The sequence below is a fragment of the Bacillus sp. BB51/4 genome, from assembly GCF_008368845.1.
Taxonomy (GTDB): Bacteria; Bacillota; Bacilli; order Bacillales; family Bacillaceae_G; genus Bacillus_A; species Bacillus_A wiedmannii.
Map to the genome: position 1 here is coordinate 1 of NZ_QOSC01000023.1, position 57,671 is coordinate 57,671.

Genomic DNA, 57,671 nt, shown 5'->3' on the forward strand with positions numbered 1-57,671 from the left:
TGCCGGGCTTCCTCCACTTGATACTGGTCTTGATGTTTGATTTCCTTCACTTACTCCTTGTCTTACTGTTCCTGGTGTTTGACTTCCTTCACTTACTCCCTGTCTTACTCCTCCTGGTGTTTGACTTCCTTCACTTGCTCCTTGCCTTACCGCTCCGGCTGTTGGATTTCCTTCACTTGTTCCTTGTCTTACTGTTCCCGGTGTTTGACTTCCTTCACTTGCTCCTTGTCTTACTCCTCCTTGTGTTTGGCTTCCTTCACTCGCTCCTTGTCTCACTGTTCCTGGCGTTTGGCTTCCTTCACTTGCTCCCTGTCTTACTCCTCCTGGTGTTTGGCTTCCTTCACTTGCTCCCTGTCTTACTCCTCCTGCTGCTTGATTTCCTTCACTTGCTCCACTTACTTTTCCAGCCTCCTTCATTTCATCTTGAAGACTTGTTGTTCCTGATTCTTGCCCACTTGCTACCTCTGGTTTTTCATTCCCTTCTTTTTTCATATCTTCTTGAATAGATGGATTACCACCATTCTTTTTATCTTCTTCCTTATTTAAGTTACCTTTTTCCTTTTCTTTATTTGCTACATCATTGCCTTGTGTTTTTTTTTGATCCGCTTTTTTCATTTGATCTTGCAAGGACTCTTTCCTTTCCGACTCATTCCCTTTTTTCAAACCACTTACGAGACCAGCCATACCACCTGTTGCCATCGCTGCCGCACTTGCTGTTTTGGCTGCTGCAACACCAGTTCCTTCTGCTGCACCTTTCGCCCCTTTTCCAATCATATTTCCTAGACCCTTCATTGGTTTTGAATTTGCAAGAGCGCCAATTCCTTTACCAAGTGCGAAACCACCTGCTAACATGCCCCAACTGCTCTTTAATCCAATATCTATTCCAAATAATCTTTCTACGACTGCCGGGCCATCTAGAACTGCCATACTAAATGCCGCTAATGCAATCAGATACGGTACACCATTTAATTTGTCATGGAGAAACGCCGTTCCCATTATATATAGCTTCAAAGACAGGAATATCATAATTGTTGCTATAAATATATTGAGGATATTGGATAACACAGCTTTTAACTTTTGACCATTCGCAACATCGGCTGGTGCTATTATGTTCACCAACAAGTAGTTAAATGCCAATTCATAAAATAATCTAGCTAATTTAATACTTACCAATAACAACGTTGCGCCAGTTATCAGTAAAGTAAAGAATATATTCCAGAAATTCCAATGCCAGCGATAATACTTTTCGGGAAAGAAATCAAACCATCCATCTTTTAATTCTGCTAAAGATGCGACTCCCATCCCATCCATTACCCTTTTATTTTTGAGGATATCTTGCCCACCTTCAGATAACTCCTTATCCTTTGCAAACTCAAAATCCGAATCAATCTTTTCTGTAATATCTATCTGTCTAATATTTTTTTCAGGAATATTGTTTTTCGGATTCATATCCTCTTTCTTTTTCCATCCATTTTGATCTATTACTGCAACATCCGTTATGTTCTTCTTAATAATTTCATCACTTAAAGAGCCTTTTTGCTCTGATTTTACAACCGCAATTGCATCATCGGTGAACTTATCGACCTTTGTCATGCCAGTGCTTAATAAACAAAGTACACTCAATGTTACGAAAATATTGATGATAATTTGAGAACGATTCATTTGTTTGTTCATAATAAACATGTAGCCAATATATAAAAACGAAATGGCTAAAAGAACGACAAACAATGGATATAACATATCAACAAAATTTTGTATTTCCGGTGAATTAAAGAATCCTTTAATCCCCAGTATGGCATCTGTCACACCTTCTAAAGCATCTACAACTAAAGATAAGCCTACAATTAGGAACCATCCTAACCAACGCAATACATAATTCACGATGTCTCCTACTTGAAGATAATCCGAGAACGTTTCTAAAACCTTTAAAATCTCTTCATCTTTCACTATTTATCCTCCTCTCATGCTTACTACTGCCCTAATACTTCTTTTGCTGTCCAATTCACTCTTTCATTCAGTCTGTCAATACGAATAATCAATTTTCCTTTTTGTTCCCGATCTACTGAAAGGAAAAGAACCGCATCTTCCAGACCAAGAATGACCTCATTTTCTTCTGTTACAAATGGCGAGTAACTATCTAAAATCAATTGCATTTTATCCGTTATTGTCGGTACACCCATTACCTCTTCCCCCTTTATATTTGGATTCAAAAAAGCACTCAATCATTTGAGTGCTTTCTAACTTGTTACTTGTTCTTTTTCTTCTAAATCACGCAAGATTCGATTAATCTTGTTTTCGACTGCTTGATAAACACTTTTGTCGATGTGGTCATTGTGAGCTAACATTTGAAATTCACTGTAAAACTCGCCCATTTCTTGATTTTCAACTTCATCTATTGATTTACCTAATTGCGCTAAAAAGAACTTATCAACCAGTTTCAAAACTGCTAAATCAGATTCGAAAAATTCATTAACCGTTTTTTCTTTCCAATTTTCAATGGAGAGGGAATTAAACGGGCTATCTTCCTGCTGAAACGCCTCTTCCGGAATCTCTTCATCAATTCCCATCATTGTTGGTTCTTCTACTGGCTGCGGTGTCTCTATTTGGGAAGAAGCTTCTTGTTCTTGTACTTGTTCTGGTTCTGATGTTTTTTTCTCAATTTGTTCTGCTTTTCTCTCTCCTAGAAAATCTACAATAAGTGATTTTGGATTTACATCATCATGTAGAGAATCAATATCTATATCTAAAATAGATTTATCTGTATCGAACTCTACTCCTAAGTACTCCCATCTGTATTTTAAGGCTGTTTCCCCCGTATTATAAATCGGGCGAGGTCTGATCCGTTTTCTGTTATTATCCTGACGTTTTATGACACGAATAACGGCACTTTCTCCTTCTTTAAAATTCATAAGTTCATTTGCTGTTAACAATGGTCGTTGATCTAGACCTTCCGTTTTATTTTTATCAGTAGAAAGACCTTTTCCACTTCGGGAAGGTAGGTTAATTGTCTGATTCCCTAGTTTTTTGGACACTTTTTCGGCGGTTTCTTGATCGTTAGTTAGAATGTAGATGGTATTCCCACAGTTTCCATCAATCGTATCTGCATCCTCACCATACTTATTTTTTAATTGTGCATATGCCTGGATTACAAGGTTAAAGCGAACATTTCTACCAAGACAAACCGTGATAATATTTGCCATTCCTTCAATACTCGGCATATTGTAGGGTAAGAACCCGGCGCCTTAAGACCTCTCGGTCTTAGGTTTCCGAGAACTCCCCCCCGAACCGTACGTACCCCTCTCAAGGTATACGGCTCTCCGTCTCTTCAGTCTAGCTTCCCGTTATGCAGGTCACGATGACACTTTCGACAAAGTATCATTGTTTTACGGTTCCTTGCTATCATCTGTCTTTCCCATTTCTTTTTCCCTTTAAGGTTCTTTAACTTTCGAACATGATGAACTTCCATTGAGCCTTCTTCAGCCTTACACCATTCACATTGATTAGCCATCAACCTTTGAATAAGCGATGTTCGGGATTGGTAGGATACTTCCGAAGGAAGTTTTTCTATATCCTTTTTAGTTATAGGAGCTTTATTCCTACGAAATCCCTTATCATAAAGCACTTCCGTTTTCTTGCCGGACTTTGTCTTATAACTGACTTGGAATATTCCATTCACCATAAATTTTTGTTTAGCTTTGCCTAAGGTAGTACGGTACTTATTTGCTAAGGTTTTATACATAGAGTATTCCAGGAGATACTTATAACTGTTTAAATGGCACACATTCACCGCCAGTTGATAATATTGATAGGTTCCACGTATTTGAGCGTTATAGTTCCTTAAAATCTCAAGAGGCACTAATTTAATTAACTCTGGACGGTGAATTGGTTTCCATTGACCTGTCTTTTGGTTGACTTTTATTGCCCCTTTTTTAAATAGGCGACTATAGACAAGATCAGCAGGCATATATAGTTCACACTTTAACGAGAATGCTCTTGTTTTTATTCCATCGCTTCGCCGTTTGGAGTGGAAATCTCGTCCAACTTTAACGTCGTAACCTAAAAATCGAGCCTTATTTCTTGTGTTTGTTATAAGTGTTTTCTCCTCAGATAATGTTAGCTTAAGTTCAGATTTCAAGAAATTAGCGATGTCTTTCTTTGTTCTATTCGCATCTTCCTTACTCCCAATAACCCCAATTAGAAAGTCATCGGCGTATCTCACATATTGAATTCGTTTATAATTCTCATCCATTGGATACCGTTGAGGAGTGCGTTCTCTTTCAGCTAATAACTCACGTATCTTATTGGTCAACTCTTTTTCCCGTACTTCATCTTTTTCTTTAGCTTCCCTTAGTTTTTTCTTAGCCCTACTTATCTGATGTTGTATTTTAGAATAAACTGGATTTGTCCTTTTAGTCTTTCCTACATCAAAAGTTGACTTATAACGATTCATAAAATTATCTAATTCATTTAAATAAATATTTGCTAATAAGGGGCTAAGGATACCACCTTGTGGTGTACCACTAAACGTCTTATGGAACTTCCAGTCTTCTAAATAACCGGCTCTAAGAAACTTCCATATAAGCGCAATAAATTGTTCATCATCTATCCTTTTCCTTAGAGTATAGATAAGGATATGATGATTAATATTGTCAAAAAAGCCTTCAATATCACCTTCGATGAACCATCTACTCCCAGTAAACGTGCCTTTAACCTGTATTAGAGCTGTATGGCAGCTCTTTTCAGGGCGGAACCCATGAGAAAACTTACTAAAAGTTGGTTCATAGATAGATTCTAGTAGGGTTTTTATGACTTCTTGGACTAACTTATCTTCTACGGAAGGTATGCCTAACGGACGCTTTTTTCCATTTTTCTTTGGAATATAAACTCTTCTTACTGGTTTTGGCTGATAAGAATAATCTCGCAATTTATCAATTAATCCTGAGATTCTTCTCTTAGACATTCCGTCAATGGTCTTTCCATCTGTTCCAGCAGTCATATTTCCTTCGCTAGCGTATATGTTTTGATAAGCTTCAAGGAAAAATAATGGATTGTACAGATTTCGATATAATTTCTTGTATTTGTACCCTGCTTTCTTACTGTGAGATGCTAGATTTTCTAATACGATTTTTGGGCTTCGCAAGAGCCTCACGCCCCTTCCCAATTTAATATTAGTCGAAAAGACTGTTCTCCTTCGCCTTGTACGAGGCTTTCCCTCGCTCTGACTACTACGAGAACTCCGTTGCCATATTGGATTTTCATGAGCCACATACCTTGCTTTTTACACTTGGTATCATCCTCAATAGCCTCCTTACGAGGCACTCCAAGTTAGGCAATCCCCATTTAGTACATATAGAGACTAGACTAATTATGATGTCGGATGCCACTTTCGTCCGTTACTTGTTATTCAAGTTAGTCAGTCTTTGGTCTGCCATACGTAACACGTATGTTCAATGGAAACTTCGGCAATATTTCCATTCTTAGACTGCGAAGCGTTTCAATGACCCTTCACTTCGGGCGACGATACTCCACTTTGGACTATGGTTCAAGCAGTTTGGCCTTCATCCTTATTCATAACATTTTTACCTTGCCCCTCAGTCGTACCTAGGTCATTTAGGTAACTTAGGGCTTTCCTTGCATGCTCTGGTCCCCTCCGGGTTTCCCCTTCTAGGTAAGCAAGGTGGTAAATGGGTTAAGCACAGACTCCCATCTCTTGTCTAAGGAGATTCTCTACATGCCCGTATGGGCGCACTCCAAACTCATCTAGGCAAAAAACCACTTCACGGTGACATTTCCCTCCACGAGCGAGGGATGCACCCTTTGCCAATATAAAATAAAGCTGCCTTACAAAAATAGAAGCAATCACATGATTCGAAGAATCAAAGTCTGGTGTAATCATAAAAATAGCTACTGGCTTATCGAAATAATCCACTTTTGTTATTTTTATATCTTTATTTTCTTCTACTACTTTAAATTCTGTATGACCTGTTTTTTCATCTATTTTTGTAATAGAAATAGATGTTTTCGTTTGAGGATCTTCCTTTTCATTACATTGAATGGTATCTCCAACTTGTATTACTTGTTTGAAATCTAATGCAAAACGTCCTGTAATATCTGCCTTAATAGACTCCTTTGAGCCATCTGGAAATACAATTTCTACTCGTTTTCTAGATGTTACTTTTCCTTTTATCGTTTTTCCAAAACCGACACGTTTTAAATCCACACTATTTTTTGCGGTCATTTTAGCGATTTCATCAAATGTAAAAATAGAAAGTCCATTCATTGTTTGGGTAAAAATCCCGCCTCGTGTCGTTCCTTTTGAGAAGTTTGAGGTTGCATATTGCATCTTCGCAACACTATCCGCCGGTAAACCTTCAAAGTATAAATCTAATGCATTTTGTGGATCTGCTTCCGGATCTACGATTACTTCTTTTGAACCAAGTTCTGATAACATATTTGCAACTGCATACATTGTGATTTTTTCTTCTGTACCTTCCGCAATACATTTATCTGTAACTGCTAATATCATGGCGTTACACAAGCTCATAGCGCACTGTTGCCAAAAAGGATCTTTTACAGTTGGGTTGTAATACAAAGTGTGTGAGAGTGTTTTACATAATGCCTGTGCCGTTGAATAATCTCCATCTTTATAGGCATCTTTGACAAGCTGCAATAAGTTATAACTCATAGAATCAAGTGGAGTTAACAGGTTCAAAACTTCAATGTGATACCCTCGTTCTTCCAACGTTTCTTTCGATGCACTGAATAATTCACCCTTTGGATCGTTAAAAATTAAAGATGGTTTATGTTCCGCTCTAGAATAGACATCAATTGTAGGAAATACAAAGGTTTCCCCTTTACCAGAGCGTGTTGTACCAATAATTAAATTGTTTACCGGGCTATCATCAATAAATACCTTATCACCTAGTCGAGAAATAACAACACCACCGCCACCTTTAAATGATTCTTCTCGATCTGGTACCGCTCGGTATTGCTTTTTCAACTCTTCAACTGTTGTAAAACGACTAGATCCTTTCTGATGATTATTTAAGTTTTTAAAGGAAGATTTCAGCTTATACACCGTTCTTGCAATGGTTCCAATCACTACAAGGAAAACAAGCATGTAGTATATCGGATGCTCTGCAATCGGCATCTGAAAAAGAAATCCTACCTCCATATGAAATGGTTTGGGGTGTAATAAATCACTAAATGTTGTTTCTATCAGCTCTAAAGATAAGTTGAGTAAAAAATTAGCGATTAAAACCATTCCAACAAACAAAAAAGCACTCAATGGAATGAGTACTTCTTTTTCAGCTAATTTATATTTGATTGATATCTTTTCACTATACATATCAAAGCATCACCTCTGTTCAATCTAGCCACACGTATTACTTTTTCAAACCAAATCCGGAATCATAATTATATTTTTCATACTCTGTTATCTTATCGAAATCATTCGTTACATCTAAAGATATGATGTATCGAAATTTCTTAGTAATTTGAGCATCTGTTGGCATTTGTTGAAAACTCGCTATTACTTTTATATCGGAATCCTTCATTTGTTGAAGAAAATATATAAAATCTTCCTGACATAAATAATTGGTTTCATCTACAATTACATATTCAAATTGTTTAGCTATATTTATCACATCTTCTGTAATTTTAAAATTCCTATATCCCTCATTTGATTCACAATCTAAATATTGTAAAGTCACATGCCCCTCTGTTTGCTTCTCAAATTCTTCGTCTTCGTATTCCCTCAGTGGATCTAACACTAAAACTTTTGATAAACTTAAAGCCATTTTCTTCAATTCCCTCGTTTTCCCTGTCCCTACTCGACCTACCACCATTAAACTTTTATCTAGATTTGAAATTTGTACTAAATTTGCACTATTAACAAACATCTATATGACTCCTTTCAGTAAAAAAATTAGATTACATGTATTTTCAAATAAAAAAGGTACTCTTTTTATGAGTACCTTTTTGACAATATCAGTTGGTTTTTTCTTTATTTACTCGCTACCATCTTTTCATTTTGTTTCAGAACTGGCTTTTCTTGATTCGTTGTTTTCTCTGGTTCTGTCGGCTTCTCTGGATTTGTTGGCTTTTCTGGTTCTGTCGGCTTCTCTGGATTTGTTGGCTTTTCTGGTTCTGTTGGTTTCTCTGGATTTGTTGGTTTCTCTGGTTCTGTTGGTTTCTCTGGATTTGTTGGTTTCTCTGGTTCTGTTGGTTTCTCTGGTTCTGTTGGTTTCTCTGGATCTGTCGGTTTCTCTGGATTTGTTGGTTTTTCTGGCTCTGTCGGTTTCTCTGGATTTGTTGGTTTTTCCGGCTCTATTGGTGGCTCTATAGGTGGGTTTGGTTTTTCTGTCCCTGTATTTTCCGTATTACCATTCTCACCCTCCATTATAATTGGTGGGTTCACAATTGCATCTGGTTTCTTCTCTGGTGGAAGAATATCTCCTATACTCGCTACTGAAGAATCAATATTTTGATCGCCAAATGCAAAGTGATCTCCATTCACGGTGACTTGTGGCTTATTATCTGTAATAGCTGCTATCACATTATCTTTTGTTGTATCTTGAAGTGATTTATCTGTCGTTTCTTTATCAAAGAGTGCTAGAACACGAGAAGTGGTGTCATCCCCATTTTGAAGATTACTTACAATAGATTTTTCTTTAAAATTAATTTTTGATTTATCCAGCTCTTCAAGTACATAAGCAACTTCATTATCCTTACTTTGAATTGCATTCTCTGTAATTGCTTCGAAATCTTGTTTGTTCAGATTTTCTTTCTTTTCCTCCGGCTTATTCTTATCTACCTTTTTTGTAATGGCTGTTTTACTTTTTGATGATTCCTTACTTCCAAACCAACTGCACCCTGTCGTACTCAATATCAATGAACCACCAAGAAAAACAATTCCCATTTTTTTGTACAGATTCTCATAATTTAAAGGCATGTTATTCTCTCCCCCTTAGATGTTCTGTAGATCTTTATCGATTTTTTCAATCTTAGATTTCTTTTCCTCTTCACTTATCGTAGATTGTTGGACATCTCGTTTCTCTAATTCTTTAACCTCTTTCATTAAGTTTTTATTTCCTTGCGTTTTGGCAAAAGAATAACAATCTTCATATTTTTTTAGATTTATAAAAGCTTCAGCAATCAGTTTCTCACGTCTACCATCCATATTGACTTTCCCCTTAAGCTTAATTACCTCCTCATATTTCTTATTAAGCGCTGCCTTTTCAAAGTCGATTACATCATTTTTGACATCAATTTCATTGATTTTATTCATGTTGTCTATCCCAATAAAATAAGCAACCACACTTTCTGCAAATTTAGGCTCATATTGTAGTGCCTTATTTGCCTTTCCATTTAATAAATAAGTAAATAAAACTGCCTTCTGACTATCTTTATCTAATTCTGTGTAATTGACCTTATCGAAGTATTTGACAGCTTCTCCATATTGTTGAATGGCTGCCTGTTGTAATCCTTTTACTACATATTGTTCAGAACCAGCATTTGCACTCGAAACTGGCTCGGAAGAGAATAACTTAAAGGCAAATATGGCACCAGCTCCAATTAACACCACACTTCCTATAACACTCGCAATAATCTTGAATCCTTTTCTATTTTCCTTTCCAGGCTTTACTTGTGTTTTTACTTCAGCCGATGGACTATAAGAGGGTTCTTCCTTCCTTTCTGGTGATTCTTCTTGATATTCATATTCTTCATGAAAAGGAGAATCATTGATTTCTCTTTCTAATGTTTCTAACAGCTCCTTCTTTTGTTCCTCTTGTTCCGGATCTAATTGCATCACATTCATTTTTTTAGAAATGTGATCAAAAATGTGATCTGCATATCTCGAACCAAGTGATAATGTACCGTTATAAATTTCATTGGAATGACCATCTAACAAATCAAAATCAATATGTTCTTGCCGCCCTGCCTCTCTATAAACTCGTTCTAATCGCTTCGTTAAGATATAAGCTTCATGAAACGAATATTGCTTACCCAACTCAATTTCTGTTCCATTGCTACTCTTAAAAATGACAAACATGGCTTCTCCTTTCTTCCGTTTAATTTAAATTCACTTCGAATGATCTCTTGAATTATTATTTTCAGCTTTATTGGTTGCGTACTTATGATAGATACAAAAAACAGAAATCAATACCCAAATAACTATGAAGAATATCACAGCTCTTAACAATGCTTCTGGTTTTAGCATTGAGATAATTGGTTGTATATCACCAATAACCAGAGCACTTTCAAATACACTTGGCACCCCCATAATTCCCCTCCTAATTTCTTAATAAAACTCAAATTCCATAAAAAAAGGCAACAAAAAAAGCCATACCCTTTGCATAGCCTCCTCATTGCCTTAATTATATTTTTTCACTATTTCATCCAGAAAAACGGGAATAAAATTTGACCAAATTTCACATTGCTATTTACGCTCTCTGCTAAGTATTGGCATCCCATTACGATAACAAGTCCGACTGCCCCACCAATAAACCACCAAACACATTTATGTCTCCCTCGTTCACCACCCCATATTAAGAGGTAAGCGCCAAAACAAAAAACAATTGCTGTACTAACTATTGCTCCTCTTTGCATCCATGTAATAAATGAAGTACCCGTATTAATTAGACCATCCATCGCATCACCTAACACTAACATTTGAGATAATGTTTCCAACATTGACATATACATTCACTCCCTTTTCATTTTTAAATGCTTATACGTTACTAAGCTGACTTGTTTCATTCGCCTTGCTGTCTTCCTTTACTTCTGTTGATGTTGCTTTATAAGCTTGTAAAGCTTTCATTACTAAATCTTGATTTTCTTCAATGTATTTCTGATGATGTAAATGAAGCCAATGGTTATAATCCTGACCATTGGCTCTTAATAGGTTTGCTACCATATCTTTTTCTTTTTTTAATTCCCTCTGTGTAATCGCCACTATATCACCACCTTTCAATGATTATGTGATTACTTCTGATATTGTTCTTTGCAATTTTGAATAAAGAACCCCACTTCTTTTTCAAATTCAGATGGTTTAATTTTTTCAAACTTAATTGCTTTCTTCAACTCTCCTTTTTCATAGTAGGCAAGGGTATCACGTTTTTGTGACAAACCAAAGTCGTGCTGATTACTTGTTCTTGGTACATCTTCTCTACCTCCAAATAATTCTTTCACCTGGACGTTGTTTTGTTTTGCTAATTTTCCAACATTAAAGAGGATATCTTCTCTTGTTTTTTTATCATTATTCAACATAACAAAACCTGTGCCATCCTCACTCATGAACTTCTTCATTTCTAACGGACTAAGTTCCATTACTTCCCCTTTTCCCGAACTAAAGACAAATGTTGAACCAATACCAATTGCAATTAACAGTCCAACTACAGCGGAAATGATCCACCCTTTACGACTCATACATGTTCCTCCCTATGTCATATTTTTATAAGCGATTTTGAAGTGTGATGAGACACATCTAAACTTCAACATCTGTCTTTATTTTATAACATTTAAAGGAAAGTGGGATAGAAAATGGAAATATCATTTATGGCTGGAATGACGAACCCTGTATTGGTATGCGTATAGAAACTAACCCCGACCTAGCTTCTATAGGCCCAATACCGCACTACGTATTTTGGCGCGAACGTAGAACCTTATGTATCTACTGTTTGTATGGTTCATCGCTTCTTCAGAATGTCAAAATGGGATATTCCTCACGATCACTAGCGCAAACAGATTTTTGATACAATGCATTTCCAATGGTCACAGATATGAGTTTTACGTACGCACTCTTCTAACGATAATCGTATACCTAACCCCTCTAGTGACCGTTTCAAGGGAGGCACGCATATATATTGAAAGCCGTATATCATCCTTCTACATCATTACTGAAAGGAAGATATACGCAATATACATCTAAATTGTCAAAGAGCAAATTACTTTGTGCTCTGTTCTCAGCACACTTCAAAATCGCTTTTTTTATTTACACTTTTGTTTTACGGCTACTAGTTCCGCTTGTTTATGTTTCCTTTTTGCGATCAAGTTTTGATGTTCGTCTCTGACAGAACGCACTTGATAATAAATTTGAGCTACATTTTCAATGCTTCCTGTGTTATTTTCAATTGCGATGGTGCCTTTCAGTTCGTATGTTTTTCCATCAAAAGTTTTGACACTATGAGCTTGTGATGCGGCAATATCATAGAATGTGAGCCTTTGTTCTTTTCCCATATGAACGCCTCCTATTTTTGATAAAGAAGGGAGAAAAACGCTTCTCCCTTGTATAGTTTTCTAGCCATCTAGATAGGATAAAATAGTGAACGAGTGCTTGATATCATGCTAGGATTGTTGTGTTGTACGAAGTGATAATGCGTTGTGCTGCCTCTTTTCCGTATATGTGCTGTAATGCGGATTGAGATTCAACTACGATTGAATGCTGAATGTGGTATGTTGCGCTTTCTTTTAAAAACTGCTCCATATGAGGGATTGGGTACAAATCATATTGATGAAATACCAGGTGAATCGGTCTTATATTCTTGCATTCTGTTAGATATTGAAGAAAATTTGATAATGCTTCCCCTCTCTCTTGATACGTACTCGTTTCCGTTTCTACACTGATGTACACAACGGATTTTTGTTTTAGATCCATTTGTAGTGTTTCATAACCAGTTAGTAAATCATGTTTGATGATTTGATATCCTTGTTTTCGTTTTTCTTGATGGGTATCTTCATAAAAGATGCCTTTCGGATCAAAAATGAAAATAAAATCATCTGTTGTTTTCTTCACACCTTCTATGACCGTTTTATAAGCTCCAAAACGAGCTTTTATGACACCTGCAACCTTTTCCCCTTCATTCAGTTCTTTCAACGCTCTAATCACCTTTGTATACTTCTTAGCTACGCCTAACATGTATTGCACTCCTTTCTATTTCATTTCCCTCTTCTGACTACTACTGAAACCAAAAATACTCTTTTTGTTCCTCTTGCTTTTCACGTTGATGTTTTTCAAGAATGTATAGCAAAGTGATAGTTATCGCATCCCTTGTTTCTTTTGAATAAAGACCTAGCTCATGGAAGATATGATAAGCTGGATGCTCATTCTCAAGCGAATTTACTACCTCTACCAAGTTCGCTTCACTCTCATACATTTTTTCCGTGAACTCAATAACTTTTTTCACATCTAGGTAATATAGGTTTTTATGCCGTTGATCCAGATACAAAATACTTCCTGCCAATAATTTTGTAGCGGATTCTATCCAATAATCATGTTGCTTTAATGGTTTAATTACAGTTTGAGCGATTGAAACTGCTTGCATCAATTCTTCAGACAACCAAGCACTCTTGCGCCGCATAACGTCTTCCCCAAGTTTCCCTAAATTTTTTATTTTACCGACGTAGATTTCTGACATCTCATATCATCTCCCTCTCGGTTTCTTATATCTTGCTCCCTATCAAAAAAACAACCGTCCAAATGGGCATTACGAGTATACATGCATTCCGACATCCAATAGCAAAGCCTAACGGATTTTCATCTACTTCACTAAAATGAGCTTCATACTCTTTCATATCACGATTGAGCTTTCTTACGGTTTCTTACTGCAAATACGGCTCCAATTAAGCCAAGTACGACACATGCAAGACCAATCCATTTTATGTATGGATTTTCGGCTTTACCGCCTGTTGTCGGAAGATACGTTTCGATTTTCTTTGGTGTTTGTTCTAGTTGTGGTTTCATAATAATCTGTTGTGGTGTCTCTAGTTGTGGAATAACAGGTTTTTCGGTTACTTTTGGTTGTTCCGGTACCTGTGATTGTGGTACTTCTGGTTTTTGTGGTTGTTCTGTAGGTGGTGTCGGTTTCTTCTGATCCTTCACCGTGTGCTTAATAATTTGACCATCCTCTTTAATTTCAAAAGAGAATATTTCTTCATTCAGTAGATATCCGTCTGGTGCGAACGTTTCTTTATACGTGTACTTTCCATATGGAATCTTGAATTTTGCAATGCCGTTTTCATCTGTTTTTCCTTTTGCAACTTCTTTTCCTTGCTCGTTAAAGATAGTAAATTCAGCGTTTGGAAGTTTATTGTTGCCATCCGCAATATCTACCTTACTAATCTCCAACTCTCCTATGATTCGCTTATTTTGCGCTGTTAGCATGATTGTCTTTCCTTGTTCCGAGATACTAAAAGGAATAGATTCTTTCGTTAAAACATAACCAGTTGGTGCTTGCTTCTCAATAAAAGAGTATGCTCCAAATGGTAAGTCCTTCACTTCAATCAACCCGTTTTTATCACTTTTGTGTTCACTAATTTTCTTCCCTTTACTATCTTGAAGAACGAACACCGCACCTTCTAATTTTTTATCTGGATTCTCTACATCTACTTTTAGAAGTTGCACGTTTCCTTTTACTTCTTTATTTTCGACTGTGAATGTTAGCGTTTTTCCTTGCTCTTTAATCTCGAATGGATATTTAGTTTGATTAAGAAGGTATCCTTCTACCCCTTTTATCTCAACAAAATAATACTTTCCATACGGAAGATCCTTTACTTGTGCAATCCCTTGCTCGTTTGTAGTTGTTTTTGTGATTTCTTTTCCCTCTGCTGTATACACTGTGAACTCTACTTTTGGAAGAGTTTTTCCGCTATCACTTAATTTCTTAATCTCAATGTTTCCTTTTACTTTTACGTTTTGTACTGTAATCGTAGCAACCTCGCCTGTTTTAACTTCAATCTGTTGTGGCTGCCCATTCAATACATAACCAGTAGGTGATTTTACCTCTTTAAGAGTATAAGTTCCAATTTCTAAACCAGAAAGGCTTGCTGAACCTTGCTCATTTGTAGTCATTGTGCCTAATTTTTCATTTGCACTGTTCATGACTTCAAATACTGCACCTTGTAGCAATTCTTTTTGTTCTCCCACTTTTACAACTTTCAATCCACCAAGGGATTTCCAGTTTACTTGTAGATCGGCACTCACTTTTTCCGCATTTTTTTCTAAAAGGACTGTTGCATCTTGGACCTTATCAGTTCCTTGATAAGCTACTGCCTGCAAATTAGAAAGATTAGATGTTACTTTTAAGGAAAAGTTACCTGTTTGAGAGGATTTCGGTATTAAAATACGGAATTGTTCTCCTAAATTGAATTGTTGTTTCGCTTCACCTTTTGTAGAAACAACTTTCGTTCCATTCGGTGCATTAGCTAGTTGAACTGTAAACACACCGCTCTTAGCGTTACTTTCAATTTGATACACTGTCGTTTCAAAGTACTCACCGTTTAACTTTGCTTCTTGATTGTCTGTTGGTGTTACATTCATGTACATGTCTTGTGTTTCCTGGCTTGCATTTGCACCATCAATAATGGTTTTTACGGCTTTTGCAACATTTCCATTGCGATGCTGAACCTCGCTAATGTCAATTTGACCTAACGCTGCCCAAACACTAAGCTGTGTCGCGTAATGCGCCTCTTTCCAGTCAGAAACTCCTAATTCTTCTGGACTCTTTTGCGGATATCCATTTAGAAGAACTCGGTATACAACATCATCTGTGCGCCCCATCTCTGGAAGGTCATTACCGTTGGGACTTAATTTTCCATAAGTTAAACAATACGCAATTTGCCCATTCGCATTCTTCAATAGTTCTGTCCGTAGGTCTTTCCCGTACATGGGACTAAAACTCCAATTCATTTCATATTTCTCACGATTAATGACTTCAGCACTCGTTTTCGTCAGTGGAAATACAAAATTCAAGACAATTAGAAGCATACTCGTGACTATGAGTAACGTTTGATACGATCGTTTCAACATACTAACAGCTCCCTCAAATGATATGCAGTTTTCATAGAACAAGAAACTAAATATTCAATCTATCGTTCGAAAAATTCACTTAAAATTATATTATTCAAAGTTTATCTTTAGATACTTTTTGCTTTACAATGTAAATACAAAGTTTTTTTAATCCCTATAGGATTTTTAACATTAGTTTACTCTAGTTTTGCTCGATAATATGTTGGAGTAAATAACTTTTCAATTGGTTCCATATAGTAATCAGCAATTTTTTGAGCACGTTGAGCAATTGTTCCTTTTCTACCGATTTCAATTTCTTGTAACACACTTTTAGGCACTCTCAAGTCACCTGCAACTTGCTTAATTGTCAATCCTTTGGCCTCACGTGTTGCTCTTATCGGAGTTAAAATTACTAAATTAGAACTATTATGCATTTTATCACCCCCCTATTTGCATTTTAAAACGCTTATAGCGTTTTGTCAATCCCGTAAGGATTAAAAAAATCCCAAACGGATTAGAAAGGTGAAGATTATGGAAAAAAGTAATTTTGGAACTAACCTAAAAAAGTTAAGGATATTTAAAAATATGGAGAGAAAAGAACTCGCAGAGTCTTTAAACGTAGCATATAGTACATTAACAAACTGGGAAAACGGTGTAAAAGAACCTGATTTAAAAAATTTTAAAAAGATCGCATCATATTTTGGTGTAAGTACAGATTATCTTTTAAATCATGAAATAGCTGATAATGAATTATTAAGAGAAGGAGAAAACAAACAACAATTAATCGCCAATTTCTCACAGAAACTATATGAGCAATACATGAGTATTCCAGACCAACATAAACCTAAAATTGAGGAAGAACTACTTGAGTATGTAAATTACTTAAGATTTAAAACAAGAGCGAATTCTGATTCAAATTGAGAGAGCGTACTTATGAAGACGCTCTCTCTTCTTCTAAGTACTCCCTATTAGTAAAAATCTCAGAGATATCGCTATAAATTACATACAAACTACTATCTTCATCATCGAATATTTTTTCAAACCATTCTTTATCAAATTTATTCATAAATTATTCCTCCTTCAACAATCTTACAGATGATTTATTTGTGAAAAACATCACTATAGTCCTATTTTTGGTTAACTAAAAAAAAAACGGACATCTCTAAAAAACACGAAAGACGCTACAAAAGTAGCGTCTAAAAGATAAAAATGATGTCTATATTATTTAATGTCCTCCAGGATCAGAAATCATATAATGCATTCGTTCTTTTGAATTAACAGGTTTATTGTCGTCAATACTGAAAAATAAAGTTGAAATACTTAAAAGACATATCATAGCAAACAATCTTTTTTTCATGCTATTTCACTCCTTCTTTTATTAAAGCATCTTTTACAAGTTGAACATAATATAAATTCCCATTTTTTTCGAATTTTTCCAAAGACTCTTTCATCAAATGTATATCATCCTTTATCTTTGAAAGGTAATATGATCTAATCGCAGTTAATTTACCTTCTTCTTGTAGTTTATGAAACATCTCAAGTCCTCTATTTTTATCTCCAAACTTACTTTCATAGTAAGCTAGTTCACCAATATCAATATAATCAAAATCAATCTCAACAAGGTTATATCCATATTCTATATATAAAAATGCTAAAGTCGTCTTAAAAGCAAAATACTTTTTACTATCCTTTGATACATCCGAATCCTCTAAAACTTTAATGGCTTCCTTTAAATATTTTTCGGCCTTCAAAATATTATAACCATTCCCTAGAATATAAGATTCTCCTAAACAGCATAATGCTGATGCTTTAATGATCGGAAAATCAAATTTCGATTCCAATATTTCTTTACATACATTCCTACAATTTTTAATATCATTTTCTAACAATTTAAGATATGCCGTTCTTTCCTTATACTGCATTTCCAAACAGATTTTAATAAACTCATTATCAACTTCCTTCAAATGGCTTTCTATTTTTGATGAAAATACAGTCATAGCTCTATAATTTGGGATGTCATACATTGCAAGTCCATATAATATGTTCAAAATCACTTGGCATTCTTGGTTATTAGAAAATTTTTTAGCATCTAACTCATCTAACAATTCTTGACCCGTTAATTTTCTATTATTTCTTTTATTATATAAATCATAGATACTTAAATATTTACTTATCTTTTTATAATTTTCTTTCCCATCCGAATCACCCAATTTTTCCTCTTGTATATTGCCCAACTTCTTATCAATAACTTTTTGCATAATGGAGTATTCACCAGTACACTGGCAATAGCCCAAAGCTTTTCGGATATTTAAATCTTTTTCACATAATAGAATAAATTCATTTATTTTTTGTTTTCTTTCATTTCTATTTTCATAGACCTTTTCAATAATAACTAAAAAGGATTCTAACTTCATTTCAGTTTTTCCAGTTAACCCGTCACAAAGTGCAGATTTACTTACTCCTGTTTCTTTTGCCAAACTTCGAATACTTAAGTTTTTAGCATTTATTACGTTGTATAATTCATTCATAAATTTTCTCAACATTTACTCCCCCTTATCAGCACACAAATAACATTATCGAAATTTTTTGAAAAATACTTATATGTGTTTCTAAGAAGTCTTTTTAACATAATATGTATATGAAGTGGGCGTAATCCCCTATTAATATAGATCATATATCCCGTTACTTATAACCAAATCTATACATGCATTCTATATTTATACTAGTTTAACATGACATTATTGATTTTCTGGTTTCTATTCAGATAACAAATGTTGAGAAAGTTTCTTCGAACAATATTAATTATTAAAACTCATATTCTGATGAGATTTTTGTTGTACTTTGTAAAAAAAATACTTTTAGGATAATATTAATCCTACTGGGATTGATATTTATGTAAAAAGGCTATAAAATATGTTTCAACAACAAATTTTATAAATGATAATTTAAATAAAAAAACCCACCGCATCATAATTTCCAATTGATCGACAGTTTGGCCGCTGAAATCAATTGGAAATTCCCGAATTGGTAAGGTTTTAATTTACTTTATATTGTATTTACTTCTTAATCAATCATAACATAAGGTGAATACAATGTGAATATAAAACCTCTGTTTTCCTGTTTATTTGTGGTGGGGAAATTAGGAGGTTTTTTCTGTGTTATTGCACAACTTTTTGCTCAGTCGAGCAAAAGCGGAACTAAGTCCCCACATCAATCATTTATCCAAAACTCCTGGGGCTATAAATCAATCAATTAAGAAAGTTACTACTTATATTGATAGTATTGTCCTAGAATGCGAAGGTGTTACCACAAAAGATTACCTTACCAAAAGAAAATATGAAGCTTTAGAAACAGTTTTATCGTACCTAGTACAAGAAGGATATTCCCAAGTAAGGCAAGATCATATCAGCAAAAAATCAGGTATTTCAAAACCTGTCATTAACTACGTGTTAACATGGCTGCAAGATCTGGGAGTATGCCAACAAATTAGAGTGCGAAGACACGGTAAGATTGCCCCTTCAATTTACATTTTAACCATACATAACAACTATTTAAAAATTATTGAATACTTCAAGATAAAATGGGCTGTAGCAATTGATGTATGCTCTACTTTCACTGAATTTCTAAGTAAAAAGCTCTTTAAGAAGACTGTTGTAGCCAATCACGAAGATATAAAGAATGATATACAAGTCTCGTCTAATTCTGTAGATATTTTCAGCGCAAACAAACAAGCAAAATCAAATACGTATTGTGAATTAAAAGAAAAGAATAACAGATCACAAGATTTAGACGACTATCTAAGTGAGGATCAGAGAAAGGCTTATTACTACATTTTAAGTCAAGAACTAAATCACCTTAGTGAAAAGGATGCATACACAATTGCTTTAAGGATGCCACCTTATATCGACCGCTATGCTAGATGGGATGTTGAAGAATGTGTGCAATGGTTCCAATACAATGAAGCTCAAAATAGCAATCCCGCACATTTTATAAAAATGTTTGGACAAAGATCTAAACAAAATTGGGAACGAAGAAATCATAACGCAATAGAAAAGAACTCTCTACATGGCACAAATAAAAAAAGAGAATTTGTTTTCTATAATTTCTTAGAAGAAAATAATTAAATTTAAAAAATCATACTAGTATGTAGCCTTGCTTAAAAATTTCAAATATAGCAAGGCTATTTGTCATATCCTCTTATAAAAAATCATAAACTTGTTATTTTTCGACACAAGAAACTTCAAAATACAAATCATTTTATAGAATCTTTTTATGAAGTTCCAGGCAATTTACATATGAGATTAACGGTAACTTATTTCTGGATAATTCGTCATTTACTATCGAATTAATTTTGAAATTTACTAAGAGAAAATCCCGAATAGCTTGTCAGAGTATGTTTAAAGGCATCATAATTTATTCTAATGTTTTTATTGGTTTTACTTTTTAAAACAAGATTTATTTAATATAGCATTCTGAAAATCTTTCTGTTTTGTCTAATTTTAGGGAATCCGATTAAACTTGCAAAATATATAAATAATTATTCAGATTCCTATTATTGGCTTCCCTAAAATCTGATGAAATTCTATTTGTTTCAAATTAAGCACATTAATATGCTCCCCTTCTTCCCCCACTTCTAATATCATTAGCAATTGAATGCATTCTGAAAAGATCGTCCATACTAATAAATGTGAACTCCTAAATAGAGATTTGTAAAATCATTTCGATCTAAGACTAAACACCTCTAATGCCCTGCAGATTTTGTAAAGGTCTAAGACACTCCCATAAGCCATTTTTGGCGAAGATTAAGCCGTTTTAGGAGCCAGGAATATTACTAGTAATATCTAGAATTATCCCTTTTGCCCCTCAATAAAGGACTTATAATTGTTATATATAAGAAACTCAAAATAATTATTTAAGATTTAAATAATACGTACCTTTTAAATCGAGAATTATTATTCACTAGTAAAACGCTACGTAAACGGATAGCGTTCAAATAGATTTCCTTATTAACTTTTCATGTATTTTAAATTAAAAGAATATTAACTAGATACTAATTCTATTAATGAAAGCTTTGATTCTTGCACATATATCTAGTAAAATTCTTATATTGGAAACAAACTTCTAATAATAAAATTTCAAGTAATTCTTTAATTATTGTATTATCTAATAAATATTCACTTATTTTCAAAGGTGAACGTTATGAAAACGGATAGCGTTTATAATTTAATTACCTCAATACTAGATACATAGACAAATCTAATACACAAGTATCTACACAGGATACCTTTTGAAAGTAATAAAAAATCTTACCTTGTAGCCCTATAAAGATTTCTATTTTTAGAGGAATGATCCTCCTAATAAAGAAAGAATATCTAACACACAAATAATGGAGGTGTGAAATTTGGAATATGGATATTTTGCACAAGAAGTAGCAAAGCAACTAGATATTAATACTAATACACTTCGTAGATGGTCAATTGAACTAGAAAAAATGGAGTACATATTTGAAAGAAATGAACGTAACCAACGAATTTATTATGAAAATGATATAGATATTTTAAAACAAATGAAGGAATACCTAAATCAAAACTGGAAATTAGAAGAGGCCGCTACACGAAGCATGGATATAGTCGGAGAAAACGCTGAAAAAACGGATAGCGTTCAAGAAGAACCTGATACTGAAGTAACACTTCAGAAACGTTCAGAAACGGATATTTCAATAATTCAAGATAAGTTTTCCTATATGTTTAACCAACAAGAAAAAATTGTACAACAAAACCAAGATATTATTAATTTACTATTACAGGAACGCTCAGAAAAGGAAGAAAAAGATTTACAAATTCAGTTACTACAAGAAAAACTGGATAAAACAATTCAATTGTTAAATGAAGATCGCCAAGAGCAACAAGATAACACTAAGAAAACGTTCATTCAACGTTTGTTCAATCGAAACTAATTCGGATATGCATTTTCTATCAAATACATATCCAAATTAGTAAAAAAATAAAAAAAGCGGTAATTTCCGCTTTTTTTATTTTTTTTACTCATCTTCACAATGCTGAGTGTACATTTTTCAAAAGGAGTTCCTCTTATATCTTTTTTTTATAGCTATTTAACTTTGAAAGTAAAACATTTTTTTATAATATACATCTAACTAACACTCATCAAACGTTCATATAGCTATACATTTTTACTTAGCTTCATACATACCGCCTTTGTACATTGAAGAGAAGGTAAAGTGATTTAATTTATAATATTATTAATTGAAAAAACCTCAAGAATTCCTGTCTTTTATCATTCTTATCCAAAATACTTTTCTAAATTTAAACGAATCAAAAACATCTTAATCCCTTGATATCAAAAGGCCGAACGCGCCATGAACGCCTAGCGTTCATGCTAAATCCCAGTGTGTATATACTTAAATTCTATATAGTTGTTCCTCAACTCAAATTTTAATTCGATCTTGTATGAAATTTGAAGTATCGGTTGCAATTTTATTTCGTTTTAAGGAAATTCCAGCATGATCACAGCTATATACATATCTCTTTTGCCCTTCCTGTAAACTCCAAATATCCTCAGTATCGTTAATATCAACATATTCATCATACTTTGCAGAAATCAGCAAATTCTTTTATCGATTTTTGGGGAAGATTGACTAGGTTCTATAATTTCCCAACATTTTAATAAAGCTCCATGTTTTTGCAAGTCTTCTTTAATATTTTTACCAGATCGTGTCTTGCATATTGAGTGCGACATTCGATTGCATACAATAATGTTACTAATTAAAGCTTTCATTATCGCTAAATCATTGAGCTTTATGAACGCTATTAATAAATTTACATTATACAACCAAAGCAAGGATATCTTAACACCTTATGGTAATGGATTTAATAGCTTATTAACGCATAACGTTCACGTTTTGTAAAGCGTTAATTTAACGCTTTACAAGCGCTCATACTATATTTTTTCAATCTTGTTGTAATGAAATTATTTATTTAATAATTAAAAGATTATCTTCTATATTTTATTATTAAAATAGCTCTTTGTAACACTAGTTTTACAAAGAGCTAAGATATGTTGAAGAGAATTTACTATATTTAAATTTGGTTGTCATTAAGTACTAATCGTTATTATAGCGTTCAGTATATGTTGCAATGAATCTTTTAACCTTATATATAATGATCCAGCTTTAATATTAGCAACTAATATATGTAGTTATAGCTCAGATCTATCTTATCCAGACTTCATTGATATGCCGTCATAACTATATTAATTTGTAGATTAATTCTCGGGATGTTCCTTAAATTATGCTTATTTATTACAAATATAGAATGATAAATTCATTTGTATCATTTAAATAAAACTACAAGGGCAAAATAATGTCCCCCTAAATTTAACAAACAAAGCCTTCTTGATCATCAGCTTGTACATCTTTTATCAAACTTTATAAACTATTTTAGTATCAGTCGCATTTCTCTCAAAAAACTCATAAACGTTGATATAAAAAGGAAAGTCGCTACAAAAACGGACAGCGTTCACGTAATGTTAAACACTAAAATAACACTTCGATAACGTTTATACGGTAGAGAATTCAGATACATTCTCTAAAACATCTAATCCTCTTGAAAGTATTAAACTTTCAAATCCAACTACTTTATTTGCAAAAAATGAATTTCAACTTAAATAATTGAGTAGGATCATATACAAAATACTCACTCTAATCGATGCTTTCATTATTACTCTAGACCTAGAGAGCAATACCAAACTTTATTATGTAAACTGTGAACTCGCATTATATACATGGATCAAAGAAAGCAAAACGCCCTAAATTAGTTTACTCGCTCTATGGAATGACACCTACAATGAAACAGGAACAGGATTAACTTATAATTCTTGCTCTGCAGAGCTCACTCAACTAAAAAGGCAAACTGATACGGGAAGCAAGTTGTGGTTACCAAAATACAGACGTTAAAAATCTAAAACTTCGTGAGTGGGATTGCTCTTCTTGTAGCCCATCTCACGATAAAGATGTTAACGCAGGACCTAAATCTTAGAAACGAAGCTATTCGTCTCTTAATCGTAGGAATCTCCCACTTCAAACTTAAAGACATATCATAACAAAGTTACATTATACAACCGAAGCAAAGATATCTTAGCCTTATATATCGATACGATTTAGACATAATAATGCAATTTTAATACCAGCAACTAATTTATGTGTCGCTATAGCACAGATCTATATTATCCAGGTTTCATTGATATGTCGTTATAGATATATTAATTTACAGATTGATTCTTGGGATGTTCCTTAAAGCATGTTTATTCATTAAAATTATAGAATAAACAGCTCGTTTGTATCATTCGCATCCCCCTCAAAAAAACTTATAAACGTTGATATTAAAGGGATAATCGCTACAAAAACGGATAGCGTTCACGTAATGTTAAACACTAAAATAACACTTCGATAACGTTTGTGCTATTAGGGGATTCGGATACACCCTCTAAAACATCAAATTCTCTTAAGAATATTACAATTTAAACTTTTAAGTCTAACCTTAATCTCTAAAAATATATTAAAGGAATCCTATCAACGAATATAGAAAACTTCTCCAGGACCTATACAAATGAAGTACCAAACATACTATTAACTTAAAAAAGCAAATCTATCCAATACGCTGAAATAAAATATAAAATTAATATAAAATTAATATCTATTATATATTCATTTTATATTTATCGGGTGGCATTCCTAACACACCAACTCACGAAACAACATTAACTCTATTAATATTTAAAATATATCAAAAATATATTTATTTTATATTTTATTGATATCAATTCCTTCTGAACTCTTGATTTCATTCTGATTTTAAGTTATAATATAGTTAATAAATATAAATAAGAAATAAAAATTATAGAGGTGATGTATAATGACAGATTTAAAAGGGAAGAATCTTCATATAGACATTGAAGGTGATATTGGAAACGATTCTTTTAAAGGTTACATCAATGGTGAATACATAAAAATGAAAAACGTATATCAAAGCGTTTACTCAATGCCCAATGTAACTGAAACAAACACACAAAAAAATGTAATCAATTTAGTAGACAACATGTTTGTAAATATTGCTAGTAAATCAATTAGAAGATCCGGGATGTATTTTATTGGTAATCGAGCGATGCTAACAGGGAAGAACCCAAAAAACATGAACATTAAAGTAGGCCAAAAATATAATGATGATTTACCTCTAATTAATATGCTAGGACTAATTGCAAATAAATCAGTTCAGCTTGAGTGGGAAAGAACTGAACAACTACCACAATCAATTAATGTGACTGTTGATCTTATTTCAGCTATTCCAGCAAGCCAATGGACACCTGTAAATGCTAAGCACCTAGAGCAACGTTTTACTAATTCAAATCATGTTGTAGTTGTTTATGTAGGGGAAGAACAAGTAACGGTCAGTTTAGCATTTAACAGTGCAAACATTACTCAAGAAGGTGTTCCTCCTTTATATGCAATCCTTGAAGGCGAAGAAGATATGTTTAGTGATTTCATTAAACTATATAAAGACAAACTTGAGGTAGAGACTGTAAAAAAATCATTCTTTAAGAACAAAAAAATCTTGCATAGTGACATTGGAGATGGAACAACTGAGTATATATACACAGTTGGCGTAAATCCAGTAATTGATGCTTGTAGTGGAGAAAGACGTGGAGTTGGGCACGCTACAGAAGAAGCTGTTAAGCTATTAAACCAAGAGCGTGGAACAAACATTAAACGCCAACAATTTTCACAAATCCTTCAAGATCCAGACCATAAATATCATGAAGAAGCAACTGGGTACTTTAATATCACAAAAGTGGAACAGGCTGAACTTATCTTAGAAGATACAGGTGAAAAATATGTAAGTAACACAGCTAGTGAAGCTGAAATTTTATGTGTATATGGTGGGGGAAGTGTTACTTTTAAAGATGAATTATATGAACAATTATTAGAGTACTGTGAGCGAGTGGGTATGTACTTATTATGGATTCCAGAAAAATATGCTGTAGATATGAATGCTAGAGGGATGCAAGTAATCAAGAAAATTCTTACTCGAAAAAAGGTGAGATAATATGTCTGACAAGAAAAGAGAATCTTTCTTTTGGAATCTCAAAAAAATTGAGAACGAGGAATTCTTTAAATGGTTTGAATCTCAAGGGAATATAGCAGATTCATTATATAAACTTGTCTGTTACTTTATTGATAAACATGGCTTACAAGATGTTGGTGATTATAAGATTCAACAACAAATGCAAAGAGAAATCTTACTTCAAGATAAAGATTTTTTAAATGAGGTTAAACGGTTCCTATTGAATGATTCAAATCTCATTATCAAAAATGAAGACCCAAGCATCCATAATGAGAGAAAATCTCCTAATGAAGAAATTGAGACTTCTGAAGAGCAATCCGATAATGAAGATGTAAAAAAAGAAGACGTTTCTAAATCTGAAACAAAAACTTTGAATGATGAATATGAGGATCTTGATACAGCAAGTTTATTTGGCAATTAGTATATAAATACTCTAAAAAAAAGAGTCCTAGAAATAGGACTCTTTTTTTTACTAATTTTTAGCTTTAACTTACATTTTATCGATGATGATTTGTCTTTTATACCATTGGTTTAATTTGCTTCTCGCCGTACTAGAGAGACGCTTTGTTTTTTTATTATAAAATCTAGAAAGAGTAGGCTGTGATATACCTATCTCTATTGATAGTTCTCGCATAGTTATATTCTTCTTCATATGAATAAACTCTATTTTCTCCCTGATAAGTTGTTCATTTTCATTCGTATCTAATGGTTTTTCTACAATTTTTACTGGATGACTTTCCTCATCTATTGTATCAATTGTTTTCTTTTTCGCTAAGTTTTCCATTGAACTAATTAGTTCTTTGGGTGGCAATATTACTATTCCTAACTGTGAATAATAATTTTTAAACCAATTCTTCTTTGTCAGTTTTTCTTCTTCTAAAGCATTATGATATTCCCAATGAGAAATTACTTCTTCTTTTTCTAAATCACTAAGAACATTTTCTAATTGTTCGCGGATACGGTTAGGTTTTTGTTTTTGATTTATACCCATAACTGCTAACAAACCTTTATCTCCACCTATAGAATAAGGTCTTTGTAAGCTAGAAAACATTTGACGTATTCTCCATTGCCATGTCAAATATCGAATTAATCTTTTATGATATTTGTGTCTATAACTATTATATTCAAGTGCCTTTTTTGATAATAATGCTGTAGTACTATTAGATCCATATAGATATCCGGATAAGAAACTTCCCGGTTTGATTCGACACGATTCTATCCCCATGTATTCGTTTGTGTTTTTATCTCTCCATAGAACTACGGAATCTAATACAAATAGTCTTTTAATTACCTCGCGTTTTACTTCATAATGCTTACCTGTTTCAGCGCGATCATTTAATACGACTACTTCATTGTCATCATTTAGATATATAAAAATACTCGCTAGGGCCGCAATCCGCTTCGCAACTTTAATTTTATCTTCTACCCTATAATATTCGACACCATTTGCCTTAGCCTTTGAAATACTGCACATTTCTAAAACTTGTTCATATGAAAAATCAATAAATTCATCAGGCGATTTTGCTTCATTCAACCATTGAATCGTGATGGTATCTAAACAATCTGCAGTTAGATCATCCATATTACTCATTACACCATCTACTAATGTATTCCATCTTGCTGTCTCTTCAATGTTCGTTAACTTTAGATCTTCATCTTTATGAGAGGAAAGCTGTGCCACTCCATTACTATCCTTTGTTTCAATAGGATAAGATTTTAACCGTGTGTTTTCATCTTCCTCAAATTGATTTTTAGCTATTCCATCTCTTAACTTATAATAGACCGCGGAGTTATTTACTTCTACATAGTTTTCATTCAATATGTTCGCATCTGATTCACTTGTTGCTGTATGCACTATAGTACTAGCTGTCTGATTTTTACGAAACTCTTGTTCAATAAAGACACCTATGGTCTCATGAATAATTAATCTGTAAGCATCTATATTTTTAAATATATCTAGAGGAGAAACACCTTTTCTTTGTTGTTGCTCTAACCACTGTACAAGCATTGAAAATGATGGAGAAAGGTATTCTGAAGTCACAATTTTACTATTATCTGCTTCAACATCAACATAATAGGAAACCCATTTATGCCACAATTGCTCATCTTGTTTATACAGTTGTTCAGTTATTGATAGTGCGTCTCTAAACAATTGTAGAACGTCTTCCATTTAAATTCGGCTCCTTATATACATTTAGTTATTATTGATCTTAACTTGAAAATAATTAGCTATATGATGTTCCTTTTTATAAAACTAGAAATAAAGTCAGAATATTCAATTCTTTTATTTCACCCTTAACATGTTAAGGGCTCTAGTTTGCATACTTATAGCACACTCTGTAACTGATTATACAAGACTGAATCGATTTGTAAAATCCAAATAGCAATTATACAAGTACTTATACAATAACCTATCTTTCACCCATTAGCTCTTTTTCTATTAGATTTTTAGTAATATTATTTATAAACATAAAAACTATCATACGTTATATATAGATAATTGGATTTAAATGCCGATACAAAGCATAATTTATCGAATTTACCGAAAGAATTCTCCTTCCTCAAGCGTGTGAAGGGCGATAGCCCAACGGTAGGTGGGAGATGAATTTCGGTTTGGCATAGCCAAAAACGTTTGATAAACTAGCTATATGAAGTTCTTTGATAACTTGATATATGAGGTTACAGGAAGAAAATAGAGTGCGAAAACCAAGCCATTCGGTTCCTGCGTAAAATATCAACCGTACCAAAAGAGCATCCAAGCGTTGGACATCTAGGGGTGGAACACCCCGAAGTAACGCTCAGGGAGACGAAAGGTTACTTTCGTCGTGGAACTGAGAAGCTCCCACTTCAAGCTTAGCTAAGTGGCGAGTAGTTCACAATATCTTATCCTTCTTAAACAAACACCATACATTTTCATAGCAAAGGAATGCAAGTATACTGATCTATACTGCATTCCTTTATTGTAATTGTATGTCCACTATATTTTTATTCTTCCTTTTCTAAAATTAAAAAACTAACATCCAAATTTCTTATTTTTCACCTCTTTCTGGATCCACTCCATTGTAATAAAAACTCTTCATTAAATGTCCAAACTATTAGCTATCCCCCCTAAACAACAATAATTTTTAAAATAGAAGTTCCAACTGTTATAAAAAACAAAGAAAGAGTGGAAAAGCAATACACAAACGTGTAAATCACATGGAGTAAACCGATAAAAAGAATGAAAATTCTGATAATTTATTCGCTAAGGGTTTTCGTTTACTCTTTCTTTGTTATTATGAGTTTAACATTAAAAATAGCATAAATCAACAAAAAAAACAAAAAATTCTTATATTTTCGACATTTTATTCACCTCGCTCTAATTTCACCTTAAAAACATAGTTACAGTAGCTTTAAAATAAAGTTTAATCGAAATAATACAAATAACCTTAATAAACGAGCAAAAGAAAAGAGCGTATTTTAAAAAAAATCGTGACTTTATTTCAAATCCACACTCTCTCTAAAGCACCTCTTACATTTAAAAGAGAAGTGAAAGTAAAAAAATGTAAGGATTAAAATATTAATGTTACTTCGAACACCCCAAATTCATCAAAATGAAAATTTATAGCCATATCATTCCCCTTTCCATCAAAACATGAAACAAAAATGATATTATGTAACTCTTTTTACTAACTCGAAATTTTTTTCTAAAAGTGCTTAAAGCTTGATATATAAGCTTTTCTACTACACCTATACTATTAGTTATGAAAATTTATAGCTATATGATGTCCCTTTTTTTTAGATGAAAAACCCCTTAAACCTTTTTATATTAAGGCTTTACATGTTTATAACCCTATTTTCATGTATTTATGCAACATGAAAATCCATAGCTGTATGATGTCCCCTTTTTTACCCAAACATGAAAACTCTCCTAGCCACTTCATGTTCCTTTTGTAATTATAAAATTACAGATAAACCGCATTAATATCACTGTTTAAAAGGGTTTATCTGTTTAATTCACAATTATAAACATGAAAATCCATAGCCATATCATGTCCCTTTTATTTTTTTGAAAATCGATATAACTGTTGATTTAATCATGTTTACAAGGTTTTTTTTCTATTTCCCTCCTTTTCTACCAATATGAAAATCCATAGCCATATCATGTCCATAAAAAAAATTCCAAAAATCCTGAAACCCCTTGATACGCAAGGGATTAAAGGGCGTTTCATCTTTTTATTTTTTCTCTTAAAGGGACGCATTTCAGCAAATTTCGATTTGGTATAATCAAAATTGGTATATTTTATAGTGTTTTGACATTTATTTCTGATTTTATAGGTAGGAGGTGAAAAAGATGGGAAAATCATTTATTATTCGTAATCAACGTAGTCTAAGTGGACAATCTACAAATGCAGTTTTAGTAACACTGAAATCTTGGCAAAAACTTGTTGAAACTTTCGAAGAGAAATACTACAGCTATAAAGATACATACCTTGAGGATATTGTTGATCATATGACATATGAGGAGCGTATTGCCGATGTGGATGGCTTCGTAGCACAGGCTAAACCATCTTTTTCACGTCGTACACTATCTGCTATTTCGGAAACAATGGGAAGAAAGCATAAATTATATGGCCTTACAAACGCAGATTTGGAAGTCTTCTTATATCTACATAAAAAATGTTACACGAATGGAATCATTCCAAATGTAACAATACATATGATGTGGGAAGATTACAAACTATATAAAGAAGAATTTGCTTACATACAGCATTCTCAATTCTATATTGCATTAAAGAAATTAAGTATACATAACATTATTACGATTGAAAATGAATTAGATGGTCGATATACAATTAAATTAACTCATTTTATGAATGAAGAAACTGAAAAGGCCAATGCATATGTTTATATTAGCCCGGTTGTATTTACGAAAGCTTTCTTTGAGCTATCAGTTGCATCTAAAAAGCTATTCTTAGATATTGCTATGCAACAGCACAGTGAAACTACACTAAAACGTTCCTTAGACAAACAAGATGAAAAAGGGAATAAAACTCATTTTGGTGGGATGTACCGCTTTTTACATAAAAAATATCCACATCAAATCCGCGCAGTTATGACAGAATTAACAACTGCATTACCATGTACAGGGACTCCACTATTCAAAATTTGTAAATTACAAAAAGGGGTTAAGAATAAAAAAAGATATACGACTCTATATCTATCCTTACATACGGATTTCTTATGTGCAAAAGAAACAGGAGAAGTACAGTATCGCGATCCATTCACACCAAAGCTTACTTATGCTCGTAAAGCTCGTTTTATCGAATCCGTACTACAAGAAATGAATATTGGTGAATTTACACAAGACATGAACAAATTTATCCATGTACTTAAATATACATGCCATCGACAAATTCGAAGCGTAATTCATAGCTTACGTGACATGATAGATCGTAATGAAGAATATCCAAGAAAGTTAGTATATACACTGAAGAAATTATTAAATCAAACATCACAATATCAAATTCTTGATACAGCGGCTAAAGAGGGTATTTATCCTCTGATTACACAACATGTTCCAAAAGAACATAAAGAACAAGCTGTATTTGATTTCGGATTGCATTTCTCTATGTACTCTCTGCGAAACATCAAAAAGCTGTTCCGCAAAACGTATGAGTTACTAAACTACAAATTTGCTGTACCTGTTACAGAGGAATCATATCACCGCAACTATCTAAAGTATCAAGAAGAAACGTTGTTTAGAAAGTACGCTTATGAACAAGGTACAAACCTAAACGCTTATATGGCTTTAGAAATAGAAATACGTGAACTCTTAAAGACAAGAGGACATAAAGAGCGCTCTATTCCTAGTGATGTTCGGGAATTGTTCATTGAAAAGATAGATAGATTACCGAAAGAAAAGCTTCGCGTTATTGAAGTACCAGATAACTTTAATTTAATTACATTTATGCGTGCCTTTGAACAGTTAATACGCGCTGGTACCCCAGTAACAACAGCTGAGCAAGTACTGACAGCAATGAAAACGAACTAATCATAATCAGCTCTCTATTTTTGAAAAAAATTCAAGATAGAGGGCTATTCGTGTTGATACGTTTATTGTGAAGAATGTTACTCATTCTTCACAATAAGTAAACTTACTCGATTCTATTCATAATAGAGTCTTTTTTTATGCAATCATATACAAAAATAGTGTGATACCTATCTCAATTTCCACACATACTTTCATAAAAACATGTTATGAGTTGTCTAAATACATTCAAATATCTACAAGAAATCATAAGAAAAAAATTAAATTTCGTGGATAAGTAGATAAATAACACATAATGTGAGTAATTAAGTGCAATTATCATTGCTATATATAGCTTAAACGCCTTCATCTATCAAAAATCATCAATATTAATGTGAGTTATGTGCTAGATCTTAATAATGTTGATTAATTAACACATAATGTGAATCTTTTGTGGGTAAATACAATAAGATTGTTGAGATTCAGTGAATTCACATGAAATTTTACGATTGAATAAATATGTTTAACAATGTATCAATTTGTTTCATTTTTTATGTAGGAATACTAAATTTCATTTATGATTATTTGTAGACTTTAGATCATAATATTGCCTATTTTTCCGTTGTAAGATTCTACCATTTATGATTTTTTACGTATTGAGATGTTAAAAGTCTATGTTACAGTAAGGATATACATACATTTGCCGGTCCTATATAAGTTTTATCTTTATATTTTTAATATATATAAGATATATATTTATATTAGATTTTATTAACTACTCTTCAATTCCATTGTTACTAAAATAACTGAAAAGATTAAGTTACAATTTTTGATTTTACTTTCGAACCACTTATAAAAGGAATAAATTAGGAACCAATATTTTTTTAATCTGGTATATAACTGATTAAAAAAATATTACAATAAAAAAGAGAGCAACATGCTACCAACATGTGCTCCTCTTTTGATAACTGCTACCGTCAAGTGGTCTCTATCAATTATCATTTATTTTTAAGAAAACCACCCTTTTTTCTGCTTGCAACGGCGGAAGAAAGGGTGGTTTTCTTATTATTAGCACAGTTTCAAAGAATTTAAGATTTTTGTCGAATGTCATTCCAAAATAGGAATGACGTATTTTTTTTGGGACAAATTCGAAAATCCGTATCATTATCATATGTATTTAGTGTATCTAGAAATCTATATGGATGGTGAAGACATATGAGTCAATATCAAATGCTGTATAGTACACCTTATCTGTATTCTTCTCGAACATTGAATCAAATGTACAAAGCTAATAAAAATGAAGAAAACATATGCGCTATACAAGAGCATATGTTACGTCACGAAGTATACCTGGACCAACAATACCGAGGTTACTATTATTTAAGTCAAAAAATTGAGGAGGAGTTATACGGCGAAGAACATGCATTGTCATGGAATGAGCTACTGGATGATTATCAACTTTATAGAGATCGGAAGGGGAATTTATCTATCAAACAGAAAGGATGAGATAAACATGACAATCATTGGAGAGCTAGGGATTGTATATGGCGTGACCGGAGCTTCAGTTTTAGGAATAAAATTGCTGAAGAAGAAAGGTCTTTATCTTCCAGGTTGGTTGCTACGTGCGGGTCTTAAATGCTTGTTGATTGGGAGTGTTTGGTACGTTCTAATGGATATACTAGATGTGTTTCTGCGTTAGTATTACATCTGGTAGTTGAAGGTGATTATAATAGCGCATCTTAAACCACTTTTTCTAAGCTTCCATACAGGCTCAACTACCTTAAGGAGGTATGGAGGGAATGTTGTCACTTTTATTAATCCCAGCAACCTTTATAACTGTAGCTTATTTTTACCAAAGTAATGGACCGAGTGATAAGAAAAAAATTGCAACGTTTTTTGAAATTACAAAGGTATGTGTTCAACATAAAGGTGAATTACAATACCCCATTTTTATAAAAGAAATTAAAGATGATATAAGTATGAATTATGTTTACAAGTTACCACTTGGTGTACCTAGTCAACTAATCCAAAAGTTAGCGGAAGTATTAGAAGAAGGTCTATATAAACCTGTTAAAATATCGTTCCATCAAAGAGAGCTTTATATTCGCGTATTTAAGCGACAAATCCCTGAAATGTGGAATTGGTCTAGGGATCTGTTAAAAGAGCATACATGGAGAGTTATGATGGGGAAAGCGTTAGATAAACATGTGTATCATGATTTCGAGAAAACACCGCATATGTGCGTGTCGGGTATGACACGGTTTGGAAAAACAGTATTTTTAAAAAATGTGATGACTAGTTTAATTTTGCAACAATCTCAACACGTAAAATTTTATATTATCGACTTGAAAGAAGGGCTAGAATTTAGTCCTTATAAAGATCTATCCCAAGTTGTAGAAGTGGCTGAAAACCCGGAACGGGCGTTAGAGATGTTGGGGAGAGTACGCGAAAAGATGATAAAACAGATTGAAATGATGAAGAAGTCCTATTTTACCAATATCATAGACACATCAATTAGAGAACGTTGCTTCATCATAGTAGATGAAGGAGCAAATCTTTGTCCGACACAAGGATTACCTAAGAAACAACGTGATGTATTATTCATGTGTCAGGAGATGCTATCTGAAATCGCAAGAATCGGAGGTGGTTTAGGATTCCGGCTCATATTTTGTACGCAATATCCAACCTCTGATACATTGCCAAGACAAATTAAACAAAATGCTGATGCGAAAATAGGCTTTCGATTACCAACGACGGTCGCTTCACAAGTTGCTTTGGATGAATCAGGACTCGAGGATTTGCCGTCTCTTCCAGGAAGAGCATTGTTTAAAACAGATCGTACAGAGGAAATCCAGGTACCTTATTTAAAGGATACAGACATGTGGAAGTTACTGAAGAAATACAAGGTGGTGAAACAAAATGAGGCATCAAACGCTCAAACAGAAAGCGAGACAAATCGAGATTTTATCTACTTTGAGTAAGTTAGATTTTGCAACCAGGAGGCAATTGCAAGCCATCCACTGCCTAGGAAGTATTCGAAATGCAAATCGTGTATTAAAGGATCTGACGCTGTATTGTCATATTACTAAAATAGCTCGTGAGCATGTATATTATTTAAATAAAAAAGGGCGTGATTTATTAGGAATTACAAGGGAAGTAAAGAAAAGCAGTCAATTACAACACATATTAATGAGAAACGAAGGCTGGATGTGGCTAGGATTTCCAGAATGGAAAACAGAAAGAGCTATAGAGTTTTCAATCAATGGTCAACGGTATCAGATTATTCCTGACGCAACGTATTTTGAAAATAATGTTCCCCATTTCGTTGAAATAGATCGATTGCAACATATGAAGGCAAACGAACATAAAATACAGTTATATGGCCATATAACAGATATCTACAAAAGACAGAATGCTATTGTTCCAGTAATTATCTTTTTCACATTATCAGACTATCGGCAATCCAAATTAGAACAATACGCTATAAAGCAAAATGTATTTATGAGAACATTTGTGATGGAAGATGTTTTTAGTTAATTCACGCCCAAAAATCAGTAGAATCTACACTTTTTCCGGTTAAGTTCCTTAAAGCTTTTATAATGCGATTTGAATTCTTAGTTGTCGGTGATACGCTGTCCAAACTACACAATCGACTGACAGTAGAACGAGTTACACCACTTTTTGAAGAGAGTTCTTCTTGTGTAATTTTGTGTCTATCTAAAAAACGCCCTAAAGCTGATCTAGGTTTAGAATACCAATTCATCAAATTCACTTCCTTATGTTTTTTACTTACAGTTTGTCCAATAATCCCATTTTTTAAAAGTCACTGAAAATAGGAATTTTATTAATAGTTGAGCATATTATTGAATAAGAAATAAAAATAAAAAAATATGTAATAATTTTGAGGAATCTAGCATTCATATAAGTAGCTACAAGTTGCTGATATACTATTCTAATGGCAACTTGTTGCAAAGGGTATTCCTATAAAATTAAAAGCTTGAACCTATTGATACACAAGGGTTTAGGCTTTTTTTAATTTATGGAGCAATGAAAACAAGTTTAATAAATTAAGAGATATCATATTGTTGAGTCGTCGAAGATTGAAGAATCATATATATAATTTCACGTACCATATTGATAATAAAAAAATATTTTCTAAATGGTTGTATAAGGCAAAACAATAGGTTTATAATGAGAACAAACGTTCTGTTCTTGGAGGCTAAAACGATGTTTGATTATTCAAAGTGTATGAATCGAATGATTTACTGCATTGATCTGTGTTCATTTTTTGCTAGTTGTGCGTGTGTCATGAGAGGATTAGATCCATTAAAAGTAAAATTGGCTGTTGTTGGTGATGTAAATAGAAAAGGATCTATCGTGCTTGCTGCCACTCCCGAACTTAAAAAAATGGGCATTTCTACAGCAACCAGATTATATGAAATGCCAAAAGATCCAAATATAATTATCGTAAATGCAACAATGAGAAGATTTGTTGAAATTTCAAATCAAATCACAGAAATTTATACAAAGTATGTAGCATTAGAGGATCTACACGTTTATTCAATAGATGTTCTGTTATATTAAAGTTAACTATAGGGAATGGTTAACTTTTTTTGCATTATCTTTATAAAATAAATGGATTAGAATCGTTTACTTTTTAGGTGTTTGTAAACTATAAATAGTATTTTAGAATATAGGTGGTTATTGAGAGGGTGGTTGAAGAAGGATGTATGGGCTAAAAGTAAAGAAAGCCTAAAATGGAAAAAATTTAAGGTATTTAATTGTGGAGGATGGAATACCTATTCCAGATGTTTGTTTATGGCTTGATTTGTTGTAAATCAATAGTTACTTAACTGGAGAAAGATATGCTTATTCTATGCTAAGGTACTTACGATACTTAAAAGAAATTGGAATACTCCATGGTACCGGTGACTTACTTAAAAAAGCAGTACCCAAATCTGTAGGAAGTGTCTTTGCTTAAACAGCTAGGTGCCATCGGCAGCCACTCGCGCAAAGGAAAATGCGATGTCGATGTTTGTATTGAATCATTCTTCGCTCATTTTAAATTTGAAATGTTTTCTTTCAATTATTATCAAACAAATGGAGAGCTGATTCAAGCAATTGAAACATACATCTCTCAATATAACTACAAAGGATTCCAAAAAAGACTAAGCAACCATCGGGATCCGATTGAATATCGAGTCTCGATGGCTGCTTAGTCTTTTTTATAGCTGTCTAGTTGATGGGGGTAAGACATATCCATCAACTTAAGAAAACCAGTTACTTCAAAATGTTAACTTGATGTCGATGTGGTACTACCTATTTAATGCAAAGTGGTACTAAACCTATTGATATAGTGGCACCCGCGAATGAAATTGTTATAGAATTTTTTCCTTTCTTGATTCAACCAATATTGATCTCGTCTACATAGGTGATACAGATACATTATCACCACAATTTGCTTCTGAATCACATGCACAAAGTTTTAATTCTACTGTTATTACAAGAGAGGAACGGTCAAAAAGACTACTTTCTGCATTACTGATATGAAAATCATGTCCTTCATTATTGTATATATCATAGATAAACTCCAGAAACGCTACGTTTTGAACTGCTAAAGAAATTAGTGAAACATAAGAAGATAAGAACCAATCTATTGCCCACCCCAGCGCTTGATCAAGGCGGTCGTCTAAATCGGTATCTGGTGTTACATGAACATTTTCAGGTTCAATAATTACTTTTGGACTAAGTACAGCACTAGTGACTCCGGTTTTTGTAAAATCAGAAATAATATCAAATTTCCACTCAGTTTGAATATGCTCTACTGAAATATCTAACCCTACTGTTTGACGTATAATATCAAATTTATGACCTAAGATTTTCCCACGTAACCCTGCAGAAAAGTGACCACCTGCAAATATATCGACTGGTGCGATTATTTTATCATCTTTAATTTGAATCTCTTTGATTTCTGAACTGAAATAGGAATCGACTTCCCAATATAATGAGCCTCCAGAGGACGTTCCACTTCGATCTCCAGAACTTCGGTGTGGATTAGTAATTTCATTAAGAGCATCCTCACTAAACGCTAACGAGCACCATCTTCGTGGATCAGATTGACTAACTAAGTTATGAGGATTTACTATATTTAAGTTCTCTTTGCACACACACCTTGGTGGTTGGTTTAAACTGAGTAGGGTAAATATAGGGAAAATATACCCCACGTCCTCTGAGTTTCTCCCTATCTTAACTGTAACATTTTCAAAGGAGAAACCTAGGAATAGAAGTACGTATTCACGTGCACGGTTCCAACTATCAGGTAGTGTAGCATCCATTATTAATGCAGAAAAATACAATGCAATTCCAGGTTCTGTTCCGTTAACTAATGTATTGATTGTTTCCTCTATAAATTGATTTAGGTTAGAATCACTACCAAATTCTCCAAGTATCACAGCCAAATCAAAAATTACTGTTCCTGAATTAGAATTTAACGTGGAACCATCAAAATCAAGTTGGAGGCGCTGAGCAACATTCCTCCGACTTACAACAATAGAAGGCTCTGCTAATATTGTAAAAGATGCACGGGTCCTGCTTATACGATATGAAGAATTGTTATCATCTTTTTTAGCATAAATATCAATATAAAGTGGTAGATTAATGCGTATTTTTTCTAAATCCTGGTCAATAAGTACTTCTAACGGTTGCATATGTGATGTTGTTATACCAAGTAGTAAGTTAGGATATCCAGGTACTTGATACCTCACATTAAGTTTATTCTGAAGTCCTAAAACAATCCCATCAGCGATATTCCATACACTAATACCTGCACAGACAGGAGCAGGTTCTACAACAGATTCTAGAACTGTATTTGTAATTTCGTCCAAATCTGAAGAGATAGCCCGAGATCTTTGTGTGAATGAATCCAAACTATTAAATTGTGACGGACTCTCATGCTTCTTTTCATTTCTTATATTTTCTGGATATATTTGAGTTGCTACTACAAGAGTTTGTCCATTTGTGGAAATATGAGATTGGTCTCCCCGCGATTCAGCTGAAGGCGAAACATAGTGTTTGATAAGAGCAGTGTTCCAATCCCAAATCAATATCCCTGTAGAATTAGAACAGGTCGAAACAGCTAAATTATTTGTAACATTAGAAAACCACATGTCATTAGATGAGCCTATGTGGTTTCCTTCTCTGCCCTCAAAAGTACGTCCTATTTGATTTCCGTTATTAGTAGACCATCTTACAATATCTAATTGTTGCTCACCAGAAGGTAAACATCCTAGCATTGGCATACCTGAATAAGATGCAATAATTTCTTCTCCATTAGGATTGAAATTCATACTAATTAATTTTCCATATTCATAAGTAATTGGTGATGTTGCAGGTACACCAGTATCAACTATTACAAGATGAATTTTATTTGACTCCACGAATGCGAGTTTGTTTCCATCAAACGAGAGTACGGGATCTGCGAAACCATATTCGTCATGTTTATATTCCGGACCAATCGGAGCACCTGAAATTGAATCCCAAACCTGTACTGTGTTGTTACTATCATAAGACAATAAACGAGATCCAGAATTTCGGTCGAATTGGAGTGAACTAAAGGATGTATAGTGTGTCTGCCAACTCTTAATTACTAAGCCAGTATCAATATCTCTTATGTCAATTATGCCATCATATGTACCAATTGCTAATAGGTTTTTATCTGCAGAATAGACGTCGATAGAAGAGACACTAGATGAATAATGTATATCATTTATGATTCTCCCATTGATATCATAAATGATGACATGATCTCCGAAATTCACAGCAGTTCGACCATCATTAGTAATTGCAACATGTTTAAATAACTCATCATTACTTTCGTGAAATTGCAATTTAATACTACCTGTTTCAACATCAATTACATTTATTAGAGTACTATACGGGTCATAGTGTCTTTCAAAATCCATGTTATACCTCCTGGTTTATAGAAATAAATGAATGTTATTTTATTGTATCCAATTATTCATTATTATATTTTTGATGAGGAGGGGAGCACCACATTGCCATTAAGCTAAGAAATACAAATACCTCCAAAATAAGAGAATTGATATCTCCAGAAAATATACACTTTTGTTTTGGTGCAACTAGTTTGATTAGCTTGATGGGCTAATCCACCCTTATGAACTGTTCTCTCTATTACATTGTAGGATGCATATTTATTATAGAAAGAATTCTATCCAAAATTCCTATTCACAAACGTCACATGGAGCAGTAGAACCACCATTACCAGGTTCAAAACTTTCTAGTATTCCTTTTACTTCTTCTGTGATACGTGTAAATCCATTAGGGTTAGAGCAATTCGTATATTCGTGAGAAACAATACCTGGTACCCTAACATCATCATCCAACACCAAAGGTCCTCCACTATTACCAGGTATAAGGTCTTGGGAACCTCCCAATATATATTCTCCTATATTTTCTAATTGCTCATATGCTGAATGAAATTGACCTAGATCTGGAGGGTTACTGTCAATATTAAAAACGGGATACCCCCAAACAGAAAAATTTTGATTTCTAAGTTCATCATTATTTGCTGCCCACAACTCTAACGATGGCCTACCTGCACGATTATATAAATCTTCTGTTGAAAGTGTAATTAAGCCCCAATCATAATCAAAATTGTTTTCTTCACGATTACACCATTCTTTTGGAACTCTTATTTGCTCTGCAAAGTCCCCACGGAAAGGAAAGTGTAGGGTTCCATTTTCCTCTCTATATAATCCAGGTCGAACAAGAATTGATTCTGCCCAAGTATCATAGAACAAACAGTGTGCGGCAGTAACTACCTTACGTGGTTCGATAAAGAATCCGGTGCCTAAGGACACTTTTCTTCCATCACAACTAGTGATTGCAAGGCTACAAGTTGCCCTATTAATATTCGGACTGTTAATATCGATTGTTCTTGTCTCAGTACGGTCATCTTCTCCGCAAATTGATGATATATTTATATACGGAACACCTGGTTTCGTATTCTTATCTCCATTTTTCTTTTTTTGTTGTTTTATATAGTTTGATAAAAAAATACGAAAATTCGTATCATGTTCTTCATTGGACCATGATAAAGGGTGTTTTTGTTGTTTTTTTAATTGTTTTCCAATTAAATCATTCATAACTGTGAACACCGCCTAGTTATTTTTTATTTTTCAAAACATAGTCTTATCTTTGTTCTTTAATTCCATACAGATTATCAATAACATTGCAAAAATAAAGACATATTCTATTTTGGCCAACTTATAAATTTAAGGTGAAAGTCAGATTTTATAAAAACAACATCTGCTGTGGATTTGAAACATAGTTTAACTTTTTATAAAAAAATAGCGAAATACTTCACATAGGAGGAACTATATGAGGATCTTCATACTGTGCAGTGTAATATTCATATATTTTTGTCACGTTTGATATTTCCCTTGAATTTTTTACAATCTCAATTATAATTGACACTGTATGAGTTTAGGCTTGATAGCGATGGGGAACAAATTACATACCCATCCACTTAAGAAATTGTTTGTGCCCCAAAAAGAAAAAAATACTGTTCAGTGACAATAAAGTTGTTTAATTTTAGTCTAAGAAATGTAATAACCACCTACTAAAATTAACTTGTAGGTGGTTTTAAAGTTATTTAAAACTAAATTTAATTGTTGTAGCCTGTAATTTATAAAAATAATAAAGTTGGTTAATTCTTCTTCAACTAATGCCCCTTATTGAAAAAAGTAGCTTGCTCCATTTACTAAACTTTCATCCTATTTTACATAGCTTAATCTGCCTCAACATCTTTTTCACCTAAATTTTGAACAAATCTTAATAGATAACCATCAGGGTCCATAATTAAAAATTCTTTTTGTCCCTTTAATTTAGTATCAGCTCTATACCAATTCTCTTGAATATCAAATTTAATTGGATACTCGTTCTTTTTCAAACTATCATATAGTGGATCAATATCATTTATGATAATTTGAAAATTAATTCCTCTTCCGTAGGGATAAGATAACTCCCCAGTACTCCAATGACCATTTACTTCTTCAATCATAATCTGGCAGTCATTTAAAGACAGTAAAGCAAACTTATCCTCTGGTCTTTGATATTCAATTTTAAACAGGAGAATTTCCGAATAGAAATTTAAACTTTGCTCTATATCTGAAACTGATAGCTCTGGTATTAATGCATTGAGTTTGTGCAAAAATGCTTCCCCCTTTGTTTAAGTTATTGATTATTATAACACTTACTATAAATTCTTCTTCCATTAAACTACTTCGTTAGTCCTATAAGAAGTAAACAACTTAATTATTTTTTAAAGGACTTTATTATAAATTAAACAACTTTATTATCTCTACACAAATGCAATAAATTCTTAAAAATAACTGTGGTAGTGATATGAAATTTTCATTTTAGAGATATCTGAAATGTTTTTGAGAATTATAGAATTTATGCAATTGAATGGTTTACAAATTCTAATTAAATATTGACAACAGAATTAATGAATGCTTTTTAGACATGCAACAAACAGCGCACCTTTTCGGACGTGATCCAATTGTAATTGCTAAAAGAATTCAAAAAGAGATATATGACACAACGGGTATAACTGCATCTATTGGAATTGCACCTAACCTATTTCTCTCGAAGGTTGCTCTAGATGTGGAAAGTAAGCATTCAAGCTCTAGGATTGCCATGTGGTCATACGAGGATGTTTCGAAAAAATTATGGGAAATCAAGCCTCTACACAAAGTATGGGGAATCGGAACAGCTACTGAAGAGGCATTACACGGTATGGGGCTATTTTCCTTAAAGGATGTTGCAAAAACGCCTAAAGAGCATTTAATTAAGCGGTTTGGCAAAGTAAAAGGGGAAGAGTTATATCGCTTCTCATATGGTATTGATGAGAGTCGGATTGCAAATAAATACATTCCTAAAAGTACCTCTATAACAAAAGGACAAATATTGTTAGAAGACTGTTTTAGCCCCAAAAAATTAAAAATGCTTCTTCTAGAACAAATAGAAGAAACCTGTTTTCGCTTACGATCTATAGATAAATGCTGTCGTACTGTTGAGCTTTCTATAGGCTATAGCAAATACATCGGTGGAGGTTTTAAACGAGCGATTACCTTAGATCAACCGACATGTTTAACGGAAGATGTCTACGCTGCTTGTTTAAGCTTATTAAAAAAGTTTCACTCTGGTCATCCGGTGCGCCAAATACACATCACACTAAAAAATTTGACCAGGGACGATGCAATTCAAATGTCACTGTTCGAAGATACTTCCCAAAAAGATACTAAAAGGAAATTAGCAAAGACAATGGACGGAATCCGGCATAGATATGGTAAAAATTCAATTATGCGTGGAATTAGCTATATTAAAGGGGCTACACAAAGAGAAAGAAACGGAAAAATAGGTGGACATAAAGCATAAGGAGGAATACAGATTATGATTGATAGAGGTATGATGCGATGGGTTCCATTTTCCGCAATAAAGGAACAATTTGAGGGATTGGATGAATTATATGAAAAACAAAATCATGTTCCAATGCCAATTTTAGATGAACAACAATTAGAAGCTATAAATGCTGTTGTGTATCATGCATTATCTGAAATTTTAGAAGTAAGTATTTCCTATTATAAACAGAAAAAAATACAAATGGAAACTGGTTATATTCATTATTATGATATATCTAAAAATGAGTTAAGAGTTATTAATAAAGATAATAAGGTATTACACATATCTACAGATTATATTACAAATATAAAATATATATAATTTGAAAAATAGGGTGGTAGTATATTAAAACGTACAAGTGAAGATACAGTGGGACTTATTCTATTTTATTTCTAGGGAGCCAATATGGGACACCTAGAAGAAGTTGAAAAAGCTCTTACATTGAATGTATGAAAGTGTTTTTCTATTTTGAAGTTTTTGATTTATAAAAACCAAGAATTGAGCCCTTTAATTTAGTGAAATATGTATGAGGTGTCTTATATTAATAGATTACATCTAAGTAGTTTCCTCAATTTTTCAGAAAGAACGAGACTTATTTTCCGTTCATAAGTACTCAGTAAAATGTAAAATACGATGTGTTATCTCATTATACAAGGCTAGTAATAAAATTAATTCCTTTTTATAATGAAATTAATCGATATCATTATAAGGAAGGTAAAAAATAAATGGACGCATTGAATAAAATATTTTCCACTAAACCACCTGAAAATAGTGGTTCTCGATCGGCAAATCGTTTTAGTTTCCAAAAAAATTGGACTTTAATAAAAATTCTCGAATTACATAAAAATAAATTAGATTATTCAATTGTTCTTGATTATCATGATGATGTACTTGTGCTGGATTCAGAGATCGAACCCAAGAAAATTGAATTTTATCAAATAAAAACCAAGAGTGTGGGTAGCTCAAATTGGACACTCCCAGCATTAATTAAATTTACGGAAGGGAAAAATAAAGAAATTTTGAACTCTATGTTGGGAAAACTTTATAAAAATAAATTGAATTTCCCAAAGGAAACTAAATCATTAAATTTTGTTTCCAACAAAGCATACAGCATTAAACTAGAAGATGAAAAAAATACCAAGGATTCCTCAGCTATACAAATTCCTTTTTCAACAATATGTCCTAAAGAAAAGGAAAAGGTCGAAAATAGCTTAAAAAAAGAGATGAATATAACAGAATGCAGTGATGTTTTTGATCACACTTTCTTATACATTACGCCTTTAAGCCTTACAGAAAGTAAAGAACATGCGGTTGGGAAATCATCTCAAGTACTAAAAGAAATGGGATATCATAAAATAAATCCTGATTTGTTTTATAAATTTTTATATGGTGAAATTGAGTTACGGAATGATTGCGAAATGGAATTTCATTCTTTAGAAGATTTCATAAGCCATAAGTCTTTAGCAAAGAGTAAGGTCCAGTCCATCATAAATCAGTTAAATCCCAAAGATGATTTAACTGCTGCATGGAAAACAATCAATGAAGAACTAAGTGCAACTAAAAAGTTGACACTGTATGATTTAAAACAACTAGAAAGTAAATGGGAAGAATGGGAAGTGCGAATTTTGGCAAATGAATTAGCACTAGTTTCAACCCTGCAAGACGAAATTAATGAATTATTAAAAACAAATTTAAAAAAATGTTCTAGTGTTTATGAACTGCTTATTAATGTGTATGAGGAATATTCATTATTAGATAAAGAATATCCTGATGAATTATTTAATAAATATGATATACAAGCATTAATATTGATGCAATATACAACACTTAAAATATAAATTAATAACCTTTACGGAGGATAACATGAAAAAATTAATTTTTAAAGAACTTAAATTGATATCTTTTAAAGAAAAAAAAGCAAAAAAAATAGTATTTAATTCTGAAGTAACGGTTTTATATAGTGATAATCTAAATAAAACTGGTAAATCAAGCATTGTTAAGAGCCTTTATAATACTTTAGGCGCGGAAGTACGGTTCCACAACTCATGGAAGAATCTTGAGGTCGTAAACGTTCTCACCTTTATATTAGAAAACGTAGAATACACGATGGTCAAAAATAAAAATAAATATTCATTATTTAATGATTCCAAACAGTTAATTGGGTCCTGGAATAAAGTAACAGAAGAATTGGCACCTGAGATGGCGAAATTGTTGGGTTACAGATTAACTTTGCCAAACAGAAACAAAAAAGAAATAATTCCACCCCCTGCTTATTTTTTCTTACCGTTTTACATAGATCAAGATAAAAGTTGGAATCAAGAGTGGTCTTCTTTTGAAAATTTAGCACAGTTTGCTAATTGGCAAGACATCGTAATTCAGTATCATTCTGGTATCCTTACAGATGAATTTTTTGAAGTGTCTAACAAGATGTCCTTAAAGCAATCTCAAAAGAATGAGACCAAAAAAAAATATGAGTCCTTAAAATATGCTCTTCACAGATTTGATAAAGAATTAAGAGATAGCCAAACATTTAACATTGAAGCAGATAACTTTCAAAAAGAAATTAACTCTCTTATTAAAGAAATAGAGAAATTACAATTACTAGAAGATGAGTGGAGAGCACAACTTACAGAACTTTATAATGATAGATTAATCTTAAAGCAGAGAAAAAAATCTATTGAGAAAACGTTAAAGGGAGTCCAAGTTGACTATAGTAAAATAAATAGTAAATGTAAAACATGCGGTTTACAACATGAAGATAATTTTGCGGCACGCTTAAAAGCTGCTGAAACAGAAGCTAAGTGTCACCAATTATTGAATGAAATTGCTATTAAATTAGAACTTGTAGATGAAAATATTACAAAAACAAATCAAATTTTTACAGAAAAAGCTAAAGAAAAAGAAGTTTTAAATAATGTCTTGATTTCAAAAAGAGGAGCTTTAACATTAAAAGATATAATAAGTCTAGAAGGTTCTTACCAATTTAAAACTAAAATTCAAGAAGACTTAAATAAGGAATTAGAACAAATAAAAATGCTGGAAGAAGAATTGGATGATCTAAAAAAACAAAAAAGGAAAATCCAATCCACAAAACGTAAAACAGAAATTACCACAGAATATATAAATTACATGAATTATTTTCTTGAGAAACTCAATGTGAAAAATATTTCATCAAATTCTTATGATAATTTAAAGACTAAAATTAAAGAACAAGGGAGTCATCAACCGCGTGCTCTACTTTCTTATTATTTAAGTATATTAAAATTAATTGAGAAATATTCAACATCAACTTTTTGTCCTATCGTAATCGATTCTCCAAATCAACAAGATCAAAGTGAAGAAAATTTAAATAAAATGTTAAACGCTATTATTAATGAACGACCAAAAGGTTCACAATTAATATTAGCTGTTGTAGATAAACCTAGTGTCGATATTAAAGGTAGTTATGAAATGATTAACTTTACCCAAGAACATCAGTTATTAGAAGCAGAAGAATACAATGCCGTGTTAGAAGAAATAAAAGATATACTTGCCTATTCTTCATTATCCAATTCATAAGGTGAAATTAAAAAATACAAAAAGATCCTGTAAGAGGTTCTTTTTGTATTTTATTATTATAAAATCTTTTAAAAAATTTGATTTTTAAAGGACTATAGAAGAGCATGTATACTTTAAGTTATTTTAAATTTGATATACTAAAAGAAAAAATTAGGATGATAAGGTTATGCCAACAAAAGAGTTCCAAGACACAGTACAGCATTTTTCTTCTTTCTTATTAGATAAAGGAAGAAAACCTTCTACAATTAAACGCTATGCCTATGATATTGAAGATTTTGGTCAGTGGTTGCAAAAATCTAAAAAGCTTCCATTCCACAATATATGGATGATACTTAATACAGAGGATTATGAAGAGTATTTTAATAATTTAAAGAAGCAACGAAATTACTCGGATAAAACGATACATCGTGTTTATATTGTTTTAAGTAGACTTTATCAATATTTAGACATACCCAATCCAATGGAAGATATGAATCTTGTAGTTCAGCCTAATCGTGCGTTACGTGATGAAGACTTTATTTCTAAAGCGGAAGAAAAAAGGTTAAAGTACATTTTAACCTCATTAGAAGGATTAACAGAAAAACAACGATCCGTTCGTCCAGTACTTATGGAGCGTAACATTGCTGTTGTGCATTTACTCATTAATAATGGATTGTCCTTACAAGAACTTGTAGGTTTACAGATGAAGCACGTCCATTTTGAAAACAACACGATCTTAGTACCAGGAATAGTGGGTATAGAGAGAGCAATTCTTTTAACTGAAGATGATAAAAAGATATTATTTAACTATTATAGAACTATTCCTGAACCTGTTCGTCCAAAATATCATAGCAATGATCCACTATTCGTAGCATTCGATTTTATTCGAAAAACTTATCATTGGTCATATGACAACGATGCTCCCAAGGCTTTAACAGAAATTGCTGTTCAAAAAATGATCCGACTTGAAGTTGAAAGAGCGAATTTACGAAAAGGAATTTCAGCACAACATCTACGGAATACCTTCATCCTACGGCTAATTGAAAATGAAGTTTTAGAGGGAGAAATAATAAAACAGGTAGGTTTTAAGTCTAAGCTTTCGTTAAAAAGATACTATGATTACATCAATTAATAATAACAGGAGAAGGTTGTATGAAGAAAAACATAAAACAAAAGTCATATTATATAAGAGAATATACTTTGCGGGATAAAAGTATAAAATCTATTAAAGTGGAACCCTGGCGTTCATTTAAAGAGGAAATGAAGGTGCTTGGTATTAATGACAGTGATATTTTTCAAATTCAACTGATTGAAAAGCGTGTGTGAATTAAAAACCTTGATAATATCAAATAACCATAAAAAGAAGAGTATTTGATTATTAGGACTCTTTTTTTATGGTCTAATTGCAAACTTTTAGTCATTTCGAATAAATAACTTTAAATTATTATCTACATTAATTCAGATTAATATGTAGGAGAAATCAATTGAGAATAAAGAATCCGTATGAGAAAGTATTTTCCTTTCCGTTACATTCGTTTAGATATAAATCTTCTTTTTATATTTTAGTTATTTCCTTTTGATTGTCTTCTAGCAATTCTAGTAATTCAATGTTTATTTCGTTGCGTTTTTCCTCATCTTTTATATATGGTAAGAGTTCAAATATACATATGTTTGTCATCTTATCGTTAATGTATTCTGGTTTTTCATGTCCTCTTAAATAGATAAAGACTAACTTTTCACAATGGTCTTTGTATTTGTTATGTGTGTTTGATGTAAACCATGTCCAATAGGATAATTTTGAATCTACCCATAATTCTTGATTAGGTGAAGACTTAAATAAATTGTGTAAGTTATTGTCCATTTCGTTTATTTTAAAGTCTGGTATAATCCAAACATCATTATTTATATGTGTTCTTTCTTGTGTTATATAGGTAACTGATAAACAATCAAAAACTTTTTCTATAATCTTTTCTAGTATCAGACCTTTGTTTCTTTCAAGTGGGTTGTCCATAATGATTGATGTATAATCTATACCAAATTCATTTAAAGCGTTATAGTATGAACCAAAATAATTCACACAAGATTTATATACTTCACTGTGATTGTTAATTAAATACATAGGCGTTAAACGGATTCCTTCATTATGAAGGTCTAATAATTTATTTTTCACTTTTTCTTTAGACCATACTTTTCTTTTTGTAATATTGTAATAGTCAATTCCAGCCTGTTTAACCGCTTCTTCATAAGAATTAAAATACCATTTACATGCGTGATGTAATTCATTGTATTTTTCGGAAACGTATTTGGAGGTTAAATCTTCACCTTTATCGTGTAGTGATTTAATTTCATTTAAAATTGTTTCTTTTGACCATGTTTTTGTTTTTCTGATTTCATCATAGTTTAAATTTATTGATTCGATAGCAATTTTATAAGAACCAAAAACGCGTTGGCAACTTGCATGCAAATTTCTATATTTTTGTTGCATGTTTTGAGATGATATATCTTCACCCTTTTCATATAGATTTCTTAACTCGTTTTGTATGTCTACGGGAGTGAGTTTTTTAACTTGTGATATATCGTTATAATTAATACCCAAATGTTCAATTGTATTTTTATATGAGCCGAAAATATTTACACATGCATGATACAAACTACCGTTTTTATTTATTATATTTGTTGAATTTAATTTTTCACCACTATCAATGAATTTTTTCATTTCTAAAATAACTTCTTCTTTAGTCCATTTTCTTTTTGTTCTTTTAATTCCTTCCCTTTTCACTACTGTTTTTATCCCTAATTGTTTTAATGTTTCTGTTAAGCCTTCCATGTTATTTCTAATGTGACTATATTGTGTTTTGTAATTTTTAATTAGATAACGGGAATTTATGTTTATTCCTTCTGAGTCTAATTTTTTTAATAGTGTATAAATTTCATCATCATTGTGTAATTTAGTTGATTTTTTCACATATCCGATTTCTTTTTTTGCTTTTGTTAAACCTCCCATATATCTTGAAATGTAATTCAAATAACTATGGTATCCATTTTCTTGTAAGAATCTTTGAGTTATACGTATGTCTTTATCCATTAAATCTTTAAGGAATTTAATTGTTTCTTCATGTGTTAATTTTGTTCTAATTTCTGATGTTGTCATTATTGGTTCAGTCCCTTTACAAATTTCTGTTGTGAACTTAATTTCCACGCTTGCCTTTGCTCCCATTGGCAAGGGATCAGTGATAGTTGAGTATCTTACATCTTCTAAAACATCTAAAGAGATGATTCCTTGTTGCTTTATGCAATAAAAAAGAGAGGTGTAATCCACCTCTTTCTTTATTTGTCTCCAAAATATTCTTTGAGTAGTTTGTTAGCCTGTTTATTTAGCTCTACAATTTCAAGACCCCGCTCTTTAGGGATACGCTCACCATTAACTATATGCTGTAAAACATACTTGTGAATTTCAGTATATTTAAGCCACAAATCATCATATTTCCCTGTAAAAACCTTCAAGTCTATCGTAGTAGAGACTTCATTAATTAAATCTTTTATGGAATCCAGTTTAAATTTTACCGCCGCTAGCATTGCATCTACTTGCTGACGTGAATCTAAAAGGGAAGTAAATTTTTTCAGTTCTTTTTGTGCGTTTTCTAATTCATCTAACTTTTCTTGAGCGCTATCAGCTATCTTTTGTGCTTGGGATACAGCTTGATTTGCTTCAGATATTTTTGACTCTAAATCACTAATCTTCTTTTCAGCATCTTTTAATTTTTCAGTAGCATCCGACATCTTCGTATTTGCATCTTCCATTTTTTTTTGTGCTTTACTATTTGTAACCCCGATAAACGTAAGAGCAATTGCCACTAATATCCCTGTACCAGCTGCCCATATGGCTATCGTACCATTTAAAAATGATATCTCATGATCCTGTATTGAAATAACCTTGTCTTGTAAATCTCTCACAACATCATTAGATACCGTAGCTGTAAATAGTATCCCCAACATTAATAGTTCCCCCTAATTATAAAAGTTCAGACAAATACTATTATCCAGTATTTCTCTATTAAGGTAAATTAATATTTTTGTTACTAGGGGGAGGATGCATATTTTAACGTGTTTATATGCTAAGAGATTCTCAAAACTCCATAACACGAGTTGAATTGAGAATTTAATTTAAAGATGAGCTTTGAGACACTATTTAAGCTCTTTTCAGCAACTTTTACATTAAAGTGCATTTGTCTCAAATACCTACTGGTGATAACGTTTAGAGTAGTAAAGTCAACGTTTTTTCATATCGAATTTTGCTTAGCGTATATTTTCGTTAAAATGTTGGCGGTACGCCTTCTATAAATTTTACTGCTGTAATCCCTCAGTTGAGGGTTAAATTAGATTCGGAATGTATCAAGTACATTATCTTTTTCTTCTTTATTAATACCGATGTATCTTAGCGTAATTTGTGGTGTACTATGATTCAATATTTCTTGTAACATAGCAATATCCTTTGTCTGCTTGTAAAACCAATACCCAAACGTTTTACGCATTGTATGAGTGCCTAAAGATTCGACTCCGGCAAAATCCCCGGCTTTTTGTAACTGTCGATAGGCTTGAATTTTACTAATAGGTTTATCACCTTTTCGAGAAGGAAATAACCAGGTACTTTTTAGATCTTCAGCGTATGGCAATACTTCCTCAAAAATGGATGTAATATTTATGATACGTTCCTTTTTTGTCTTTCCTTCTTTTACTTTAAATTCTTTTCGTTTTTTTCGCTTCAGTTTTAAAATTTCACTCGTTTCCATTTTAAGTAAATCACTTACACGTAACCCCGTATTAATACCAATTAGAAATAAAATGTAATCACGATCTGAACAATGACGTTTGAGCGACCATTTCATATCATTAAGCTGTTCTATGCTCCGAATTGGTTGTACATCAATTAAATGTTGCTTTTTATCCATCTGCTTTTCAATCCCTTTATTTTCAATGATTTGAATGTATACTTTTTTATATATTTTTATAATATCAATGAAATTAGATAAAAGTCAATGTTTAAGGTGAAATGAATGTAAACTTTTATTGAAAAGTTTACATTGGAACTTATAATTGAAATCCAACATACAATGCTACGAGCATCTACATCTTAGTTTTAGTCGGTCAATAAGAAAGTAAACTTCTATCTAAATGTTTACTTTCAGAAATGATAACAACAGTCTAATTATTTAAGGTAAATTTAAGATTGTTTTCATATATATTTCTAATTTATATATTATAATTACAATATTAATTTGTGTTTATGGAGGATGTTATAGGATGAACTATAAAAAAGGTATTATGATAGGCTTATTATGTGTATTTGTTTTTTCATTAGGTGGTTGTGATTTTTTTGATGGATTTAAAAGTGGATTCAGTTCTAAAACTGAAAAAGTAGAAAATCAGGAAAAATAATAAAATTTTTATAGATGTTTTGAAGCCAAAAGATTACTTATTCAATGTCATCTTTTGGCTTTTTTCTAGTGAAATTAAAAGTAAACTTCTAATAAAAAGTGTACCTTTTGATGCGGAAGTTATTCCTATGAAATTATTGTAAATTTATATTAATTTGTTTTAATATTATGTTTATAATTGGATGATTAAGTGATGTAGTGATGGGCAGGATGATTGCACGAATAAAAAGCCGTCCATTCTTATAATCTATTCATAGAAAACAAAAGAACCACCCGGAAATAGATCCGTAGAGGTTCTCTTTACAAATACTTGGTACAATACTTTACTGAACTAGATAAGGTATGGGATTCACTGCATTTGTTTTTTCAAAATTCCACTCGCCGTTATGTAATTCAAAATGAAGATGTTGCCCGGTTGAATGTCCTGTATTCCCCATGTGTCCTATTATTTGTCCGGTTTCAACCCGATCACCCGCTTGTACTGTACGATCCTTCAAATGTGCATAAACGGTTGTATATAATTTCCCATCTATCGTATGAGCAATAAACACAACATTTCCATAGGAATTAGAGTAGTAGGATTTTATTACTTTTCCGCTTGTTGCTGCCAGGATTGGAACTTCACCTGGAGCTGTGAAATCTACTCCGTAATGCATTTCTCCCCAACGAACATCAAATGTAGAGCTGACTATCCCTTTCGTTGGGTACTTGAAAACAGCTGGAATAGAAGGAGTTTCTTGTGGTTTGTTTTGTAATACATAATGTTTAGCTACATATCCAAAACCTGAACCGAAACGTATTTTATACCAAGAACCTACTGTTTCTACAACTTGTAATTGGGTACCATTTTTTAAAGATCCAATTATAGAAGTGTTAGTTCCCGCTCCGCTTCGCACTCTTAATACAGGAGTTGCAACATAATAAGATGAATTTCCTTGTACGGTGGTTCCTTTAACCATTGAATGGGAACCATCAGAGACAAATTCTTTTTTCACATATCCTGTTTTTCCATTATAAGAAATTTTATACCATTCACCACATTCTTCTAAAATGGAGATGTATTTTCCATTTGGTAGTACACCGAGAATAGTAGATTCTGCATTTGGCTCTATACGAACATTTAATGCAATCGCATTTACAATATATTGATTTTTTGGTTGTGTTTGTTTTGTGGGAGAAAGAAAAGATTTTTGCATGTAACCAATTTTATTTTGTACATCTACTTTATACCAGTCAGGTGTTGTTTCTAATATTTTAACTGGAGTATTGAATGTAATACTTTCAATAGAGTTGCTATTTGTAGTAGCGCCCTGATACAGATGTACTTTGTCAAAATTAACAAATCCGATTTTCACTTGGTCATTTTGTTGTATTGATACAGCATGAGAATCAGCTGCTACTACTGAAGGGAGAAGTGTAGCAATTGCAGCAGTTGTTAATGAAAAAGTGGTAGTGATCATCTTCATATAATAATAAGCCTCCTTGGGGAATGTATTACAACATTAAAATGAAAACAATATTAAAGTGAAAGATATATAAAAAGAATAGCAGATTTTTAAAAGTTGTGGTAAAAAATATCAAAAAATGTCGAATTAAACAGAATTTTTAGATTTTTTGTTGATTCGTGTTATTTTTTATGTTAAACTCATAACAACAAAGAAAGAGTCACCGAAAACCCTTATCGGTTAAAATTTTTAGAATTTTTAGTCTTATTTATCGGTTTACTCCATGTGATTTACACTTTTGTGTATTGCTTTTCCACTCTTTCTTTGTTCTACCCTATAAAAGAAAACAACCTGTTTTTATCCAAGTTGTTTTCTTTTATAAAAATTTAATTTGTTGTTTAACAGTTGGGATTACTATTTTAAAAGTTATTATGGTTTATAGGGGGGCGATAGCTAATAGATTGGATATTTAATGAGGAGTTTGCATTACAATAGAGTGAATCTAGAAAGAGGTGAAAACTAAGAAATTCGGATGTTAGTTTTTTAATTTTGGAAAAGGAAGAATAAAAATATAGTGGATATACAATTACAATAAGGGAATGCAGTATAGATTAGTATACTTGCATTCCCTTATTATATTTATTTATTTTTTTCTTTCTATATTTTTTTGTTCATAGATACCAGCAGCCATCTCAGCTTGGGATCAAATAAATGCTCTATTATTACTTAAATATATTTTAATCTTATTAAAAATGATCCTAAATCATATCCTACATTTATTATTGCAATGGCTGAAATTATAGTTAATGGATATTTCACAAATGGATTATTTAAGATTTTTTTTATCTTTTTCATATTGTAGTCCTCCATTAGATTAATCATCTTATTTTTAATGTTATCATGAACATAGATATAATGATTTGTTTTTTATTAGATATAAAATCCTGTTTGCATGTTTACTTTCATTTTATGTACAATAAGGGAAAGAAATAGTATAAGGCAGGGGGAGGAAGCCCATGTCCAATCAACAACTAGTGAATTTACGTATTGATTTTGCATTTAAACAATTATTTGGTACAAGTGGGAACGAGGATATTTTGATTGCCTTTTTAAATGCTATGTTACATGATTCTTTAGAATCACCCATTATATCCTTGCAGTTAGAAGATCCACATTTGCATGGAGAACATGAAGAAGATAAATTATCGATTTTAGATATCTCAGCGACATTAGATACGGGGACAAAGATAAATGTAGAAATACAGCTGAATAACAATCACGATATGATCAAACGAAGCTTGTATTATTGGGGAAGGTTATACACTTCTCAATTAAAAAAAGGAATGCCATATAGCTCACTTCATAAAACAATTACCATCAATTTGTTAAACTTTGTGATGTTTCCAGAATATGAAGCGTTTCATACAACAGGAATCTTGTGGAATCAGCAACAACAAAAGGTATTGAGTGATGCTATAGAAGTGCATATTATTGAAATTCCGAAGTTAATGCAACAATGGCGTAATGAACAAGTAAATCCCTGGGAAGATTCGTTTGTTCGTTGGTTATTATTACTTCCAGCGAATGAAGATGAACACTTAACCCAAACATTGGAGGATATTGCGATGAACCAAGATCCAATTTTACAAAAGGCAATGAATAAGTGGGAACGTATGAGTCAAGATTCTTCTTTCCGTCAAGCCTATGAAGCAAGGGAAAAGGCATTAATGGATGAGGCTGCAAAGTTTGCTCATGCAGAACAACAAGGGATAAAAAAAGGAAGAGAAGAAGGAAAGCTTGCTGAACGTATTCAATTAGTTAGTGGTATGCATAAAAATGGAATGTCAGTAGAGGACATTGCAAAGTTCACGAAGTTAAGTATAGAAGAAATACGAGAAATTTTACAATCCTAAATAAATCAAAAGGTTCTGTTGCAAAATTTTTTACATATAGAGACATTAGAAGTTTGTGGTCAAATTTTATGAAACCTTTAATAAATTCCGCAATTCGTTAGGATCTGGTGCAAATATATAATGAAAAACAAGAATAACAATAGATTCCTAAAGGAATCTTCCTTTATGCTATAAGATTAAATACTTGATGAATGAACTTTTTCTGATTTTGGACAGGCTGGTTTTCTAAATTAATCTGTCTCTTTTTAATCATATGTATAGCTTCAATTCCACTCAATATGGAGATAGCTGTTTGATAAGACTTAAATCCCAACATACAACGTACACGCCTCTTAATAAAATGATGATCCTGCTCCACGATGTTGTTCAGATATTTTATTTGTCTTACTCGGGTGCCTTCCGGCATCTTTTTTTGTTTTTCAATTGTTGAATCGATACTGGATAGGCCGGATTTTTATCTACTGTTATTACATGAGTTCTGGCAACACGTGAAAAATCCAAGGCTTTTTTCAAGAAGCGCTTGGCTGCTTTGGCATCTCTCGTTTTACTAAGGAAAAAGTCAATGGTATTCCCATCTGAATCGACTGCACGATACAGATACACCCATTGTCCTTTTGCTTTGGTGTACGTTTCGTCCACTCTCCATGAGTCATTCGTTGGTTTGAGGTGATGCCGAATTCGCTTATCCAGCTCAGGACCATACTGATGAACCCAACGCATAATCGTTGTATGAGAAATAGGTAAGCCTCGTTCTTCCATCATTTTCACTAAATCACGGAGACTTAGGTTGTACCGTAGGTACCATCTCACGGTTAATAAAATAATACCCGGTTGATAATGTTTCCACTTAAATAGATTTTGCTTTTCCACACTGATTACGTCCTTTTTAGAGTACTAGTATCAGTATATCCAAGTTTTATAGATTACTTGCACCAGAACCATCACAACAAAAGGAGCTAAACTTTATATCTTAGCTCCTCTTATTTTCAAACTATTTAATTATAAAGGATACAATTCCTAAAATGATACACAGAATTCCGCTCAATAATTGTCCGATTCCAGAAGCTTGTCCAAGAATCAATAAATTAAAAAGATTTTTTCTTTTTTGGGTTTTCCCCACAAAAGCATCATCCGTTTTCATTCTATATATACCCCATGCTACTAAGACTACTCCTAAAAGTATAAATAATAGTTTTAAAATCATAATATATTTACCTCAATTCATTGTTTGTATTTTTCTATACTGTTTACATCTTTCTGGTCAATTATATTTGTATACTACTATTAGTCATATTCTTCGAATATAAAAGCTTCTTCAATTGATAGGTTAAAAACCACAGATATTCTATATGCTAGTAAAACAGATGGATTATATTGTTGTTTTTCTAACGAAATAATCGTTCTTGAGGATACAAATACTTTATCAGCTAACTCTTGTTGGGTTATTCCATGTTTTAAACGCAACTCTTTTATCCTATTTTTCATAGAAATCACCTATTTAAAGAAAATAATTATAATATTTTTTAGCTAACATGTTAGTAATTAGACAACATATTAGTATAAGAAATAGCCCAGTATTTGCTGGGATTATAACCCATTTTGAAATGAACATCATAAGAATAATTATAATCATTAGAATTCTCATGGTGAATTGTGCAACTTTCCCTTCTATTAAATCATCCCTTTCATCATATTCTTTTGATAGCTCTTTTTCTAACTGTTTGTGATTAGATTTGTATTTAGTTTGAGAAACTAACGCGAAAATTAAAAGTATTACTCCTGTAAGTATCTTTAAATTCCCCCAATAAAAACCTTCACTAAAATTAGCTGCAGTGTAATCAAAAAATATTTCAAAAAAACCCATTGCAATTATTGCAAACGAACATAAATAAAGCTCTTTAAATCTATTTTTCAAACAACTCAC

The 57,671-nt window shown here is 32.5% G+C and carries 51 protein-coding genes and 3 pseudogenes; 20 read left to right on the forward strand and 34 right to left on the reverse strand.

Annotated features, from left to right (window positions below; translation table 11 throughout):
• The 17 genes and pseudogenes from DN392_RS26550 to DN392_RS26630 all read right to left on the reverse strand — a co-directional run.
• The coding region (locus DN392_RS26550) for a pLS20_p028 family conjugation system transmembrane protein (RefSeq protein WP_149238117.1) at window positions 1-1,947 on the reverse strand (1,947 nt) is incomplete at its 3' end.
• Between the two features lie 23 nt (window positions 1,948-1,970).
• Window positions 1,971-2,180: a hypothetical protein gene (locus tag DN392_RS26555; protein WP_000538815.1), complete on the reverse strand. Its 210-nt coding sequence runs from the start codon at window positions 2,178-2,180 to the stop codon at window positions 1,971-1,973.
• A gap of 57 nt (window positions 2,181-2,237) precedes the next feature.
• Window positions 2,238-3,221: pseudogene (locus tag DN392_RS26560) on the reverse strand (TraG/TraD/VirD4 family protein); the annotation flags it as partial.
• Between the two features lie 104 nt (window positions 3,222-3,325).
• Entirely contained in the window at window positions 3,326-5,140 is a 1,815-nt protein-coding gene (locus DN392_RS26565; protein WP_179955928.1) for a reverse transcriptase/maturase family protein, read from the reverse strand.
• Between the two features lie 600 nt (window positions 5,141-5,740).
• A pseudogene (locus tag DN392_RS26570) lies at window positions 5,741-7,348 on the reverse strand (VirD4-like conjugal transfer protein, CD1115 family); the annotation flags it as partial.
• A 37-nt stretch (window positions 7,349-7,385) separates the two neighbouring features.
• On the reverse strand, window positions 7,386-7,901 hold the full coding sequence (locus DN392_RS26575) for a hypothetical protein (protein WP_149238118.1): 516 nt from the start codon (window positions 7,899-7,901) through the stop codon (window positions 7,386-7,388).
• 104 nt (window positions 7,902-8,005) lie between these two features.
• The gene (locus DN392_RS30635; RefSeq protein WP_218944218.1) at window positions 8,006-8,953 is read right to left on the reverse strand and encodes a hypothetical protein; all 948 of its coding nucleotides are present in this window, start codon (window positions 8,951-8,953) and stop codon (window positions 8,006-8,008) included.
• A gap of 15 nt (window positions 8,954-8,968) precedes the next feature.
• Complete coding sequence (locus DN392_RS26585; protein WP_149238119.1) at window positions 8,969-10,054, reverse strand: hypothetical protein; 1,086 nt, start codon at window positions 10,052-10,054, stop codon at window positions 8,969-8,971.
• A 30-nt stretch (window positions 10,055-10,084) separates the two neighbouring features.
• Entirely contained in the window at window positions 10,085-10,285 is a 201-nt protein-coding gene (locus DN392_RS26590) for a hypothetical protein (protein ID WP_149238120.1), read from the reverse strand.
• Between the two features lie 107 nt (window positions 10,286-10,392).
• On the reverse strand, window positions 10,393-10,701 hold the full coding sequence (locus DN392_RS26595) for a hypothetical protein (protein ID WP_002169619.1): 309 nt from the start codon (window positions 10,699-10,701) through the stop codon (window positions 10,393-10,395).
• A gap of 31 nt (window positions 10,702-10,732) precedes the next feature.
• Window positions 10,733-10,957 carry a hypothetical protein gene (locus DN392_RS26600; protein ID WP_149238121.1) on the reverse strand — a complete coding sequence of 75 codons (225 nt, stop codon included), beginning with the start codon at window positions 10,955-10,957 and terminating at the stop codon, window positions 10,733-10,735.
• 29 nt (window positions 10,958-10,986) lie between these two features.
• Window positions 10,987-11,430, reverse strand: coding sequence for a hypothetical protein (locus DN392_RS26605; RefSeq protein ID WP_000087507.1), 444 nt, complete (start codon window positions 11,428-11,430; stop codon window positions 10,987-10,989).
• 561 nt (window positions 11,431-11,991) lie between these two features.
• On the reverse strand, window positions 11,992-12,240 hold the full coding sequence (locus DN392_RS26610) for a hypothetical protein (protein ID WP_002090828.1): 249 nt from the start codon (window positions 12,238-12,240) through the stop codon (window positions 11,992-11,994).
• Between the two features lie 103 nt (window positions 12,241-12,343).
• Window positions 12,344-12,919: a TraM recognition domain-containing protein gene (locus DN392_RS26615; RefSeq protein WP_065486252.1), complete on the reverse strand. Its 576-nt coding sequence runs from the start codon at window positions 12,917-12,919 to the stop codon at window positions 12,344-12,346.
• 40 nt (window positions 12,920-12,959) lie between these two features.
• Entirely contained in the window at window positions 12,960-13,418 is a 459-nt protein-coding gene (locus DN392_RS26620) for a type IV secretory system conjugative DNA transfer family protein (protein ID WP_149238122.1), read from the reverse strand.
• Window positions 13,419-13,576: 158 nt separating this feature from the next.
• Window positions 13,577-15,808, reverse strand: a complete 2,232-nt coding sequence (locus DN392_RS26625; RefSeq protein WP_149238123.1) for a SpaA isopeptide-forming pilin-related protein — start codon at window positions 15,806-15,808, stop codon at window positions 13,577-13,579.
• A 176-nt stretch (window positions 15,809-15,984) separates the two neighbouring features.
• Complete coding sequence (locus tag DN392_RS26630) at window positions 15,985-16,221, reverse strand: helix-turn-helix domain-containing protein (protein WP_149238124.1); 237 nt, start codon at window positions 16,219-16,221, stop codon at window positions 15,985-15,987.
• A 97-nt stretch (window positions 16,222-16,318) separates the two neighbouring features.
• On the opposite strand from DN392_RS26630, the gene DN392_RS26635 reads away from it, so the two are divergent.
• Window positions 16,319-16,708, forward strand: coding sequence for a helix-turn-helix domain-containing protein (locus tag DN392_RS26635; RefSeq protein ID WP_149238125.1), 390 nt, complete (start codon window positions 16,319-16,321; stop codon window positions 16,706-16,708).
• A 10-nt stretch (window positions 16,709-16,718) separates the two neighbouring features.
• Here DN392_RS26635 and DN392_RS30990 read toward each other — a convergent pair whose 3' ends face one another.
• The 3 genes from DN392_RS30990 to DN392_RS26640 all read right to left on the reverse strand — a co-directional run bounded on the left by DN392_RS30990 (window position 16,719) and on the right by DN392_RS26640 (window position 18,327).
• Entirely contained in the window at window positions 16,719-16,853 is a 135-nt protein-coding gene (locus tag DN392_RS30990; protein ID WP_255448089.1) for a hypothetical protein, read from the reverse strand.
• 159 nt (window positions 16,854-17,012) lie between these two features.
• Window positions 17,013-17,144, reverse strand: a complete 132-nt coding sequence (locus DN392_RS30995; protein WP_255448090.1) for a hypothetical protein — start codon at window positions 17,142-17,144, stop codon at window positions 17,013-17,015.
• A 1-nt stretch (window position 17,145) separates the two neighbouring features.
• Window positions 17,146-18,327, reverse strand: a complete 1,182-nt coding sequence (locus DN392_RS26640) for an AimR family lysis-lysogeny pheromone receptor (protein ID WP_149238126.1) — start codon at window positions 18,325-18,327, stop codon at window positions 17,146-17,148.
• Window positions 18,328-18,942: 615 nt separating this feature from the next.
• Here DN392_RS26640 and DN392_RS26645 point away from each other — a divergent pair.
• The 4 genes from DN392_RS26645 (at window position 18,943) to DN392_RS26665 (ending at window position 26,344) form a co-directional block, all read left to right on the forward strand.
• Window positions 18,943-19,911, forward strand: a complete 969-nt coding sequence (locus DN392_RS26645) for a Replicase RepFR55 (protein WP_149238127.1) — start codon at window positions 18,943-18,945, stop codon at window positions 19,909-19,911.
• A 1,277-nt stretch (window positions 19,912-21,188) separates the two neighbouring features.
• A complete protein-coding gene (locus DN392_RS26650) occupies window positions 21,189-21,743 on the forward strand; it encodes a MerR family transcriptional regulator (RefSeq protein WP_000455687.1) in 555 nt (184 codons plus the stop codon).
• A 2,974-nt stretch (window positions 21,744-24,717) separates the two neighbouring features.
• Window positions 24,718-25,905: a ParM/StbA family protein gene (locus tag DN392_RS26660; RefSeq protein WP_000130744.1), complete on the forward strand. Its 1,188-nt coding sequence runs from the start codon at window positions 24,718-24,720 to the stop codon at window positions 25,903-25,905.
• A 1-nt stretch (window position 25,906) separates the two neighbouring features.
• The gene (locus DN392_RS26665) at window positions 25,907-26,344 is read left to right on the forward strand and encodes a hypothetical protein (protein ID WP_001280890.1); all 438 of its coding nucleotides are present in this window, start codon (window positions 25,907-25,909) and stop codon (window positions 26,342-26,344) included.
• A gap of 69 nt (window positions 26,345-26,413) precedes the next feature.
• On the opposite strand, the gene DN392_RS26670 is transcribed toward DN392_RS26665, so the two are convergent.
• Complete coding sequence (locus DN392_RS26670; RefSeq protein ID WP_002130460.1) at window positions 26,414-28,093, reverse strand: helix-turn-helix domain-containing protein; 1,680 nt, start codon at window positions 28,091-28,093, stop codon at window positions 26,414-26,416.
• A 2,163-nt stretch (window positions 28,094-30,256) separates the two neighbouring features.
• Between DN392_RS26670 and DN392_RS26685 the strand changes: the two genes are divergently transcribed.
• The 5 genes from DN392_RS26685 to DN392_RS26705 all read left to right on the forward strand — a co-directional run bounded on the left by DN392_RS26685 (window position 30,257) and on the right by DN392_RS26705 (window position 35,470).
• Window positions 30,257-31,957 (forward strand): hypothetical protein, encoded by a 1,701-nt coding sequence (locus DN392_RS26685; RefSeq protein WP_098986532.1) that lies wholly within the window; start codon window positions 30,257-30,259, stop codon window positions 31,955-31,957.
• 1,191 nt (window positions 31,958-33,148) lie between these two features.
• The gene (locus DN392_RS26690) at window positions 33,149-33,439 is read left to right on the forward strand and encodes a hypothetical protein (RefSeq protein ID WP_033714602.1); all 291 of its coding nucleotides are present in this window, start codon (window positions 33,149-33,151) and stop codon (window positions 33,437-33,439) included.
• Between the two features lie 7 nt (window positions 33,440-33,446).
• Window positions 33,447-33,632 (forward strand): hypothetical protein, encoded by a 186-nt coding sequence (locus DN392_RS26695; RefSeq protein WP_002107213.1) that lies wholly within the window; start codon window positions 33,447-33,449, stop codon window positions 33,630-33,632.
• 100 nt (window positions 33,633-33,732) lie between these two features.
• Entirely contained in the window at window positions 33,733-34,914 is a 1,182-nt protein-coding gene (locus tag DN392_RS26700; RefSeq protein WP_149238129.1) for an FtsK/SpoIIIE domain-containing protein, read from the forward strand.
• Window positions 34,853-35,470 (forward strand): replication-relaxation family protein, encoded by a 618-nt coding sequence (locus DN392_RS26705; RefSeq protein ID WP_149238130.1) that lies wholly within the window; start codon window positions 34,853-34,855, stop codon window positions 35,468-35,470. The genes DN392_RS26700 and DN392_RS26705 overlap by 62 nt, the downstream gene beginning before the upstream one ends.
• Before the next feature lies 1 nt (window position 35,471).
• On the opposite strand, the gene DN392_RS26710 is transcribed toward DN392_RS26705, so the two are convergent.
• Window positions 35,472-35,696: a helix-turn-helix domain-containing protein gene (locus tag DN392_RS26710; protein WP_002187909.1), complete on the reverse strand. Its 225-nt coding sequence runs from the start codon at window positions 35,694-35,696 to the stop codon at window positions 35,472-35,474.
• 428 nt (window positions 35,697-36,124) lie between these two features.
• Here DN392_RS26710 and DN392_RS26715 point away from each other — a divergent pair, with 428 nt between their 5' ends.
• Together DN392_RS26715 and DN392_RS26725 are read left to right on the forward strand one after the other, a co-directional pair.
• Window positions 36,125-36,517, forward strand: a complete 393-nt coding sequence (locus DN392_RS26715; RefSeq protein ID WP_255448092.1) for a Y-family DNA polymerase — start codon at window positions 36,125-36,127, stop codon at window positions 36,515-36,517.
• Between the two features lie 389 nt (window positions 36,518-36,906).
• A complete protein-coding gene (locus DN392_RS26725) occupies window positions 36,907-37,152 on the forward strand; it encodes an IS3 family transposase (RefSeq protein WP_149238131.1) in 246 nt (81 codons plus the stop codon).
• Between the two features lie 204 nt (window positions 37,153-37,356).
• Here DN392_RS26725 and DN392_RS26730 read toward each other — a convergent pair whose 3' ends face one another.
• The 3 genes from DN392_RS26730 to DN392_RS26740 form a co-directional block, all read right to left on the reverse strand.
• The gene (locus DN392_RS26730) at window positions 37,357-39,894 is read right to left on the reverse strand and encodes a WD40 repeat domain-containing protein (RefSeq protein ID WP_149238132.1); all 2,538 of its coding nucleotides are present in this window, start codon (window positions 39,892-39,894) and stop codon (window positions 37,357-37,359) included.
• Window positions 39,895-40,173: 279 nt separating this feature from the next.
• The gene (locus tag DN392_RS26735) at window positions 40,174-41,097 is read right to left on the reverse strand and encodes a trypsin-like serine peptidase (protein ID WP_149238133.1); all 924 of its coding nucleotides are present in this window, start codon (window positions 41,095-41,097) and stop codon (window positions 40,174-40,176) included.
• 644 nt (window positions 41,098-41,741) lie between these two features.
• Window positions 41,742-42,164 (reverse strand): bleomycin resistance protein, encoded by a 423-nt coding sequence (locus tag DN392_RS26740; protein ID WP_149238134.1) that lies wholly within the window; start codon window positions 42,162-42,164, stop codon window positions 41,742-41,744.
• Window positions 42,165-42,457: 293 nt separating this feature from the next.
• Here DN392_RS26740 and DN392_RS26745 point away from each other — a divergent pair, with 293 nt between their 5' ends.
• From DN392_RS26745 to DN392_RS30545, 6 genes are all read left to right on the forward strand, one after another.
• Window positions 42,458-43,393 carry a DinB/UmuC family translesion DNA polymerase gene (locus DN392_RS26745; protein ID WP_255448097.1) on the forward strand — a complete coding sequence of 312 codons (936 nt, stop codon included), beginning with the start codon at window positions 42,458-42,460 and terminating at the stop codon, window positions 43,391-43,393.
• 15 nt (window positions 43,394-43,408) lie between these two features.
• Entirely contained in the window at window positions 43,409-43,738 is a 330-nt protein-coding gene (locus tag DN392_RS26750; protein ID WP_149238136.1) for a YolD-like family protein, read from the forward strand.
• A gap of 404 nt (window positions 43,739-44,142) precedes the next feature.
• Complete coding sequence (locus tag DN392_RS26755) at window positions 44,143-45,255, forward strand: dsDNA nuclease domain-containing protein (protein ID WP_149238137.1); 1,113 nt, start codon at window positions 44,143-44,145, stop codon at window positions 45,253-45,255.
• A 25-nt stretch (window positions 45,256-45,280) separates the two neighbouring features.
• On the forward strand, window positions 45,281-46,975 hold the full coding sequence (locus DN392_RS26760) for a hypothetical protein (RefSeq protein WP_149238138.1): 1,695 nt from the start codon (window positions 45,281-45,283) through the stop codon (window positions 46,973-46,975).
• A 166-nt stretch (window positions 46,976-47,141) separates the two neighbouring features.
• Window positions 47,142-48,086, forward strand: coding sequence for a tyrosine-type recombinase/integrase (locus DN392_RS26765; RefSeq protein ID WP_149238139.1), 945 nt, complete (start codon window positions 47,142-47,144; stop codon window positions 48,084-48,086).
• A gap of 20 nt (window positions 48,087-48,106) precedes the next feature.
• Entirely contained in the window at window positions 48,107-48,280 is a 174-nt protein-coding gene (locus DN392_RS30545) for a hypothetical protein (protein WP_175495718.1), read from the forward strand.
• Between the two features lie 229 nt (window positions 48,281-48,509).
• Here DN392_RS30545 and DN392_RS26770 read toward each other — a convergent pair whose 3' ends face one another.
• From DN392_RS26770 to DN392_RS26780, 3 genes are all read right to left on the reverse strand, one after another.
• On the reverse strand, window positions 48,510-50,273 hold the full coding sequence (locus tag DN392_RS26770; RefSeq protein WP_255448095.1) for a hypothetical protein: 1,764 nt from the start codon (window positions 50,271-50,273) through the stop codon (window positions 48,510-48,512).
• 8 nt (window positions 50,274-50,281) lie between these two features.
• The gene (locus tag DN392_RS26775; protein ID WP_149238140.1) at window positions 50,282-50,950 is read right to left on the reverse strand and encodes a coiled-coil domain-containing protein; all 669 of its coding nucleotides are present in this window, start codon (window positions 50,948-50,950) and stop codon (window positions 50,282-50,284) included.
• 380 nt (window positions 50,951-51,330) lie between these two features.
• A complete protein-coding gene (locus DN392_RS26780; RefSeq protein WP_002205059.1) occupies window positions 51,331-51,903 on the reverse strand; it encodes a tyrosine-type recombinase/integrase in 573 nt (190 codons plus the stop codon).
• 352 nt (window positions 51,904-52,255) lie between these two features.
• On the opposite strand from DN392_RS26780, the gene DN392_RS31000 reads away from it, so the two are divergent.
• Window positions 52,256-52,390, forward strand: a complete 135-nt coding sequence (locus tag DN392_RS31000; protein WP_002192067.1) for a hypothetical protein — start codon at window positions 52,256-52,258, stop codon at window positions 52,388-52,390.
• A 322-nt stretch (window positions 52,391-52,712) separates the two neighbouring features.
• On the opposite strand, the gene DN392_RS26785 is transcribed toward DN392_RS31000, so the two are convergent.
• Both DN392_RS26785 and DN392_RS31005 read right to left on the reverse strand, forming a co-directional pair.
• Window positions 52,713-53,855, reverse strand: coding sequence for an SH3 domain-containing protein (locus tag DN392_RS26785; RefSeq protein ID WP_149238141.1), 1,143 nt, complete (start codon window positions 53,853-53,855; stop codon window positions 52,713-52,715).
• 705 nt (window positions 53,856-54,560) lie between these two features.
• Window positions 54,561-54,689 (reverse strand): hypothetical protein, encoded by a 129-nt coding sequence (locus DN392_RS31005; RefSeq protein WP_002107230.1) that lies wholly within the window; start codon window positions 54,687-54,689, stop codon window positions 54,561-54,563.
• Between the two features lie 161 nt (window positions 54,690-54,850).
• On the opposite strand from DN392_RS31005, the gene DN392_RS26790 reads away from it, so the two are divergent.
• Window positions 54,851-55,747, forward strand: a complete 897-nt coding sequence (locus DN392_RS26790; RefSeq protein ID WP_149238142.1) for an Rpn family recombination-promoting nuclease/putative transposase — start codon at window positions 54,851-54,853, stop codon at window positions 55,745-55,747.
• Between the two features lie 298 nt (window positions 55,748-56,045).
• Here DN392_RS26790 and DN392_RS26795 read toward each other — a convergent pair.
• The 4 genes and pseudogenes from DN392_RS26795 to DN392_RS26810 all read right to left on the reverse strand — a co-directional run.
• A pseudogene (locus DN392_RS26795) lies at window positions 56,046-56,617 on the reverse strand (IS6 family transposase); the annotation flags it as partial.
• A gap of 121 nt (window positions 56,618-56,738) precedes the next feature.
• On the reverse strand, window positions 56,739-56,951 hold the full coding sequence (locus DN392_RS26800; RefSeq protein ID WP_016102799.1) for a hypothetical protein: 213 nt from the start codon (window positions 56,949-56,951) through the stop codon (window positions 56,739-56,741).
• Between the two features lie 80 nt (window positions 56,952-57,031).
• Window positions 57,032-57,232, reverse strand: a complete 201-nt coding sequence (locus DN392_RS26805) for a helix-turn-helix transcriptional regulator (protein WP_000797243.1) — start codon at window positions 57,230-57,232, stop codon at window positions 57,032-57,034.
• Window positions 57,233-57,245: 13 nt separating this feature from the next.
• Window positions 57,246-57,662, reverse strand: a complete 417-nt coding sequence (locus DN392_RS26810) for a DUF2178 domain-containing protein (protein ID WP_149238143.1) — start codon at window positions 57,660-57,662, stop codon at window positions 57,246-57,248.
• Window positions 57,663-57,671 lie beyond the last annotated feature (9 nt).

Excerpts from the sequence above, each read along its gene's own strand:
- DN392_RS26705 (WP_149238130.1), top strand. The coding sequence starts at position 34,853 with ATGAGGCATCAAACGCTCAAACAGAAAGCGAGACAAATCGAGATTTTA.
- DN392_RS31000 (WP_002192067.1), top strand. The coding sequence starts at position 52,256 with ATGAACTATAAAAAAGGTATTATGATAGGCTTATTATGTGTATTTGTT.
- DN392_RS26695 (WP_002107213.1), top strand. The coding sequence starts at position 33,447 with ATGACAATCATTGGAGAGCTAGGGATTGTATATGGCGTGACCGGAGCT.
- DN392_RS26710 (WP_002187909.1), bottom strand. The coding sequence starts at position 35,696 with ATGAATTGGTATTCTAAACCTAGATCAGCTTTAGGGCGTTTTTTAGAT.
- DN392_RS26575 (WP_149238118.1), bottom strand. The coding sequence starts at position 7,901 with ATGTTTGTTAATAGTGCAAATTTAGTACAAATTTCAAATCTAGATAAA.
- DN392_RS26755 (WP_149238137.1), top strand. The coding sequence starts at position 44,143 with ATGGACGCATTGAATAAAATATTTTCCACTAAACCACCTGAAAATAGT.
- DN392_RS26760 (WP_149238138.1), top strand. The coding sequence starts at position 45,281 with ATGAAAAAATTAATTTTTAAAGAACTTAAATTGATATCTTTTAAAGAA.
- DN392_RS26750 (WP_149238136.1), top strand. The coding sequence starts at position 43,409 with ATGATTGATAGAGGTATGATGCGATGGGTTCCATTTTCCGCAATAAAG.
- DN392_RS26610 (WP_002090828.1), bottom strand. The coding sequence starts at position 12,240 with ATGGGAAAAGAACAAAGGCTCACATTCTATGATATTGCCGCATCACAA.
- DN392_RS26595 (WP_002169619.1), bottom strand. The coding sequence starts at position 10,701 with ATGTCAATGTTGGAAACATTATCTCAAATGTTAGTGTTAGGTGATGCG.
- DN392_RS26625 (WP_149238123.1), bottom strand. The coding sequence starts at position 15,808 with ATGTTGAAACGATCGTATCAAACGTTACTCATAGTCACGAGTATGCTT.
- DN392_RS26665 (WP_001280890.1), top strand. The coding sequence starts at position 25,907 with ATGTCTGACAAGAAAAGAGAATCTTTCTTTTGGAATCTCAAAAAAATT.
- DN392_RS30995 (WP_255448090.1), bottom strand. The coding sequence starts at position 17,144 with ATGAAAAAAAGATTGTTTGCTATGATATGTCTTTTAAGTATTTCAACT.
- DN392_RS26735 (WP_149238133.1), bottom strand. The coding sequence starts at position 41,097 with ATGAATGATTTAATTGGAAAACAATTAAAAAAACAACAAAAACACCCT.
- DN392_RS26690 (WP_033714602.1), top strand. The coding sequence starts at position 33,149 with ATGAGTCAATATCAAATGCTGTATAGTACACCTTATCTGTATTCTTCT.
- DN392_RS26555 (WP_000538815.1), bottom strand. The coding sequence starts at position 2,180 with ATGGGTGTACCGACAATAACGGATAAAATGCAATTGATTTTAGATAGT.
- DN392_RS26615 (WP_065486252.1), bottom strand. The coding sequence starts at position 12,919 with ATGTTAGGCGTAGCTAAGAAGTATACAAAGGTGATTAGAGCGTTGAAA.
- DN392_RS26660 (WP_000130744.1), top strand. The coding sequence starts at position 24,718 with ATGACAGATTTAAAAGGGAAGAATCTTCATATAGACATTGAAGGTGAT.
- DN392_RS26775 (WP_149238140.1), bottom strand. The coding sequence starts at position 50,950 with ATGTTGGGGATACTATTTACAGCTACGGTATCTAATGATGTTGTGAGA.
- DN392_RS26635 (WP_149238125.1), top strand. The coding sequence starts at position 16,319 with ATGGAAAAAAGTAATTTTGGAACTAACCTAAAAAAGTTAAGGATATTT.
- DN392_RS26620 (WP_149238122.1), bottom strand. The coding sequence starts at position 13,418 with ATGTCAGAAATCTACGTCGGTAAAATAAAAAATTTAGGGAAACTTGGG.
- DN392_RS26715 (WP_255448092.1), top strand. The coding sequence starts at position 36,125 with ATGAGAACAAACGTTCTGTTCTTGGAGGCTAAAACGATGTTTGATTAT.
- DN392_RS26790 (WP_149238142.1), top strand. The coding sequence starts at position 54,851 with ATGTCCAATCAACAACTAGTGAATTTACGTATTGATTTTGCATTTAAA.
- DN392_RS30545 (WP_175495718.1), top strand. The coding sequence starts at position 48,107 with ATGAAGAAAAACATAAAACAAAAGTCATATTATATAAGAGAATATACT.
- DN392_RS26805 (WP_000797243.1), bottom strand. The coding sequence starts at position 57,232 with ATGAAAAATAGGATAAAAGAGTTGCGTTTAAAACATGGAATAACCCAA.
- DN392_RS26630 (WP_149238124.1), bottom strand. The coding sequence starts at position 16,221 with ATGCATAATAGTTCTAATTTAGTAATTTTAACTCCGATAAGAGCAACA.
- DN392_RS26670 (WP_002130460.1), bottom strand. The coding sequence starts at position 28,093 with ATGGAAGACGTTCTACAATTGTTTAGAGACGCACTATCAATAACTGAA.
- DN392_RS26605 (WP_000087507.1), bottom strand. The coding sequence starts at position 11,430 with ATGAGTCGTAAAGGGTGGATCATTTCCGCTGTAGTTGGACTGTTAATT.
- DN392_RS26590 (WP_149238120.1), bottom strand. The coding sequence starts at position 10,285 with ATGGGGGTGCCAAGTGTATTTGAAAGTGCTCTGGTTATTGGTGATATA.
- DN392_RS26730 (WP_149238132.1), bottom strand. The coding sequence starts at position 39,894 with ATGGATTTTGAAAGACACTATGACCCGTATAGTACTCTAATAAATGTA.
- DN392_RS26785 (WP_149238141.1), bottom strand. The coding sequence starts at position 53,855 with ATGAAGATGATCACTACCACTTTTTCATTAACAACTGCTGCAATTGCT.
- DN392_RS26800 (WP_016102799.1), bottom strand. The coding sequence starts at position 56,951 with ATGATTTTAAAACTATTATTTATACTTTTAGGAGTAGTCTTAGTAGCA.
- DN392_RS26780 (WP_002205059.1), bottom strand. The coding sequence starts at position 51,903 with ATGGATAAAAAGCAACATTTAATTGATGTACAACCAATTCGGAGCATA.
- DN392_RS30990 (WP_255448089.1), bottom strand. The coding sequence starts at position 16,853 with ATGAATAAATTTGATAAAGAATGGTTTGAAAAAATATTCGATGATGAA.
- DN392_RS31005 (WP_002107230.1), bottom strand. The coding sequence starts at position 54,689 with ATGAAAAAGATAAAAAAAATCTTAAATAATCCATTTGTGAAATATCCA.
- DN392_RS26700 (WP_149238129.1), top strand. The coding sequence starts at position 33,733 with ATGTTGTCACTTTTATTAATCCCAGCAACCTTTATAACTGTAGCTTAT.
- DN392_RS30635 (WP_218944218.1), bottom strand. The coding sequence starts at position 8,953 with ATGCCTTTAAATTATGAGAATCTGTACAAAAAAATGGGAATTGTTTTT.
- DN392_RS26685 (WP_098986532.1), top strand. The coding sequence starts at position 30,257 with ATGGGAAAATCATTTATTATTCGTAATCAACGTAGTCTAAGTGGACAA.
- DN392_RS26765 (WP_149238139.1), top strand. The coding sequence starts at position 47,142 with ATGCCAACAAAAGAGTTCCAAGACACAGTACAGCATTTTTCTTCTTTC.
- DN392_RS26585 (WP_149238119.1), bottom strand. The coding sequence starts at position 10,054 with ATGTTTGTCATTTTTAAGAGTAGCAATGGAACAGAAATTGAGTTGGGT.